Origin of the sequence: Kocuria sp. (genome assembly GCF_030538595.1) — a bacterium.
In the GTDB taxonomy this organism is placed as follows: Bacteria; Actinomycetota; Actinomycetes; order Actinomycetales; family Micrococcaceae; genus Kocuria.
Genome location: NZ_JAUNTS010000011.1, coordinates 1 through 57671, shown reverse-complemented (window position 1 = coordinate 57671; position 57671 = coordinate 1). Strand labels below are relative to the sequence as shown.

Sequence of the window (57671 nt, the reverse complement as noted above, 5' to 3'; positions counted from 1 at the left end):
GGGTGCCGGACACGTCCAGGGGAGCAACGTCCGTGTCTGCGGCTGATTCCCAGGCCGCAGCCAAGAACTCCTCATTGGTGGCCACCAGATCTGCGGCTCTTGTGCGCACCTTCTCAGGCTCCATGACCACGATCATGGAATCACGCGGCAGCAAAGAGGCGAACGGCACCATCTGCTCAGCCAGCAGCGGCGCCAGAGATTCCATGCCCTCCGTGTAGATTCCACCCGCGATCCGCTCCAGCAGGGCCTCAGCTCCCGGTAATTGAGACTTGAGTTTTGCCGCCCGCGATTGGACCTCCGGGGTGATCAACAGTTCTCGGCACGGAGGGGCAATGATCCGCTCCGGGTGTTCTCCGGTGCGCAGCGTGCGCTGATCAGCCACGGCAAACCACCGCAGTTCATCAATTTCATCCCCAAAGAACTCCACCCGCACGGGGTGATCCGCCGTGGGTGGGAAAACATCCACAATCCCACCGCGGACCGCAAACTCACCACGTTTGCTCACCATGTCCGTGCGGGCGTAAGCGGCATTGACCAGGGCCGCCACGACGTCGTCGAAAGACTGTTCCGCTCCCCGCTCCAGAACCACGGGCTGTAGGTCCGCCAGCCCATCCACCACGGGTTGCAGCAGCGAACGCACGGGCGCCACCACAACGTCAATGGCGTCTTGACCCGGATGTTTGAGCCGCCGCATGACTTCCAAGCGGCGGCCCACCGTGTCGGAACGCGGGGAGAGGCGTTCATGCGGCAGCGTCTCCCAGGCCGGGAAATCCGCCACCCGCGCCTGCGGCGCCCAGGCCGGAAGTTGCTCCATGACGTCTTCGGCCTCCCGTCCGGTGGCTGTGACCACCAACAACACCGGTGCAGGCTGACCCTCACCACGTACCGGGGCGGCGTGCAGGCCGTGGAGCAACTGCGCAAAGACAGCCGGGCGCAGCCCATCCGGAAGGCTGATCACGGTCTGAGCCGAACGCTCCCCCGGGGCCAGGGCGGCCTGGGCCCGGACATTGGCAATCGAACGTTCCTGGGTCAGTACGGATGCCAGGCCGGTCAAGGACATGGTGAAGGAACTCCTGGGCAGACGGGGTGGGATGAAACCAAGGTTACTCGCTGCCTCGGACACGGCATTGATGGGTTGGGGACCCGTGACTTCTCAGCTCTGCCCGTGACCTGCCCGGCCGCCCCGTGACCTGCCCGGCTGCCCCGTCACTTGCTCAGCATCCTGTCACCTGCTCAGCGACCCATGGAGGGGTCGTAATCCACGTAACCGTCAATTGTCCCCTGCCGCTTCTGCAACCATTTCATCCCACCCGGCAGTTTGGAGATCTTGTGCTTGATGACCACCCTCTTTTGGGCCGGCATCACGCTGGCTGCGGCATCCAGCTGCTGTTTGGCCTCATCCAGATTGCCTGCGCGCAGATTGGCTGCCATGGCTTTGAGCAGCCCTTGCGGTGACCCCACGGTGAGGCGGCGTTCCACGAACTCAATCTCTGCGGGCGTCATCTCATCCCGGAACCGTTCCAGATTGCGGCGTAGAGCTTCGTCCTCGCCGGCGTCCATGGCGGCACGGTTGGACATCATGGAGCCGGGCGTCCACCACACCATGCAGAGCACTTCTGAGGTGCGGTGAAAACGCCACCCCGAATACACCGCCCGAATCCAGAACTCCCAGTCCTCCACAAAGGGCATGGATTCGTCGAACACACCCACCTGGTCAAAGAAACGGCGTGGGAACAGGGACGTGAAGGCCCCAAAGTTGTACTGCAGGATGACCTCGCGCTGCTTGTCGGGTGCGGGCATGGGCTCACGCTGCATGGGTCGGGTGGTGTCCAGCCCACCTCCGGTGACTTCCACCGATTGGGGAACCACAATCCAGTTCCCGTCACCGAGTTTGTCCCGCTCGTTCATCAGGTGGGAGATGGCACCGGGCAGGTAGGCATCATCCGAGTCCAAGAACAGCACCCAGTCCCCGGTGTAGAGCTCCAACCCCAGGTTGCGGGCGGAGGCCACCCCGCCGTTGGGCTTGGAGGCCAGCACAAACTTCCGTCCGGGCAGGTCCATGGCCGCATACACGGCCACCAGGTCCATGGCGTTGTCCGGGGAGTCATCGTCAACCACAATGATTTCCAGATTGGGCCACGTTTGACGCAGTAGGGAAGAAATGGTCTCCCCCACACTGATGCGGCTGTTGTAGACGGGCACCACCACGGAGACCAGCGGGTGTTCCTCGGTCCCCTCTGACACCTGCACAGCCATGTTCTCAGCCGGTTCGGTCACTGGCACAGTCCGTTCAACCTTCTGTGCCGTACCGTCCCCCTCATGGTCCACGCCGTCCACATCAGCGGAAGTCTCAACCTCCGCTTGCGGGCTCACGCCACTGTATTGATCCGGGCTCATGTCTGGTTCCCCTATCCGTTGCCCCATTGGCAGGTCTCGATGCTGCCCACCAGCTACAGGTGCTGGCTTGATCCGCCCCAGCCGCAAGGTTCCCCCGTTCCTGCGGTGACCAGCGTGATTCTACCGAGCCCTCGGCTTTCCTCTGAGCCAGGGTGTCCCCATATCTGCGCGTGTAATGGGTCTCATCCGTTGCTCAGACCAGCCGATTCGAGTAAATCCCATGTATCGTCACCAAACGCAGGAGTTGTTGCCGTGGTTGGGGAAAGCAGCGGCGCACCAGGCTCTCTGCTGGCAGGCGGCCCCACCGCGTGGACCGTCGGCCGCATCCGCGACCATGGGGGCCGCGAATGCACAACGGGTTGAATTTCTTTAGGGGGAAACACCGTGACGCTTGCGCGTTATCTCAAGGCTTTGCGCCGCATGTGGCCCATTGTTCTGATCACCACTGTCCTGGGAATTGCACTGGGCTTGGGCTCGGCGCTGATCATTCCGAAGTCCTATGAGGCTCAGTCCACCATTTTCGTCAACGTTTCCGACTCCACCACGGTGCAGGATTTGCAGATGGGTGAGCAGTTTGCCCAGGCACGTGCAGCCTCCTACGCGGCCATCGGCACCTCTTCCCGTGTCTTGGAGCCCGTTGCCGAGGAACTTGGGGACGGCTCCACGGCGTCGTCGTTGGCCTCTCAGGTCACGGTCACCAACTCACCGAACACTGCGGTCATCACCGTCACGGGTACTGACGGCGATGCTCAGCGGGCGGCCAACATTGCGGCGGACACCGCCCAATCCCTGGTGGACACCTCAGCTGCATTGGAGGGTACGCCGAATGCGCAGGATTCCCCCGTGCAGCTGAGCATTGTGCAGGAGGCTGTGGTGCCGAACACCGCCGTGGCGCCGTCACTGCCCATGAACACCCTGGTGGGTGCCGTGGTGGGTGTTGTGGTGGGCCTGTTGATCGTGCTGGCCCGCGCTGGTACCAGCCGCCGCAACGGCTGAGGCCGGAAACCCTCACGAGCTATGGGCAAGGAGTCTGTGGTGAGCACTCAACCGCATACCCGAGTGATCGTGGTGTGTCCCACCGAATACGGCGGCCAGATTGAGCACGCTGCTGACACCGCCATGGCGTTGGCGGCTGATTCCACCGTGGAGCAGGTGATCCTGCTGTCCCGTCCGGGTGCCGCGGCGTATCTGGGGCAGCCCAGAGTGGACGGTTTACGCATTGTGGAGACCATCCCCCCGCGGCGGACCGGTGAATGGGGACCGCTGCGCCGCATGGTGCAAGTGCTGGATCTGATCCGCGAGCACGCCCAAATTCGTGCCCTGAGCGCATCCGCCGGCCCCAACCTGGTATTGGCTCTGGACTCCTCCAAATACCCCTGGCCGCGGCTGCTCACCGCTGAGAAGTCACAACGCCTGGCTCTGTTTCTGCACAACGTCAAACCCCATCACGATGAAACTGCCGCCTCCCTGCGCGAACGTGTACTGCGCCACCTGGAACTGGGGGCAGCTCGCGGCGCTGACCGGGTGATCGTCCACGGCGCGGATCAAAAACGCACCGCCCGTCAGACCGTCCCCGGAGACCTTGTGGCGGTCACCCTACCCACCTCAACACGCATTGATGAGGTGGCCACCGCAGCCTCCGTTCCCGTTGAGGTCAACGACGACGCCGTGGCCACCACCGCGGGCAGCAGCAGCCAGCCGCAAGCGGACCTCAACAGCCTGACGGCTCAGCCCTATGCCTTGGTGTTGGGTGAGCTGCGTGCCAACAAGGGCGTGGAGCTGGCGATTGATGCAGCGGGCAGTGCCGGTGTGCCACTTCTGGTGGCGGGCCGCCCGGAAAGTGCGGAGCTTGGCCGCGAACTCCATCACCGTGCTGATCGCGCGGGAACCGTGACAATTTTGGATCGTTTCCTGGAGCGCACCGAGTTCGCGCAGCTCTTGGATTCAGCCTCCGTGGTGGTTCTGCCCTACACCCGTTTTGATGCCCAGTCCGGAATCCTGGCCAAAGCCGTGGCGGGGGGTCTGCCGATCGTGGCTTCCGATCTTGCCTCCCTCAAGGAACAAGCCGGAGCGCACCAGCCCGCAATTTTTGCCGATGTGCACAACACCCGCGAATTCGGCCAGGCCATGCGCCGTGGCTTTGACGCTGCCGTGACGGACCAGCGCCATCGGCCGTTGGGTGACCGCGGAGTCTCCACGGGCGATCCGGAGGCCGCTCCATCATCGAACGGTGCTGATCATTCTGATTGGGACTCCACCGTGGCCGCGGTTCTGGGCACTCGCCGAGCCGGACGGAGACGCTGAGATGGCTCCGAGTTCGTCGTCGTCGCAGGTGCCCTGGGACACGTCCCAGGTTCCGGTCCAGCGCGGACCCCAGTGGCTGAACGCTCCGCGGCACTCACAGCTGCCGGAGGGCCATCACTACCCGGAGACCGGGACCTTCCTGGACCGCGCCCTGGCCGCACTGCTCATTCTGCTCTCTGCCTTTCCCTACGCCGGGATTGCTCTGGGCGGTAACACCAACGTCCCGGTGTCCTCAATTGTGGCGGCTGTTTTGGTGCTGCGCTGCATGAAGTACATCCCGCTGATGGCGGTGGCCGTGGTTTTTGCAGCCATCCCGTTCTTTTCAGCTTTCATTCGGATGTTTTATGACCCCACTCCGTTGCAAATTGTTCCGGTCATCACGTGGATCGCTGCCACCATGGCACTTCCCGGGGCTGCTGCGGCGGTCATCTTCTTGCGCCGACGGACCATCCCGTGGCTCTCTTGGACACTGATCGGCGCTGCCGGATACGCAGTGATTCAAAAGCATGTGTTCATTGACACCTTGAACATTGTGCCGTTTCCCGCACTGTATGAACTGCCGGGTTATGCAAATTTGCTGCCGTTCCAAGAAACCTTTTTGACCTACATCCGCAGGCCATTTGGTTTCTTCCCGGAAACCTCCTTCATGGTGGGCACGGTCACGTTGATGGCCATGGTGCTCATAGTGCTCATTCGGCACTACGGCATGAGCCCCAGGGCACGCGACTGGGTGGCCGTTGGCCTGGCCGTGTGGGCCACCGCCGTGAGTGGTTCCGGCTCGGCCGTGTTCGTCCTGGGCGCCGTGGTCATGGCCATGGTCCTGCCGGTGGCCATCCGGCGTGCCTGGATCGCCGTACTCGGAGTTCCCGCTGCAGCAGCTGGCGCCTACCTTGTGGCCAGCAGCGTGTTGGAGGAACGTTCCAGTTCTTTCAACTGGTCCTGGGCCGACCGCGGTTCCTCCATCCAGGCCGTGATCAAACGCCTCCTGGAGGACCCGGGCGCCTTCTGGGGCGGTTTGGGCCGCGGCCGCGTGAATGAAGAATTTGTGGCCGGCAACATGCCCACGGAGACCTTCACGTATTACAACCCCATTGAAGATATTTTCTCCGTCACCGGCCGCATGGTTGCGGAGAACGGAATGCTGGTGGGCGGATTGGCTTTTGCCCTCATGGCCTTTCTCCTTCTGCGATCAGGCGGCCGCGTTCCGTTCTTCTACGGGCTACTGCACGTATTCGTGTGGGCCGTGATCGCCGGTGGCACCATCACCTACGACAATGCCTTCTGGCTGTGGGGAGGCGCCGGCGTGTGTTTGGGCTTGGAGTTGACCCGCCACTGGCCGGACAAACCCATTGCGCAGCACCGCAAGATTCCCACGCTGGCTGACATTGAGGACCGGCACGACCGCGACCTCGCACATCTGGAGAAGTGACATGCGTATTCTGCACGTGGTCAACGACGCCGACACCGGCGGGGCACAAACCTTGATTGAGGCTTTGGCACAGCGGCGCGGCCCCCATGACGAGGTCCGCATCCTGGTGCTACTGGGCCGCGGTGGGCTGAGTGATCGTCTGGAGGCAGCCGCCACATCCGTTGATTACGTGGGTATGGGCCGCAGGGAAGTTCTCCCCGCCCGTGCTGTGGCTCATCTGCTGCGGTTGGTGCGCCGACACAAGATTGACGTGGTGCACTCCCATTTGCACCAATCAGATCTGGTCAACGCCTTGACCCCGCACGGGCGGCCGCGAATCTCCACGCAGCACGCGAGTGAGGATGCCTCCTCCTCCAAGGTGGCCCACGCCGCCTGGAAAGCTGCCGGGAAAATGTCCTTCCGGATGGATCAGATGGTGGCCTGTTCGCCGTCGGCCCGCAACATCACCGCTGAGTTCGGGTACACGTTCCCACCGGAGAAGATGCCGGTGATTTTCAACGGCACAACTGTCACGCAGGCCCCCTCCCCCAATCCGGGCGGGCAGCAGCTCTTGCACCTGGCCCGCTTTGCACCGCCCAAGGACCACCGAAATCTCCTGGAAACCATGGCGCGGGTGCATGCCAAACACCCCAAGGCACGCCTACTCTGCGCCGGAAACGGCGTGGATGAGTCCAACACGCAGTTGACCGGCTGGCGGCAAGAACTGGGCTTGGAGGGTGTGGTCGAGTTTGCCGGCACCATCACAGATGTTCGGCAACGTCTGCGCACCGCTGCCGCGCTGATCTTTGCCAGCTACAACGAGGCTCTGCCCATGGCGGGGCTTGAAGCCATCAGTGAGGGCCTGCCCGTCATCACCACACGGGCCGGAGATGCCGCATTCATGACAGTGGACGAGCACCTTGCCGTGGCCCCGCGCAACCCAGATGCCTTGGCCGCAGCGGTGGATTGGTTCCTGACTCGCAGCCCCGAACAGGTTGAGGCGCTCCGTCTGGCGTCATGGGAGCTGTCCCACCGGGACTTTGACATCAACCGTGCCACCGAGCGGTACATGGCCATTTACCGAGATCTGGCCTACTCCTGAGCCCCGTGAGGGGAAAACGACGCCGCCGGTAGGAGAGCCTGCCAAGAGAACAGGCGGGCCCCGATACCGGGAGCGCGCAGCACCCAGGGGTGAGTGAGCAGCCCGGTACCGGAGTAATTGCCCGGTATCGGAAGTGATTAGGCCCGTCCGGGTTCTTCGGGGTCTTGAGCAGTGGCGTCCGCCTGCCGTTCGGCCACCAGCGCCTCGGAGTTTTCTTCGCTCATTTGAGCAACCACCGCGCCGTCGGCCCGGACCAGCTTGATCATGCGGAAGGCCATGACGGCCAGCCCAGCGCCCACCAGCAAGATGGTGGGCCAGGTCGGCAGGAAGTGCGCAATCAGAAGTGCGAATCCTGCGTAGAGCACAGCACCGCCTGCCATTCCGGCCCACACGGCAAGATCGCGGCGCTGGATACCGTAGGAGACATCCTTGTTGGCCAGATACATCTGGACACCGGACATCAGGAAGCTGGGCAGCACGGTGGCCAGTGCCACCACGGTGATGCTGTCCGTGAAGGTGGCAAACCACACCGCAGGCAGTGTCAGCACCAGCACCGTCAGGCTCAGGATGGAGGCGCGCATGGCGGAGCCGCGCAGATTCATCACAAGGTTTGCGGGCTGGGTGATGGCTTCCGCCATGATGCCAAAGGCCAGCATGGACAGGCCCACGGCGGCGAAAGCAAAGTCATTGCCCATCCAGGCGGTCATCAACTCCGTGGGAATGGCAGCCAGGGCAGCTCCCATCAGCAGACCCATGCCAAAAGTCAGGGTCAGGCAATTTTTCAAGATTCCCGCTGCCTTGTCCGGGGTGGCTATGCGCAGCGGGTAGCCATAGGGCAGGGCAATCCAAGACACCACCAAGCGGCAGGACTGGTACACGCGCATCAGGGCGCCGAAGGCTGTGGTCGCGTGCAAGCCCAACGTGGGACCCACCAGGAACAGCGGCAACTGGTAGATGCCCAGTTGGGACAGCGCGCCAATGGACATGACAGAGGATATTTTGATCAGGGGTTTGCCGTGATCGCGCCACAGCCCGGGGCCGAACACAGGGGCTCGGAACCGCTGAGCCACAGCCACCATGCACACCAGGGGCGGCAGCATGAGGGAAACGCATTCCACCACCACAATGCCCAGGAGGCCGGTGTCTGTGAGCACCACCAGGCCGTAGCCGGCAGCGCGGGCAAGAATGGCAATCACAGCAGCTTTGCGTTCAATGTCCGGGCGGTTCAGTCCCCACAGCACGGAGTTCATTCCCCGGCCCACCAGTGAAATGAACAGGGTCACCGCGGCCAGAATGGTCATGGGCCACAAGATCGCCTGATCTTCTTCAGGAATGCTCACGGCCCCCAGGTAGAGCGGGAAGACCGCCGTGTAAATCACGGTGAGCACCGTGGCCAGGATCAGGAACACCAGCAGCGCAGCGGTCACGAACATGCGGCGTTCACGCTGGTAGTCGGCGTTGTCAGGGATACCCGTCAGAGTTCTGACAATGCCTGCGCCCAAACCGAAGTCGGTCATGGTCAGCATCTGGATGGCACCGATGGCAAGCACCCACAGCCCGTAGGAACCCGCACCCACAATGGACACGGCCAGCGGATAGAGCAGCAGGAGACCAAAAATTGAGGTGAAGCCGGACAGGTAGTTCCACAGGATGTTCTGCCCCAACCTGGAGGCGCTGGTGTCCGCCCCCGTGGCATTGTCCTTCTCCTGACGGTGCCTACCGCGCTCTTGCCCCGGTGTCCGCGCATCCGATCCAGCCATGTTGGAAAAGACCCTCCTGCCATCTCACGGGCTTCGGCCCGCCAAAACTCGGTGGGGCCCGGTGGAGCCCTCAAAGGGGTCAAGCGATTTTTGCCTCTGATGGGTCCCCAATGGACTGAGACGTATGACGGTCAGCCGTGGTGTGCGGACCGGGGCGGTGGCGGAGGACCTCCCCAATGGTCACATCCGCTCCTACAAGTAGTTCGAGGAGGATCTTACGCACCTGCACCCGCCCCGCGGCACTCAAGAGCCCGTGGTCAAGTTCGGGGACAGAGTGCAGTCTTATGCCTCTCACCTGGGGCGCAGCTGATGTTGAGTTGTCCCGGGTGAGCAGAATCTCATGCTCCGCGGCGCGCCAAAACCCCCGCTGGCCTGCTTTTTCACCTCCACGACGACGCCGCACCCTCCCCATTGCCCACGTCCCGTTGAGCCGCTGGAACCGATCCATGTCCTCCTTGCCCTGCACCAGCTCCACGGTGGGAGGCAGGTTGGCATCCCCCAGAACCAAAGAGGGCGCATCCACCAGACCGGTCCTGCCCAGGGCATGCCACACCGGTGCAGGCGCTCGCATCTCCAGGAAGTCTTTGCTCCGGGACAGGGTGGCTTTGAGGCGTCGTCGTGCTGCAGTGCCCACGGTGCTCAGGCGTGAGGCTCCGGAGGGAGCATGGCCTGGGGCAGCGGACTCGGCGTGGTGGTCCTGCTCTGCGTTGGACAGTGCCGGCGGTGCTCCGTCCCATCCGGCGATCTGCGTGTAAACCCGCTGGTAGTAGGCAGTGGATCTCCGCCACGCGATGTTGTTGAAAGCCACCACACGGGACAAGTGGGCCGACCGACCAGCGCGCAGCAGCAGCCAGGAGCCCACACACAGCCCCACTCCCGTCACGGGCTTTCCGGTGAGGCGGGCCAACCACTCGGCATGCTGGGCCACTGCGGTGATGGCTTCCGGCTGGTACGGCACGGGTGGTTCGTCCTGCAGGGGCTCGGTCAAAATCCCGCATCCGGGACGCTCTGTGCGCAGCACCGTGAGCCCGGCAGCGGCCAAGTCCCGCGCCGCGGTGGTCCACAAACCCGTGGGCCCGTCCATGGGTTCGGCTGCCGCGGAAACCATCAGGACAGCAGGCGACGCCGTACCCGCCTCTGCCCTCTCAGGCTCGGTGTCACACTCAGGGGTCACCAGAATGCCCGGGCTTCCGTCATCCGTGGAGATCAACCGTTCCCTCACTGTGACCCCACCGTGCTCCAGCGTCATGGTGGTCACCGGGGTGATGTTCGCGGGGACTGTTTTAGTGCTCCCACCGGCTTCAGGGCTCCCGTAGGCGTGCAGTATTGCCGTGCCCCCGTCAGCATGCGGCGTAACCGCCGCAGGGGTGGTGGGAGGAGTTTCCGGCGGCACTGCATCAACCCGCGATTGCGGCTCGGTCAGCTCGCGCGCCATGGCCCGAACACTGGCGCGGGGGACTCTGGCAAACTCGCTGGAGACCTCGTACAGCAGCTCCGCCACGGCCCGGTCTTGCTCCACTCGGATGACCCAACCATCCGACAGCCCACCCGCCGTGGGGGCTTTGAGAAGTTTCATCTGGGCCGCCTGCTGCGGGGTGTAGAGCTCTCCGGCGGTCTCAACGCCTACAGACGCCGCCACCACGGGACGCGCCAGGCTCATGCTGCGCAATGCCGCCGCTTTTCGTAAGTAGGCCCTACCACCCACCGGCTCCCAGAAAATGCACCGGGCCACGGTCACCGCAGGTTCCCGGTCATCCACAGGCTCCCGGTCATCCACAGGCTCCATGCCGTGCAGTGCCTCCGCCAGAACTGCCGCACCAATGCGTAAGCCCACCGCGTGCAAGGGCACCGCAGGGGCACGGTGAGCCAGCTCCGCCAGTCCGGCCCGGACATCGGCGGCCCATGCCGTGGAGAGCTGTTCCGGTGCAGGGTGGGAGTCTGCCACGCCCCGCAGTGTGATCCGCAGCACCAAGGCACCGCGGATGGCCAACTCATGGCTGAGGGCCGCCATGGCGCGTGCACTCACCACTTGTTCACGCCCCACCGGGGCCACCAGAAGAACCGCGCAACGCACCCGCGCCCCGGAGGGAGCTTCCAGCACCCCGTGCACCGCGGCCGCGGAGGAGATGGTGGAGAAATTATCGGCGTCTGCGGCAACATCACTGCCCGCATCACCGGCGCTCTGCGGAGCTGATGCGGGGGTGGAATTGTTGTGCACGCGCACCCAGGTGGGAATGGGCCCGGTGCTGGTGGCAGTGTTCATCTCAGGAACCCGCCATCAGGAATCCGATGAACCCGACGCGGGCCGGTTCCCCGATCCCAGCAGTTCGGTGCGCAGCGTGTCCAACACGGTGCGGCATCCGGTGGCTGTGATCACCGAATGGTCCAGGCGGTCGGACTCGATGGAACGAATGGGCAGACCGGCCTCAGCCAGCCTCTCCACCGCGCGGTCCGCCCGGGTGGCCTTCCAACGTGGAAGATCATCCGGCCCGTTGAGCACCACCACGCGAGCTCGGCTGCTCATGGGTTCCAAGACCCGCTCGGGGGTTTCCATGAGGGCCCGGCGGCCGGCCAGTTTCCACAGCGGGTACGGCATCCAGGTCCGCACCGCCAACACGGTCTGATCGCGCAGCATGGACTTCAACAAGCCGAACCCACCGGCCTGCACCACGTCCCGGGCCCACCGCACGCGATCCAGTATTCCCACAGGCCCCTTGCGGATGCTGCGCTGTGGCACAGCGGGCGCCGGTGCACTGCGAGCGGCACGGTTGGTGGAAGCCGGCGCATCCCGCGCGGCATCCGCGTTGTAGGTCTCCCGCACGTCCGCCCACAGGTCTTCGGACATTTTCCATTCGGAATGCCCGATCAGCACCACGCAGGAGGCACCCGTGGGAGTTGCCTGGATTTCGCCCAAGCTGGCAGCCCACGCAGAGGAACACAACAGGGCTGCACTGACGGGTTGGCAACCACTGGCTTTCAACCAGTCCACGGATTCCACAAAACTCACGGCACTGCGGCGGGTGTAACTGTTGGTGGCCCGTACGGCATCCACCGGCGTGGAATCACCCACCAACGGGCGATCCACACGCAGGGTCACCACGCCATCCAGCGCCAAATCCCTGGCGATCAGTGGCCATTCCCCTCCCCCGTAACGGCCGTCCGGCCCACCTCCGGAGACGAACAGCCCTTGGACTCCGGCAAAAGCCCCGGGCTGGCCGTCGCCTTCGCGCCAAGTCACCACTCCCACGCGGTGGTCGCGCCCCACCTCAACCAACCGTTCGTGCAGCACCACACCGCCGTTCTCCGTCCAAGAGTTCTGCAGCACGGTGGGCAATTCACCGACGACGGCGCGTGGCATGTCCGCAGGTAAAGCGTCCCGAACTCGGTCAAAGACATCGTGATGCAGGCGGACGTCAAAGGGCTCCACGCCGAACATGGCCTTGGCCCGCCGTTTGTCGGTCTCTTTGATCTCCACCACGGTTGTGGCGGGTACCTCCCCCTCAGCCTGCGGCGCTGTGGACGGTGAGACCGTGGCAGCCGTGGTGGGTTCGGGTGTGCCCAACTGGCTGAACTGCTCAGCCTGTTCAGGGGTCAGTGCCATGCCCAGCAGGTCCACCAGCCCGGCAGTGTCCGGAACATGCGCAGCCACCGTGTGCCGCAGCCGCGACCACTGACGCACAAAGGTCTTGCCCGCAACAGGTTCCCAGGAGACAACTGTCTGGAACTCCTCCAGCATGGTGCCCACAACGGCGGCACCGGTGCGGTAACCCACGGCGTGCACCGGCAGATCGTGGGCTCCCAGCATCTCCTGCGTGGTGGCCACAACGGTCCGCAGATCCTCCTGCCAGGCCGCCACTGCGTTGTCCTGACTTCTCAAAGGTTGGGAATCCAGGCTGCCGCGCCAACCGAATCGCACTGCCGTGAAGCCGGCCTGGGCCAGCACAATGCACAGTCCGCGCACCGTCAAGGTGGACAGCAGCAGTTCCCGGCCCGCCGGGGCGGCCACCACCACAATGCCGCGGCTGGTGGCCTCCGGTGGAGTGTGAACCCAGCCCAGCACGGCAGAGGATCCAGTGCCGAACCACGTTGGTTCTCCTTTAATCATTACTTCTCTCTCCCCGATTCCTCCCGTGCGTACTCTCCGAGCACTGCGGCCAATCGCTGATGGGGACCGCGGTGAGGATCCGCTGGTCTCCCGGACAAAAAGTCATCACATCGTCCTGCGGGACCCATCCAGCTCCCACGTCCACACTGACCCCGCGCGCTGCGGGGGTTCCAGGCAGTCCCACCGTGTGCACCCGCGCTCCCCCGGCTGCTTCGGTGCCGCAGACCCCGTCAAGCTCCCCAGCTGAAACTGCTTCCGGTACCCCCGGGACCAACGCACCGCTGATTCGCATTCCCCACTCCAGGTCAACCAAGGCGTCTCGGTGCCCACCACCGAGTAACTTCACATCCCGCAGAGACCGAACCCACCGCTGGGCTGCCTGCCCGTCACCTGTGGAACCGCGCAAGGATTCAGCGACCCCGTCCAAGGCTTCAACAGCATCCCCAAGAGGTTCAGCCAAACCACCCGAAGGTTCATCCGGCACCAACTCCACGCTCACGGCTTCCCACTGCCGCTGACCGAATCCCCATGCGTGGTCCAGATCCAAGAATCCCCCCAGAATCTGCTCCACATTCCAAACGGCTTCTGCGCCTCCGTCCACCTCAACGCGAACCTGCCCCGATGGGCCGGCGGCATTGTGCCGGGTGAAGGTCTTGACATACATCATGCCTGTCAGCGGCCACAACGGGTCATGGAAGACGTGAATATGAAGCCCTGAAAGACCCTCATCCACCAGGCGAACCGCAGTGTCAGCACAGGCCCGGCGCATGGCATACCAGGTGGCTTTGGGACGCCCGGTGTGATCCAACAGGCCCCAGCCGGCTCCCGCGCAAAAATCACGACTGGCCAGTACCACCACGCCGTCGCAACCGGAGGCACCGCGGCGTAAGTCAGTCATGGTGTGTTCAACGGCGTGTCCAGCAGCTGTGCGTTCAGCCGCCAGCTGTTCAGATCGTGAAAGGTGCGCCCAGACACCGGGCCGGAAGTCGCCACCGCTGGAAGCAGGACCGCCGTGGGTGGCGGCCTCAGCACCGGCTGCACCCGTGTCCGCCTCGCATCCCGGTTCCAACCAGCGCCTGGCGTAATGGGCGGTGGTCTGCTCAAAGTCCCACGTGGCCCCCGGGTCACGTGCGGTGGACCCGGACCAGGCCGCGCGGGCGTCGTCGTTGTGATCGGCCGTGGGCGATCCAAAGGCGGCGGTGATCTCAGACGGTGCGGGGGGCACACCAAAAGCAAGCGCTTCAGCGGCAAACCGCACGCCGCTCACGCGAGTGTCTGTCAGGGGCCGCCGGTACGCGCCCACGCCGAACCAGTGGGAAATACCCGTATCCGGCCTGGTGGGTGGGTTGCCACCGCTGGGGCTGGACGCCACGTGGACGCAGTGCGGGATCAGCTCATCGCACAGCTCGGGCAGCACTTTCTCAATGACCGGAATGGGGGCATCGCTGAGGTTGCGGCCGTAGAGCACGGGCTGCTGCAAAACCTCGTTGCCACCGGAAATCACGGCAACGCTGGGGTGAGCCCCCAGGCGCGGAAGCCATGTTTTCAACTCCCGGGTGATCAGCTCCACCCAGCCGTCCTCAGAGGGCGGGTCCAGGGTGGCCAACATGGCGTCCTGCCAGACCAGCACCCCATACCGGTCACAGGCCTGGTAAAACGCGTCCGTCTCCCACGCGTGCGTGCCGGAAATCCGCAGCACGTTGGCGCCGGCCATCCTCATGGCCAGCACGCCGCGCTCAACACGCTCAGCCTCAGTCCACAGGTTGACCGAATCAGGCGGAGTCCAGACCGCTCCGCGAGCAAAAATCCTGCACCCGTTCACCACCAGGGCAAATCCACCATCGGCCGTATCCGCTCGGAGGTGTCTGAACCCCACCTCAGCCTGATACACGGTGCGGAAGGCAGCGGCCCCAGCCGCCGGGAACGCCGCGGAAACCGTCAGCGTGTGCAACACCGGATCGCCGTGGGTGGCAGGCCACCACAGTGCGGGCTGACTGACCTCCAAGACCAAATGATGGTCACCTGGCATCAGGCTGTGCTGCACCGCAGCATCGGCGCAGTTCAGCCGCACGGTCACCGGTTCCTGGGCCCGCACCCACACATGAACCGTTCCGTGCACGTCACCATCACCTGGGTGCGCGGACGTCTGGCGGTGACCCCACTCCACCGCTGTGTGGGTGCGCACCACCTCCAGACCATGCTTGGGCACCGGCTCCAGCGCTGCTTCACCCCACGGCCCCACCACGGGGTAGGTCCCGGCCCACGGAATCCGACCGATCAGCGGCGTCCGCCGCCACCTTAAGGAGGAGTCGCCCACCAGGGTGGAGCGCCACCGCGGACGCGGCTTTTTGGGTACGGGCACCAGTCCAGGAGCCCGGCACACCAGGGCCAATTCGTGGGTGGTTGCAGTCACCGGTAGGTCCACCACCACGTCGTCCAGCCCGCTGACCGAATGCCCCACCCGTTGGCCGTCCCAAAAGACCTCACTGACCGTGGCGATTCCCCGCAGCCGCAATCTCAACTGCCGACCGCCGTCGTCTTCAGCGACGCCCGCGAACTCGGCACAATCCACGGTGGTGATCCACCACCAGTCAAAATCGTCAAGGTGCCGCAGAAGCTCCCCGGTGGATTCCGCGTCCTGCGGCACAGCGGAATCCTCCACTGCGGCCAGTACAGCACCAGCTGCTGTACCGGGCACCTGCGCGGGGATGGACGGGCTCACTGCGGCGTCCTGAACGACGTCGACCAGCGCACCCCAGCGAGGCAACGGCACCGGGCCGGGGCCACCAGTTGTCCCCGGTTGGCCATGCGGTGCAGCTACCGCGGAAAGGTGGTCCGTCTGCACGCCCTGCGCCACCGTGCCGTCCCACACCAGATCATTGGCCCAGGCCACCTGACCGGGAGGGGTACGGCTCAACCGCCACTGCAATGTCTCCATCATGAAAAGGCCCACGCCCGCACAGTGGTGGCGGCCTGCTCCCACTGGTCGCTGATGCTGGACATGGCGGTTTCCAGGGAAGCGGACCTGCGGCCACGGGCCACGCGGGCCAATTGGAACTGCAGCGCTTTGGCCTCCCTGCTGACTGCGGCATAGCTGTCCGCGGCGGGCTGGAGTTGTTCGACTCGGCTGAACCGCACCGCCTCAGAGGCCAGCAGCGCCACCACTCCCAATTGTCTTGTGGTTTCAAAGCACAGTGCGTGATAGCCCTCCATCCCGGTCTCTGCAAGCCAATCGAACCGCGAGCGCAGCACTTCCATCAGGTGCGCTGCGGGGTTCTCGGTTCCGGTGCGTCGGGCGTGATGGCCCAGCAGACGGACGGTATGGGCGCGGGCCTCGTCGTCGGACACGGCACTCAGGCGGTCCAGGCGTACCAGTTCAACATAGGGTGCGGGCACAATGCCCCGGTCACGCTGTTCCCCCAGAACAAAGTCGAAATCGGGTCCGTGCAGTTCGTGCAGGCCTTCGTTGTGGAGGTAGACCAGGTGTTGCTCGGCCGGATTCAGGTGGAGGGGCACAATGGAGGTTTTGGTGTGTTCTGTCCCGTAGGAGATCCCACGGGTGTCCGGCAGCCAATAGGCGTCCGCCTCCACGATCATCAGATTGCCGGCCTCCATCTGAGTGCGCACCTGCTCGGCCAAGGGCTGCCAAACGTCGTACTCACCCACCCGGATGCCGTGGACTTCCTCCAGGTCACGATGGTCGATTTTGAGGAACTCAAACTGCTCCACCTGGGTTTCAGCCGCCACCGCTGCAGCGAACAACGGTTCCGGGCTGCGGCCCAGACCGTGCAGCAACTCGATCCAGACGTCCAAGTAACAGTTGGTGTTGGACCACAGGGAGTCCTCCGCGTGGAGGGGATGCCGGGTGAATCCCGCAACGGTCAACCCCGGATGAACCACCGGCGTCATACAGCCCCCAGTCCCAGTGTTTGACGCACGGAGGCGGGCCAGGTGTTCAGCTCTGTTCCGTGGGTGCGCGCCAGGGACAGCGCTATGCGTTCCAGACCGAATCCAAAACATGCCGAATGGGCCACCGCTCCATCAGCGGTGCGCAGGTTGAACTCAGCCCCAAAGTGATCCTCGTGGTAATTGCCGGAGGAAATCGCGGTGTCGCGCCCCGGGTAGATCTGAGTGGTGATTTCAAATTTCAGTTCCGCAGCTCGCTGCCCCTGGGCCAACATGACTCCGGCCCGGCCAAAGAACGGGTCATTGGCCCCTTCGGTGTGCACCTCCAACCCCAGTTCGGTCAGCAGACGAGCGCCCAGGTCCAACATGGCCGTCCGGTGCGCCAAGGCCTGCTCCGGGGTACCAACCAGCACAAACTCCAACATCCGAAAACTCACCAGGCGCATGGGATCTGGAGAGGGCTCGTTGCGGAAGCAGTCTCCCGTGATGGCCCACACCGTGCCATCGCAGACGGCATCCTCACGCTGCCCCAACCAGGCATAGAGCGGGTGGCAGGCCGCCGGGACCAGCGCGTAATCGCTGGTGTGCATATGCCCGTCCCACGGAAGTCCTGCTTCCCGGTCCGCCAGCAGCCTGCGGTGGTCCTTGGTGTCCCCGTCAAAAACATCCACCGTGCCCAGCAGCTGCGGGAAGCTGGCCACGTAATCCGTACGTTCCAGCATGGAGCGGCCGTTGACCGGTGGAAACCGCACCGCATGCAGCTCGGTCGGCCGTGGCAATTCCCTGTCCACACGTTCCCGGGCCGCTGCCTCCAGACCACGGATCACGGCTTCCATGGCCACACCGGTTCCGGTCACCCCGGTCCCCAAGGTGGGAAGCAGCCATTGGGCCTCCAACAGCTGAGCCTCAAAGGTGTGTTCGGCGGCTTTGTGGTTGAGCTCAGTATTCATCGTCGCCCCCGGGACACCATTTGCAACGTGGCCGTGTTTTTCAAGATGCGGTCATTGTTGACCTGCAGGGACGGGCCCATGGCATCCCGCAGCGGTCTGGCCAGGGACAACGGACCGTTGTTGGAGTAGGAAGCAATGCCCACAATCACCATGGCATCCCCCACAATCTGGCGCACCAATTCGGAGGTGGAAACTTTGAGGGTGTTCATGGCAATGGCAAAAGACATGGAGGACAGCGCCTCCGGGTCATGCTCATGATCTTCAAAACGTTGCACATTGGCCCGCACCACATCTGTCATGCGTTGAAGGTCAATCTCCAATTCGGCCAGCCGCAGCCCTCCCGGTGGTAGCTGGCCCGGGGTGGCCCGCGCCTTTTTCTGCACAAACTTGCGCGCCACGTCCCCTGCGTTGGCGGCCATCCCCAACCAGGAGGAAGCCCACAGCGTGTGGGAGGCAGGCAGCATGGTCTGCGCGGAGATGGTGGCAAAGTCCACCGGCAACACGTACTGCTCAGGGACCGTGGCCTGCAGCTCGAAGCCCTCCGACATGGTGCCGCGCAACCCCATGGCGTCCCACTCCGTGGTCCGGTCCAATTCCAGATTCGCCTTGGGGGCCACCACCAAGGACTGCTCGGACGACGGCGCCTGCGGGTTCTGCCGCGCTGTGACCAAAATGGCATCCGCATACCGCGCGTAGGAGATCACCGGTGCTGACTTGCGGACGGTGACCGTGGCGTCGTCGTTGTCATGAACTGCGCAGGAGGAGGTCCTGGTGTCCCCACCGATGTTCTTCTCCGTGGTGGAGGAGGCCAGGAGCCACTGCTGGGTGGCCACCCGTTCGGTGAGCTCGCTCAGCGGTGACCGGGTGGCCAAATCCACGTGGCGGACCAGGCACAGTTCCTGGCTGAAGTGCATGGCCACAATGGCCGCTGCGGAACCGCAGACGCGCCCCAGTTCCTCCACCAGATGACAGAGCTGTGCAATGGAAACCCCCGCACCGCCGTGAGCCTGCGGTATGAAAGCACCAAAAATGCGCTGTGCACGGCAAGCGGTAATGGCCTCGTGTGGAAAACGGCCGTGAAGGTCAACGTGAGCAGCGTGCTCGCGGGCCACTGACACCACAGCCGCTGTGCGCTCTTCCCAGGACCGCCCGGTGTCTTCCGGCAGCTCACGGACAACCGTGGTTCCCGTGGGAATTTCGTGTTGGTCAATCACTTTGTCCGTGCCCGCCAGCTCACTGCGCAGACTCATCACTGGTCATCCTGCAAGGTGGCCACAGCCTGCACAATGGAATCCAAGGACTCAAAGGTGTCCTTGGTCAACAGCTCTTCCGGGAACTCGATGTCAAAGGCATCCTCCACACCCAGCATCACGTTCACGGAGGCGTGGGACGTCATCCCCGCCGAGTACAAGCTGTCCGCAGCGCTGAGTTCCGCTGCATCCGCACTCAAATGAGCGTGTTGGGCCACCACATCCCGGACAGTTTCCACAATCTCCGCGCGGTTCTGACTCACGATTCCCCAATTCCCCGGCCCCACACCGGATTCCCCATGAGCTGCACGGTGCAGCCCACCATCTGGAGTCGGCCCCCACAGCCGCCTCCCATCAGGCATCTTTTACAGATTCACCTGAGTACCCGCCTCCCAAGGGCGGTACCAGGGCTGCGGAAAAGACGCCGCAATTCGGGCACGCAGACGACGGCGCCCGAGGTCTTTATTCTATGATTTTGCACCGGTTAGAGCGATAACTGTTGCGCAACCATAAAGATTTGTGTCCCGGTGCATGTTCCAGGAAAAGGCCAGCCAGGCACGCACCACTGCACCGTGAGCCACCCGGGCCGCGGGTCCGGTCAGCTTCACCGACCATCGCCTGGTGTTTGGCACCACCGCGGGTTCTCCCCCACCGCTGTGATACTGCGACGGCACCCACCCCGCCTTGGGTGCATCAAGGTCCCGGATCACGATGGCACTCCAGGGAAACGACTCCTGGGAGCTGACCCGCAACGCCTTGGCCACTGCCTCTTTGACGGCAAACCGCTGCGCGATCTCCGGGAAAGCAGGGAGAGTCGGACAGTCGGCGGGGGCCGGATGCTCGGCTCTGCTTGATCGGGCCTCACCTGCCCTGGAGCGGAGCACTGCATCTGGGCGGAACACTGCACCGGGGTGGAACACTGAGTCTGGGCGGAGTGCTGCGTCGTCGTCCCATCCTGTGCTCGTCAGCTCACCGTGGCCCATGATCTTGCGCAGATACCGTTGTCCGTGGGCTTGCCATGCCTGCTCCACCGCTCGAACCGCTTGGATGTCACATCCGACCCCAAAAACCTCCGGTGGTTGAGGCAATTCCATCCGCTGGAAGCTGCTCACGGTGTGCGTTCAGGCTCGCGGGGAGATCAGGTCAATACCGATGGACCCGGTGGGCAGCAGCTCCAAACCGTAGGCTTCGGCCAAGCGTTCGCGCTGCATGGAACGCGTGTTCTCCCACAGCGCGGCGTTTTGCTCCGCCACGATTGTTTCCCGGGCCTGGGCATCCTTGAGACGTTCCCAGTGCTGCACCAAGTCCCCCGGTGAGTGCAAAACCAATGGCATGCCGATGTCGTCAAAAGCCCGAATCCCGCGCACCGCCATGGGACGTCCCAGACGAGCAGCTTCCAGAACGGTGATGGGAAATCCTTCCCAGCGAGCGGTGTGCACATAGAGATCGGCTTGCCCCAACCGAGCCAGCACCGTGGCGGGGTCCACCCAACCCGTGACCTCAATGTCCTGTGCCTCCAGCTGCTGCTGCAAGTGATCATCCCCGCCGCCCACCCACAGTGCGCGAACGCTGTGGTCAGCGCCGCGTAATCCAGCAACCACCTGGGCAAACCATTCCGGGTCCTTCTGCATGGTCAATCGCCCTGATCCAACAATCAACGGACCGGTGCTTTCGGACCAGTCAGTGATGGGCGCTTGAGTCACGGATTGCTGAGTTTCAGCGGCAACATTGGGCACATAGACGGCTTTGAGCTTGGCACCCCACTTGCGCACCTCTTGGTTCTCCGCCCGGGAGCAACCTGCCAGAACATCCGTGCGACGGCTCAGACTACGTTCCACCGCGCGGTAGGCTCGCCGTTGCGCAGCAGATTTGTCCTCACGGTCGAAAGCCCAGGCATGCGGGGTGTAGACACAGCGGATGGTGCCGTTTCCCATCAGCGCCGTTCTGGCCCACACTCCGGCGTAGCTGCTGTGCGCGTGAACCACATCCGGTTGAAGGGTCTGAATGGTGGACCGCACAAATTTGGTGGCTCCCATGTGACCGCCGTCGATCCGGTGAATGGAGGCGAACTCCTCCACCCATTCGGGCTCCAGGGTGTCCGCTTCAGGCCGCAGCCGACACACCAAGTGGTGCTCACACTCGGGCAGCGCGCGAACGTAATCTCGAACGGCCGCAGCAACACCACCGCCAAAGGCTTCCACCACGTGCAGCACACGTTTGCGGTAGCCCCGGCCCTGCTGTTGCCCCCGGTCGGTGGCATAAGCCGTGGATGCCATGTGATTCCCCCGTCGTGTTCCCCGCATGTTCTTTGCCCCAGATCAATGAACGTCCCCACGCTCACTGTCGGCCCAGGCTAGATGGCATCAGCCACAGTCCTGGTTGCCGGGCACTCCCCATTCGTGCCCGCTGTGCCAAAGTCTATGTATTCGCTACGGAACGACGTCCGCCGCACTGACCCCACTTGACCCCACAGCCCGCCGATTCGCGGATCCACGCCCGTGAGTCTCACCACATGCGCTGCAATCCCCGTCCAGTTCCCGCCAGTTCCCACCTGATTGTCGAGATCCCCGAAATACGCCCACCTCCCACCATGTAGGAGGTGATCTGGCAGCCAAATGGGGAGTCGGCGGGGGTGGCGGGCTAGGCGAGGGCTGCGCGGGCGGCCGTGCCGGAGTGGGCCGGGGTGGCGTGCGGGGCTGGCGCTAGGATGGCCAGAGTCGGCCCCCTGGCCGTTCAACTGTTTTGACCAACGACGACGCTCACCCACCCGAGTTCACCTTCTGCACCATCTGCTGCATCACCTCACACCTGACGCAGTGGAAACAGGCAGCGAATGAGACATCGGAGGACCGGTGGGCCCTCTCAGAAAAACCCCACGTCAAGGAGGACCACAAATGGCCGTATCCGCCGAGCAAACCGTCAACGCCCCCGTAGAGAAGGTTGTCCAGACCTTCCTGGATGAATCCTTCAACCGTCACGTGGCAGAGCGTGGGGGCGCCAAGCTCACCTCCTTTGAAGTCAGCGGTGACACCTCCGGGCCCTTCACCGTGACATCTGTGCGCACCATGGGTGCCGACAAACTGCCTGACATGGCCAAGAAGTTCATCAAGGATGGATTGAGCATCACCCAGGTGGACTCCTGGGACGCCCCGGAGGCGGATGGTTCCCGCAATATTCGTACCAAGGTCACGGTGGGCGGCATGCCCGCCAACGGTGAAGGTACGCAGCGGTTGCAGGCCAAAGGTGAGCAGACCTCGGTCTCCGTGGATCTGAGCCTCAACGTGAAGATTCCGCTGGTGGGCGGCAAGCTGGCGGCCACCGCGGAGCCCTACGTGGGCAAGGCGCTGTCCTTGCAGGCTCGTGAGGCTGACACCTGGATCGCCTCGCACTGACCTGGACTGGCTGCGGTTTTCCCGTCATATTCTCGGGCGGTGAGCAGTAACCGGAGTAACACCGGCCCTGTTCACCGCCCGTTGTCACATCCGGATGACGTGACAGGCGTACACTGACGCGGTCGTCATGCTCGCTCAGGAGGTCAGCCGCCGTGTCTCAGCAGACCGAAGCCGAATCCCACGTCAGTCGTGGATTCGGCGCCTTCATCCGCAAAGATCTGGTGGGCGGTTGCCTGCTGTTGATCGCCATGCTGGCCGCTTTGATCTTGGCCAACGGTCCGGCAGCTGATGTCTACTTCAGCGTCCGTGATTTTGAGGTCGGCACGGAGGCTGTGCCGGGGCTCATGCACACCGTGGGCGAATGGGCTGCGGATGGCCTGCTGGCAGTTTTCTTCTTCCTGGTGGGTTTGGAGCTCAAGGCAGAGTTCGTGGACGGAGAACTGCGTAACCCACGCAAAGCGGCGTTGCCCATTGTGGCTGCGTTTGCCGGTGTGGTGACTCCCGCCTTGATTTTTGTGGTGGTCAATCTGATCGACAACTCCGATCCCACCACCCTGCGCGGCTGGGCCATTCCCACCGCCACGGACATTGCCTTTGCGGTCTCCGTGCTTGCGGTGGTCGGCTCGGCCTTGCCCTTGGCCATGCGGACCTTCCTCCTGACGCTGGCCGTGGTGGATGACCTCATTGCCATCATCATCATCGCCGTGTTCTACAGCCACGGCATCAACGTGCTTTCGCTGGGTGCAGCACTGCTGGCGCTGGGACTCTACTGGGTGCTGACCCACCGGTTCAGCCACTTCTTCATTGAGAAATCCTGGGCAGCGTGGGTGATCTTGCTGCCTCTGGGCTTCATCACGTGGCTGCTGGTTTACAACGGTGGGGTGCATGCCACCATCGCCGGTGTGCTGCTGGGATTCGCCACCCCGGTCATGGCCATCAAGCCACGTCTGTTGACCCGTGAGGTTCCGGCCTACGGTCTGGCCCCTACGTTGGAGCACCGTCTCCGTCCGCTCTCCAATGTCCTGGCGGTCCCGATTTTCGCGTTTTTCTCCGCCGGCGTGGCCGTGGGCGGATGGAGTGGCTTCGCGGAATCTCTCACGGATCCGGTGGCCATCGGCATCATTCTGGGACTGATTTTTGGCAAGTCAATCGGCATCTTCTCCTCGGCCTGGTTGATGAACCGCTTCACCCCCGCCCGTAAGGACGCCGACTACGAATGGATTGACCTGTTCGGCCTTTCCATCGTTGCCGGTATCGGCTTCACGGTCTCCCTGCTGGTGGCTGATCTGTCCTTCGGCCTGGGCTCCCCGCATGACAATCACGCCAAGGTGGGGATTCTGTGCGGTTCCGGTGTGGCCGCTGTGATCGGTGGCGCGTTGCTGCTGGGCCGTAATGCCTACTACTCCAAGCTGCGTTCCCAGGGTGAGAGCGTGGACTCCTACGACAACCCGAGCTGAAAACGCCGTCAGCTTTGCAGGGCCTCCTGAACTTCACCGCGTTGGGAAATGCCCAGTTTGTCGAACAGCCGGTAGACGTGGCCTTCCACGGTGCGCCGTCCCAGCCCGAGTTCCTGAGCCACCTGTGCATTGGTCAAACCTTGGGCCACCAGTTCGGCCACTTCCTGTTCGCGCTCGGTCAGGGTGGAGCGCCGTCGTCCGCCGGTGGCCGTACGCCGCCGCATGGAGCGGCCCGTGGATTTGAAGGCCGCATCCGCAACTTGGGTCACCGTGCTGATCATGGACGACGACGCATACGGGCTCAGCAACACCAGCGCACGTTCCAGGGCGTCCCCGGCCAGGCCGTCAAACTCTGCGGCGTGGCATTGCAGGCCCACTGACACGAGTTCATCCACGTCCACCGTCATCACGGCTCGACAGATCCGGGCCACCATCTGCTGATAGAGGCCACTGGTGCCTTCGGACACTGCCATGAGCTTGCGGACAAAAGCGTCCTCCCCCGTCTGCATGACCTGCGCCAGGGCAAACTGGGCGGTCACCACTTCCCCTTCGGCCAGGGAGGAATCCACCACGGCAATCAGAGAACTGATGTCTGCCGCATTGCCCTGGGCCGTTTGGGTGACTGACTCGAAAAGAACGTGGGACCAGCGCAGCGGCAGCAGATCACCGTCAGACCACCCCCCGGATTCGGGCTCCTCCACCAGGCTGCGCTGGCTGCTCTCTCCGGTGGTGAGCAAGGTGATGAGATCCAGCGCGCTGCGGCACATGGCCAGAAGGAAAGGTGAAGTGTCATCGCGGGAGCAGGCCACGGCAGCCTGGAAGTAGGGCAGGGCTGGGGACACCGTGCCTTTCAACAGCAGGCTCATGCCGGAGGCCGCGTAATAGTGTCCGGCCAGCGCCAGGTACGGGCTGGAGTCCTCCGGCCCCCAGGTGTTGGGCAGTGCGCTCAACGGAGCCACGGCGTCTCCACTCAAGGCGGTGGCCCACAGACGGCCGATGCGGGCAACATCCGTGAACACGGAGAGCAGCCCCGGGTTGGCTTCCACCAGCAGCAGGGCACGCGACCACGCCTCAGATGCCGTGTCCAAATCAGCGGCTCGGGTCAGTGCCCGCCCCAAAGAAGCCAGGGACAGCATGGCGATTTCCGGGACGGGTGAATCCTGCAGCCCACGCCACCTGTCCAGGTGGAGCACCTGGGGTGGTCCGGACCAGTCCGACCACAGCTGAAACAGGGTCTCCAGCTCAGCAAAGAACGCGCGGTCGGCGGTGTCCAGCTCAGGCTGCTCCAAGCATCGCTGCGCCAGGGGCCGCCACCGCTGTTCCCATTGCTGGTCCGTGTAGACCAGCTCCCCGGTGCCGCGCAGCAGACCTTCGCAGGTCATCAGCACCCGCAACTGCCGCGGGGAGAGCTGGTCCACCGCAATGGCGGTGGCAATGGCTCCGGCTTCCAGGTGATGGCGCAGCTTGACCCGGGCCCGTAAACGTTCCATGTCGGCTGCCGCCTGCCACTGCGGCTCCAAAGGCCCTTCCACGGTGCGCAGCGCATAGTCCGCCCACAACCGGTCATTGGCTGAAGCCGCCAGGGCCACCAGATCAGCACCGTGCACCAGGGTTCCCGTGTTCACGCCCCACGCGGCGCGGGAGACCGGCGTCAAGCCCTTTTCCAGCACGGTGGAGTGCAGGGGACCAAGGCTTACGGCCAGTCCGGGTGGAAGGTGCTGGCGGACGGCTTCGGCAAAGTGTTCACAGCTGGGAATCAAAATCCACCGGTGGGCTTCGTAGCGGCTCTGCACCAGGCCGGACTCGATCAGAGCCTCCAACGCTTCTCCCAGTACACCGTTGATGGCCGGATTCATTTCAATCCGTTCGGCCAGGACCACCACGAACAACACTTGGCGTTGCGCCTCCGTGAGATCGGCCAGGTGGATGGCCACCACTTCACGCAGCTCATCCGAAACCCCTTCCACGGGGCCCACAAAATGCCACAGGCCGTCGTCGAAAAGCAGGAGACCGTCCTCCCGGGCGCGGTCCAGGTAGGAGACCACCAACCGTGGAATCCCTGCCGTGAGCATGGTGGCCCACTGGGCCGTCAGCAGCGGCACCGTGGCACCGAGTTCCTGCTCCATCAGTTCCGTGACCCCCGCGCCGTCCAGCACGGAGAGCGTGTGCGCCCGCAGCAACCCGCGCCTGAGCACCGGGAGCAGGTCACCGACCGCATGCGATGCCGAGGCCGTGGAGGCCACCAGAACCACTTTGATCAAGCCCGCGCTGAGCAAGCTGGCCACCAACCGCTGAGCGGCAGACGGCATCTTGTGCAGGTCTTGGACCACCAGCAACGGCACCGGTCCAGCGGTGCGGCGCAGCCGTCGGCACACCCGCGCCAACAGATCAAAAGCCCCCGCCGAATCATTCAGCGGTGGTTGCTCCACCCCCAAATCCTGCGCCAGAGCAGCGACGACGAACGCCATCCCACCCAGCTGTGATTCTTCCGCCGCCGCGGTGTTGTGTTCGGCGCGCAGGATGGCCACATTTTCCACAAAGTGCGCCAGGACGGCCCTGGAGACGGTTGAGGTTCCAGACCCGAACACTCCGTGGATCACCACCCCGCGACACTCCGTGTCCTGCAGATCTGAGACCGCCGCCTCCACGGTGGCGGCACGGTCACTGACCAGATGTTCGGGCTCCAACCATGCACGGTCAACGCGGCCGCGGGCCATGTAGTTCTGGTTCATCCCTGCGTCCCCTTCCACAGGTCCACCAGCTCGGTCCGGCGGGAGATGTTCAACTTGCGCAACACCTGCCGCATGTGCCCCTCCACCGTCCGGCGGGACAGCCCCACTTCCTCCGCTATGGACTGGTTGCTCAACCCGGCTGCGGCCAGGTCCGCTATTTCTCGCTCTCTGCCCGTCAACACGGCAGCCATGCTCACGGCCCGGGAATCCATCTCCCCGGTACCCGCCTCAACCACTTCGTCATCGGGGAACGGCAGCACAGGCCCGGCGGAGGCCGTTTGACCGCGCTGGGCGATGATGCGTTCCAGGTAGCCTGCAAGGCTGAGGTCACCCATGCCTGCGGCACAGCGCAGGGCTGCCCGCAGATCTGTGATCTTTTGATGTTCCAAGGCTTGGGCCAATTGTTGCAAGCTCTGCGCCCACGCACCCTGACAGCGGGCCGCTGTGATCCCCAATTCCCGGACGGCAAACTCGGAGCCCGCGCGCGCCAAGGCTTGGAGGAACAGCAAGGAGAGGCCGTCGCAACCGCGCTGTGCTGTGTCATCCGCCCAAGAGCGCCACCGCTGCACGCCACCGGCCACATCCCCCAGCAGGAACTCCGTGAGACCGCGGAAATACTCGCCGGCTGCCCTGTAGAGATAGGGCTCCTGGGCAAGCTGCACCGGCCGGGACTCCAGAAGCTGACGGGCCTCCTCTGTGCGGCCAACCCAGGCGTAGGCGGCAGCGCTCAGGCTGATCACCAGCTGCGGCACGGGGAAAGCATGGCCTCCATCGGTGGCCTGCAGGGCCAGCTGCAGATAGTCCACCGCTTGATGGGGGCGCCCGGTGAGCAACAGCAGAGATCCCCGCAACACGTTGTGCTGCACCCACCCCGGGGTGTCCGGCAGTCCGCTCTCCTGGCGCTGCACCTGATCCAGCAGCTCACCCCATTGCCCGGCAAAAATACCGGCGATCATGGCGGCGTCCTGGGTGTGTTGCTGGGCCAGCCGCGCATTGCGGGCCGCCAGATCAACTCGAACAGCGCGGGCCAGGATGGCTTGGCCATCCACCGGTCGTCCGCAGATGGCACCGGCCTTGGCGCTGAGACCCACCATCAGGGCACGGGTGGTCCGCTCCACTGTGCGCGCGGCCGATGCCCGGGCAATCGAGTCCAGCAAAGTCTTGTAATCACCGCGGAAGTTTTCCAAGATCCAATGCGCGGACAGCGCAGCTTCCTCCACGGCGGTGTTCTGGGTCAGATTCTTGGAGTCCTGCATCCGCAAAACCCGGTGGTGACCCTTGGCAATGCTGAGCAGGGATTCAAACTCCCCGGCCTTGCGCCGCTGCTGGGTACTCATGGCGGCCAGCACGTACAGCGCCTCCACCTCACGAGCCTCCAGGGGGTGCTCCGGGCGCGGAGGCGTCTTCAAGAGGGGTTCCGCCAGCTCAGCGGCGGCATCTATCTGCCCCAGGCTGGCCAAAGCCAAGGTGTGTAAACCGTGCAGGTGGGCGGCCTGACGCTCATCCTGAACGTACGCTCCCTCATCGAGCGCGCAGATCAATCGTTGAACTGTCACGTAGTCGGCATTCTGTGCTGCCAGTTCAGCCAGGTGAGTCCCCCGTTGTGAGTCCACCGGCAGACCCAACGAGTGCCGCCACAACAACAGATCAGCGCTGGCCCCTGGCCCCACCCTGGGGTCAAAACGATACGGAGCCAGGAGGTCGTAGAGCTCACGGTCCCGTTGGGGTGAGGTCAACTCCGTGATCAGCGTGGCAATCCAGGAATTGGTCATCACCACGCCACGGGAAACACCCCGCCCGCGCAAACTCAGAACACCGTTTTCCATCAGGGCATCCAAATTCTCGGCCCCGAACAAACCCACCACAATGGAAGCTGGAAACTCCCGCAAGCGCGCCAGCACTTGCAGAATGCTCAGTTGCTCCGTGGCAAGGTCCGTGGTCTGTAGCACTGCCTCCAGCAGAGCTCTGCGCTGCTCGGTCTTGTCCTGCGCGTCAGCCCCCGCCCGGGATTCCTGGGCCACATCCTCCAGTGCCACGGCGGCATGGCCCACCACTGCTTCCGAGACTCGTAAAACATTGGCGGTTTCAGCCAGCTCCGGCTCACGTCCCAGCACGGCCCGCGCCAGTTCCGTGACATCTCCCATGCTCAGATCTGGAATCCGATGATCTGGCAGAAGTCCATCGCGCCACAGCTGACTGATGGCACGGCCTGTGAGACGTACGGAGGTGGTCGCGGCCAGAATCGAAATCTCCTGATTGCGGGTCAGCTCGGCCAAGACCTGCCGGGAGAACTCCGGCACCAGGTGGACGTCATCCAGGACCACCAACAGGGGACGGTCGGTTTCCAAGGCCAGCAACCAAGCGCGGGCACGGTGATAAGCACCCAACACGCTGCCGTCACCTGACATCGCTGCGGCCAAGGCACCCGGCTGTACGTGCTCCCGGTCCCCCACGGGATGGTCCCACCACCTGATGATTTCCACCGTGGAGTCCAGGGCTGCACTGATTTCAGCCAACAGAACGGTCTTGCCCATGCCTTGGCTGCCGGTCAGCAGCATGTTGGGCCCGTAGGTGTCCCACTCCCACGGGGCCACGAGCCGCTGCACAAAGGCGGCACGGCTTGGCAGCTTGGCTGGCAACCTGGCCACGTCAGGAGTCATCCGCGCTCCGCTTGGAGCAGTGCGGCCTCCGTGGCCACCCAAGCCAGCGCCGCGCACTTGACCCGTGCCACAAATTTGGAGACCCCTACAAAAGCCACGCCGTCACCCAGCAGTTCCTCATCTGGTTCCACAGCTCCACGCGAACGCAGCATGTCCCGGAAAGCGGCGATCTGGGTGCGCAGTTCGGTGGTGTCCGTACCAGGTGCCATCTCTGCCAAGACTGATGCCGCCGCCATGGAGATGGAGCATCCATCGCCTTCCCAGGTCAGGGAGGTCACTGTGTCCCCGTCCAGTCCAACCCGCACCAGAATCTCGTCCCCGCAGGTCGGGTTGAATTCATGGTGGGTTCCCGCCGCGGTTTCACCGTCTGCCGGGGTGGCGTCCGGGGCAGCCAGGCCCTCCCCCACGCGCCGTTTGGAGTGATCCAGGATCACGTCCTGATACATCTGATCCAGTGCGCTCATTGCCGCAAGGACTCCTTTTGTTTCGGTGGGCCGTCAGTCATCCACGCGGAAGTACGCACGCACCCCGGCCAGTTCATGTAAGAAGCGGTCCACGTCGTCGGTGGTGTTGTAGAGGTAGGTGCTCGCCCGGGTGGTTGCCGTGGCACCCAGACGCCGGTGCAAAGGTTGCGCGCAGTGGTGACCCACACGCACGGCCACCCCCGCCACGTCCAGGAGCTGGCCGACGTCGTGAGCGTGCACTCCCTCAACCACCACGGAGGCCAGGCCAACCCGCTCCGCACCCGGTGCGGGACCGATCAGGCGGATGCCTGGCAATTCGGCAACACCTTGAGCCAATCGCTGTCCCAGCTGTGACTCCCACGCAGCCACATTGGCCATCCCCACGCTGTCCAGATAGTTACAGGCTGCGGCCAGGGCCACCGCTTGCGAAATCCGCTGTGTACCAGCTTCAAAGTGGGTGGGTGCCGGCAGATATTCGCTGCGTTCCATGGTCACGGAGGTGATCATGGAACCACCCGTCAGGAAGGTTGGCAGGACATCCAGCAGCTCGGCCCGACCGTACAGAGCACCGATGCCCGTGGGGCCCAGCATCTTGTGCCCGGAGAAGGCGGCAAAATCTACGCCCAGTTCGTGGAAATCCACCGGCAGGTGCGGCACGGACTGGCAAGCGTCCAAAACAGTGAAGGCCCCCACCGAGCGCGCGGCGGCCACCAGCCGTTCGACGTCGTTGACAGCCCCCGTCACGTTGGACACGTGCGTGAAGGCCAGGACTCGGGTGCGGTCCGTGATGACCTCATCCACCGCAGCAAGATCCAACAGGCCGCGATCATCCACCGGAATCCACCGCAGGGTGGCTCCCGTTCTGGCGCACAGTTCCTGCCAGGGCACCAAATTGGCGTGGTGCTCGGACTCGGTCACCACAATTTCATCCCCGGCGGCCAGCTTGAACTGTTCAGAGCCGGGCCCCGCACCATTGCTTCCGGCAGTGGCGTTGGAGAAAGCGTAGGTCACCAGATTGATGGCCTCCGTGGCATTGGAGGTCCACACGATTTCGCGGGGATCGGCACCCACAAAAGCTGCCACCGTGGCCCGGGCCTGTTCAAAGGCATCCGTGGACTCCACGGCCAGGGTGTGCGCGCCGCGGTGCACTGCTGAGTAGGACGTGCTCAGAAACTCGCGCTCAGCTTCCAGCACCGATTCGGGGCGCTGGGAGGTGGCTCCGGAATCCAAATAGACCAGCGGCTGGTCCATGACCGTGCGCTGCAAAATGGGAAAATCCTTGGCCAGCTCACGGGCTCGGGCATTGTCAATCGGCTGATTGGAGTCCAATGGACTGGCTGATGAGCCGGTGGACACGGCAACCTCCTGGGTGACATGGGGCACCGCGCTGGGTGCGCGTGCCACGGGGAGAGGGGTTCAGGTTTCTGCCTTCACCGTATCCATCCCCGGCGCCTCCACGTTAGACCACCTCAACACTTCGGTAACGTTTTCCCCCACATAATTGACGACGCCGCCCCTACCGTGTCCGTTTGGCTCACCGGCCGTGGACCGCATTTTGGGCCGCCGTCAGGCCGTCGTCGATGATTCGCTCCACGGCGTCCGCCGCGCGGTCCAGCAGCAGGGGAAGTTCTGCCCGCTCGGCTGCAGCGAAAGGTCTGAGCACAAAATCCGCCGTGTCCATTCGACCCGGCGGGCGGCCAACGCCCACGCGCACCCGGGTGTAGTCCTTGCTGCCGCAGGCTTTGGTGATGTCTCGCAGCCCGTTGTGGCCGCCTTCTCCGCCACCCCGTTTGAGCTTGATGGCGTCAAAATCAATGTCCACTTCATCGTGGACCACAATCAGGTCGTCCAGGTCAGCGCCAAAGAACTTCATCACGTTGGCCACCGGCCCACCGGAGAGGTTCATGTAGCTCATGGGTTTGACCAAGACCAGTGCGGGGCCTCCCGGGCGGAGCCGCGTTTGAACCAGCTGCGCGCGGGTCGGCTTGTGCACGGTGAACTTTTCCCCCACCCGGTGGGCCAGTTCCTCCAGCACCATCTGGCCCACGTTGTGCCGCGTGCGCTCGTACTGCGGCCCCGGATTACCCAGTCCCACCACAATCCAACGATCAGTCATGCCACCATTTTCTCGGTTCTGCCCGTTTCTCAGGGCTGTGGACATCGGGTCATGGGGCTTGCACCCCGTGACTGCTCACTACCGGTCTGTCAGTTCCTTGGAAAGTCCCTGTCAGTTCCGTGGAAACCTGTGCAGGGAACCTGCCAAGACAGAGGTTTCATGAAAACGGCGGCACCCAAGGATCACCCTGGATGCCGCCGTCACACGGGGAGGATCACTCGTCCTCGGAGGACTCCTCGGAAGCCTCAGCGGCTTCGCCCTCTTCACCCTCAGTCTCTTCGCCTTCGGTCTCGGGCTCCTCGCCCAAGTCCTGCTCCACGGGCTCGGCCACGTTGACCACCAGAGTTTCGGCGTCAGTGATCAGCTCCACACCGGCGGGCAGTGCAATGTCGGAGGCGTACACGTGGTCGTTGGGCTCGCGGCCCTCCACGGAAACCTCCAACTGCTCGGGGACCTTCAGCGCATCAACCAAAATCGTGACGGAGGCTTCCTCCTGGTTGTACATGGCAGTCGGGGCAACTTCACCCTGCACCAGCAGCGGCACGTCCACCTCAACCTTTTCGCCGCGCTTGACGGTCAAAAGGTCAATGTGGAGGATTTCCGGACGGATCGGGTGACGCTGGATGTCTTTGAGCATGCACAGGTGCTCACCGTCTGCCAGGACCTCAATCACGGCGTTGGAGTTACGCGCCACCAGCATCATGTCGTGACCCGGAAGGGACACGTGGATGGGATCGTGACCGTGGCCGTAGATCACGGCCGGAATCTGGTTATTGGCGCGGATGCGGCGGGCGTAGCCCTTGCCAAAGTCGGTGCGAACTTCACCGGGAATACGGATGACGTCAACCATGCTGGTTCGACTCCTTGTTCTACTCAGTGCTGATGTGCTGGGCGCTCACCGTGGTGAGCGTTTCTTCAACGAATGTTGCGCCGGCCCAAGGCGACCGGCCCACCACCACTCGATGTGCAGCGCCCGTCGGACTCCCATCACCTTGGCCTCCCGCGCTACGGCGCAGGGTTACAGCCAGGTTTTTGGGACCGGGTTTGGGCAATCAACCTCAAGTTGGTCAGAACCAGCCTCGTCGATCACGGGAGGTTGTGCATGAGCAACAACGTCCCCTCGCCTCGGCAACCGCAATACCCTACCATGCCCACCGCTCATGACCGCTGACCTGCTGTGATTGTCGCCACTCGGCCCACATTTCCATGATTTGGACACATCTGGGGACGCCCATCGTCCTTCTGAACTCCTAGGATGGAGGAGTCAAAGGGCATCGAAATGCACAGGCGTGCATGCACATCAGGGCTGCACCGCTGAGGATGGGGATCTTCTGACTGCGCTTTCGCAAGTTCTTTGACACGGGGATGAAGTACACAACGCCGTTGGGAATTCCCACGCGTCAACCGTGAGGCACTGCACCGTCTGGTGAACACCGGTCCCGTCCGGGTCCGCCGGGGGCACCCGTCCGGCATTCCACGGGGCTGAATGAGGAATGTCTGGTGCGGTGCGGATGACGCGCAGGGGCGGTCGTCGTCGTACATCCATTCACACCGTGCCTGTCGGCACGGGTGTCTGGCATTACCGGACGCCCTTTTGTGGGGGCAAGTTTTTGTATTTGGGCTTCTTGAGGGGGAGGAAGACAACGATGGCCAGTATCACCGACGCTTCGGTGGACGGCATGAATCCGGAACGCCGCCACCGCACCAACGGCAACGCTCAGGGCGGCACCCGCGGGCCGGCACCGGCCCAGCTGCCGCCCACGGGGGACGGCTCGCCAGCACAACCCAGCACGGGTCCGGTCACGGTCGTAGCACCTCCCAGCACACGGGGGTTGACCGGCTCCGCTGGTTCCACCGCAGCCTCCGGCGCCTTCAGCACGGAAGCCATTGCAGGTGGCACCCCAACCCCGCCGCCGGTCAATCCCACTCCGCGCGATGACTGGCGTACTCGCTATGTCTGGTCCATGCGAATCGCCGATGCCGTGGCCATCGTCCTGACCTTGCTGCTGGCCCAGCTGGGTCGGTTCGGTGCCGACGGTGTCCGCGGTGGCAGTGATCTGGCCTGGGGCGGAGTCAACATCAGTTACTGGTTTGTGGGAATAGTCCTTGGCATCTTGTGGTGGAGCTGGCTGGAGCTGCGTGGCACCCGGGCCATTCGCCTGATCGGCTACGGGATGGAGGAATCACGGGAAGTTTCCTCAGCTGTTCTGATCTTCTTCAGCGCGGTTGCCATCTTCTCCTTCGCCCTCTCCCTGCCCTTTGCCCGCGGCTATGTGCTGATCGCGCTGCCCACTGGGTTGGTATTGCTGATCCTCGGCCGGTGGTGCCTGCGCACCTACTTGCTGCGCGGTCGGCGTCGTAATCGCTCCGGAATGTCGCGGACCATGGTGGTGGGCCGCCAACGCGGTGCGCTGGAGACCGTCCAGTCACTTCAGGAACACGTGGAGGCCGGGCTGGCACCCGTGGTGGCTTACTACCCCGCAGGTAAACAGCCCGTCCCCGCCACCTTGCACAGCGTGGACGTACGCAACGCCCTGCCCCAAGGTGACCGCCCCACCGTGGCGGGCATTTTGGAAGCAGCGCACCGCAACCGCGTCCAAGCGCTGGTCTTGACCAACAACTCCCCGTTGAGTTCAGCGGAAATTCGGCATTTGAGTTGGTACCTGGCTGATGCACGTATCCGTCTGATCCTCAATACCGGTCTCACGGACATTGCCGGGCCTCGCATTCACACCCAGCAGTTGGCCGGGCTGCCGTTGATCCATGTTTCCACCCCGCGGATGTCCTGGTCCCGGCGCCTGCTCAAACGCGGCATGGACGTGGTTGGATCCCTGTTTGCACTGGCCATTCTGTCCCCGGTCATGCTGGTGGTCGGCGCCATGGTCAAGGCGCATGACTCGGGACCGGTGTTCTTTGGCCAGGAGCGCGTTGGCTTGGACGGCAGCAGATTCAAAATGCTGAAGTTCCGTTCCATGTACACGGACGCCGAGGAACGTAAAGCGGCTCTTCTGGCCGCCAACGAATCCCAAGGGGACGTGCTCTTCAAAATGAAGGATGACCCCCGCGTGACCAAACCCGGCAAAGTGCTGCGCCGCTACAGCCTGGATGAACTGCCGCAGTTCGTGAATGTGCTCAAGGGCGAAATGTCCCTGGTGGGGCCCAGGCCACCGCTGGAATCAGAGGTGGACAAGTACGAGGACTACGTGCACCGTCGCCTACGCGTCAAGCCCGGTATCACCGGGCTGTGGCAGGTTTCCGGCCGTTCCGATCTTGATTGGGACCAGTCCGTCCGTTTGGATCTCTACTACGTGGAGAACTGGTCCGTACTGGAGGACACGTTGATTCTGCTGCGCACCGTCAAAGCTGTGTTCGCCCATGACGGCGCCTACTGACCTGCACATTCGGTCTTCATAACAAAACGATCACGGTATACTCACTTCGGTTCGGCCTACGCTTCCCCTCCCCCCAGGGCCGGATGACACCCCCCCGAAGATAGGTATGAGCGTGATCCTGTCCCCCCAAAGCTCGCGCCGCTCACGCACCGCGGGCGCAGCAACTCTGTCCCTCACCACGGCGGTTTCCTTGGTCTTGACCGGCCTGATCTCCGCCACCCCCAGTTGGTCCACAGAAAACACCACTCCATCGGTCCTGGGCGAAACCACCACCGCCGAAGGCACCCCCCAGGGTGAACTCAGCTTGACCGACGGCGACGTGATTTCCTACGACGCCGACGCCGTGGCCTCCTACGATGCCCCCGAGTTACCGGATCAAGCACCCACCACCGGCGATGACACTCCGGGAGCCACCATGGGTATGTATCAAAAGAGCCTGGAGGCGGCAGGGCACCTCTCCCCCGAATCCGCCCGCTCCATGGTTGAAATCGCCGAAGCCTCCGGACAAGAGGTCACCGCTGCCGGTGTGGACGTCACTGACTCCGCAACACCTGCAGAACCGGGCGTTCCAGCCGAAGGTGCCGATCCGACGTCGTCGGAACCTGCCCCCAGTGCCATGGGGCCGGCAGGTGCCATGTCCCTGGTCCAAGTGAACGGCGCGTGGCAGCCTGCGGGCATCCAAGGCATGGATGTCTCCGGGTGGCAGCCCTCCGTGAACTGGAGCCGCGAATACTCCATGGGCGCCCGGTTTGCCTACGTCAAGGCCACCGAAGGCACCACCTACCGGTCCCCCACCTTCAACAGCCAGTACATCGGCTCCCATCAAGTGGGCATGATCCGCGGGGCGTACCACTTTGCCATCCCCACCCGCGGCTCTTCCGGGGCGGCACAAGCCGACTACTTTGTGAACAACGGCGGCGGCTGGTCTGCCGACGGGCGGACGCTACCCGGCCTGTTGGACATTGAGTACAACCCGTATCCCGCCTACGGAAACATTTGCTACAACCTCAGCCAAGCCGAAATGCGCAGCTGGATCAAGAGCTTCTCCGACCGCTACAAACAGCGCACCGGCCGCGTCCCTGCCATTTACACCACCACTGACTGGTGGATCCAGTGCACCGGTAACACCAACATGTTCAACGATCACCCGTTGCACATTGCCCGCTGGACCACCTCCCCCGGCCAGATGCCCAACGGCTGGTCCACCTACGACATCTGGCAGTACTCAGAGACCGGCCCGTTCTCCGGTGACTCCAACGTGTACGGCGGTTCCTGGGCTCAGCTGCAAGATTTGGCTCGAAACGCCAACCACAAACCCCTGGGCGGCAAGTCCCCGGCCGTAGCAGCCGGCCCGTTCCGGGATGTGGCAGCCACCAACCAGTTCGCCCGGGAGATCACCTGGGTCCGGGACAGGCGCTACCTCAATGGTTGGCCGGATGGCACCTTCCGCCCCAACCAGCAGATTGACCGTGACGCCATGGCCGCTGTGGCCTACCGGATGTCCGGCTCCCCAGCTTTCACCCCTCCTGCGCGATCCCCCTACTCGGACATCACACCGAGCCACCCTTTCTACAAGGAGATCACCTGGGCTCGCGCTCGCGGGATCATGACCGGCTGGGCAGATGGCACGTTCAAGCCAAACAACAAGGTGGCTCGTGATGCCACGGCAGCCATCTTCTATCGTATGGCGGGGTATCCCGCTTACACGCCTCCGGCGTCGTCGCGGTTCACGGACATTCGGCCCGGCCAGCAGTTCTACAAGGAGGTCCACTGGATGCAAGCCAATGGGATCACCACAGGTTGGCCAGACCACACCTTCCGACCGTTGAACTCCACCAACCGGGATGCCATGGCAGCGTTCATCCACCGCTACGCCAACTAACCCTGCTCCCCCTCCCCCAACTCCGCCGAAAACATGCTTTGGTCGAAAAATAGCCCCAAAAATTAGGTCAAGCATGTTTTCGGCGGAGTTGGGCTCTGCCCTGGACGCATTTGCGGCCTTCCCCTCCCGGGCTGATCAATACATCAGTTCTCGAAAGGACCCATGCTCCATGCGTAAAACCCAACGTTTCTTGGCGGGGGCGGCACTGGTCGCTGCCGTCAGCACTACCCTTCCCCTGGCTATCAGCGCACCTGCCCATGCCGCGCAGCAGGACATAGTCAACGCATCTCAAGCGACTCTGGACGGACACCGCCAAACCATCCTCCAGGAGATCAACAAGTACCGTGCTTCCCGTGGTTTGGCCCCGGTCAAGTACTCCCCCACGTTGACCGGCATTTCCCAGGATGAATCCAACCGGGTGGTCAGGGACGAAAACTTCAACCACTCCAATAACTTCCTACGTGACTCTCGCTTCAACGGAGCCACCACCAAACGGGAAATTACCGCGCTGGAGTACAGCGTGAACCCGGTAGCACTGGTCAACTGGTGGAAAAATTCGCCTTCGCACAATGCTGTTCTCCTGGACCCACGAGTGACCGTGGTGGGCATTGGGGTGACCCTGGCGGATGGCAGTTTGACCCGCACTGGGCAACCCTGGCGAATTGTGTCTGTGGTGAACGGAGGTGGCTACGCCAATGGCGGTCAGCCTGCCGACACCCGCAACTCCGTCACCGGTTCCAGCACCACAACAACCACGCAGCAGAGCACCAACACCACTACCGTTCGGCCCCAGGCGGTTCCCGGTCCATTCGCAGACGTGGCGGGTAATCAGCAACATGCCGCAGCGATCTCATGGGTCAAAACCCGCGGAGTGCTGACTGGCTGGCCGGATGGCACCTTCCGTCCGCATCAAGCCATCGACCGAGATGCCATGGCTGCAGTGGCCTACCGGATGGCCGGGTCACCGAGGTACACGCCCCCGGCCCAATCCCCGTACACAGATGTTTCCCCGCAGCATCCGTTCTACAAGGAGATCACCTGGGCCAACTCCCGGGGGTTGCTCACCGGCTGGCCGGATGGCAGCTTCCGGCCCAACTCTGACATCACCCGAGACGCCACCGCCGCCTTGTTCCACCGGATGGCGGGGTCCCCGGCGTCGGGTGCGTCGTCGTCGTTTGTGGATGTGCGCGCAGGTCAGCCGCATTCTGAAGCCATCGCGTGGATGGCGTCCACCGGTGTGGCGCAGGGGTGGTCAGACGGGACCTACCGCCCAACAGCCAGCACCAACCGGGATGCCATGGCAGCGTTCATCTACCGCTACGCCAACTAACCCTCCCCTCCCCCCAACTCCGCCGAAAACATGCTTTGTCTGAAAAATAGCCCCAAAAATTGGGTCAAACCATGTTTTCGGCGGAGGGGAAAGGTGGTCAGGAGTGGCCGTTGAAGAGGCTGGTGACCGAGCCGTCCTCGAACACTTCCTGGATGGCGCGGGCCAGCAGCGGCGCAATCGAGAGCACGTGCAGATCCTCGAACCGGCGTTCCTCCGGCACGGGCAGCGTATCCGTGACCACCACGGCGCGTGCGCCGCAATTGGCCAACCGTTCGACGGCAGGATCAGAGAACACTGCGTGGGTGGCTGCGATGATCACGTCCTTGGCACCGTGTTCACGCAGTACCTTGACCGCACCGGCGATGGTGCCGGCGGTGTCGATCATGTCGTCAATCAGCACACATGTGCGGCCCGCAACCTGGCCCACCACTTCCTTGGACTCGGCTTGGTTGGGACGGGTGATGTCCCGCGTCTTGTGTACAAAAGCCAGGGGTGTGTGGCCCAGTAGCTCGGCCCACATCTCAGCCACCCGGACACGGCCTGTGTCCGGGGAGACCACGGTGATGTCGTCCTCCCCCACCAGGCCTTTCACATGCTCAGCCAAGATCGGAATGGCCATCAGGTGGTCCACGGGGCCATCAAAAAAGCCCTGGATCTGGGCGGTGTGCAGGTCCACTGACATCAGACGATCCGCACCGGCCGTCTTGTAGAGGTCAGACATCAGGCGCGCGGAGATGGGTTCGCGTCCACGGTGCTTCTTGTCCTGCCGGGCGTACGGATAAAACGGGGAGACGACCGTGATCGAACGCGCGGAGGCCCGTTTGAGCGCATCCAGCATGAGCAACTGCTCCATCATCCACTGATTGATGGGCGCCGGATGGGACTGGATCAGGAAGGCATCGGCGCCGCGCACGGATTCGCCGAACCGAACGTAGGTCTCACCATTGGCAAAGTCGTACGCATCCGTGGGCACCAATTCGGTCCCCAGCTCGCGGGCAACATCTTCGGCCAACTGCAGATGCGCCCGCCCGGAGAGCAGCACCAAACGGTTGGCACCTGAGTTGAGGATCCCTGTCATCACGACTCGCTTTCTGAGGCATTCCTAGTGCTGCTGACTACGATTTTATGAAGTTGTTCACTGCAGATGGATTGAGCGTACCGGCTGAGCGGAACTCAATCTCCCGACGCCGCACCGGCAGTATCCGCGGTACCAGTAACCCTTGCCCGGCTACGCCGGGGTGTCCCCGGACTGCGTCCGAGCTGCCTCCGCTGCCTGTGCAGCGGAGGTCCCGGCACGGTTGTTGATGACCCAATCGGCCACGATCACCTGACGCCCTTCCGTGAGGGCCAGCGCCCCAGCGGGAACATCTTTGCGCACCGTGGTGGAGGCCCCGGAATAGGCGCCGTCGCCAACTGTGACGGGAGCAACGTACATGTTGTCCGAGCCCATACGGACGTGGTTGCCGATTGTGGTCCGGTGCTTGTTCACACCGTCATAATTGACGAACACACTGGCCGCGCCGATATTTGACTGCTCTCCAATGGTGGCATCGCCCACGTAGGACAGGTGCGGGATCTTGGAGCCCCGACCGATCTGCGCGTTCTTGGTCTCCACAAAGGTGCCAATTTTGCCATCGGCCCCCAGCTCCGTCCCCGGGCGCAGGTATGCGAACGGGCCCACGCTGGCGCCGTCGCCAATGCGCGCCTGAGAACCGTGGGTACGCACTACGGTGGCACCGCGGCCTACGCGAACATCAGTCAGAGTGGTGTCCGGGCCAACGACGGCGTCCTCACCGATCGAGGTCACACCATGCAGTTGGGTGTTCGGGTGGATCACGGCATCAGATGCAATGGCAACATCCGCACCGATCCAGGTGGTGGCGGGGTCCACGATGGTCACGCCATTGCGCATGTGCGCCTCATTGGTGCGTTTGCGCAAGTAGGCCCCCAAGTTGGAGAGCTGGACGCGGTCATTGGCGCCCTCCACTTCCATGAAATCATCCATGATCAGTGCATCCACGGTGCCGCCCTGTGCGCGGGCAAGGGCAGGGACGTCCGTCAGGTACATCTCGCCCTGGGAATTGTTGGTGTCCACCTGGGCCAGCGCATCGCGCAGCACACCGGCGTCGAAGGCAAAGATGCCTGAGTTGATCTCGGCCACGGCACGCTCGGCTTCCGTGGCGTCCTTGAACTCGCGGATGTCCGTGAAGTTCCCGGCGTCGTCACGCAGGATGCGTCCGTAGTTTGCCGGTGTGTCATGAACCGCAGTCAGGACAGTCACGGCGTTGCCGTGGGAATCGTGGTGGGCCACCAACTTGCGCAGGGTCTGGGCGGTGAGCAGCGGGACATCGCCGTAGGTGACCACCAGGGTGCCCTCAACCGGGGCGTTCTCATCCAGCTTCTGCAAACCTGCCAACACGGCTGAACCGGTGCCGGGAACATCAGACTGATCTGCGATCAAAGCGTGGGGGTCAAAGTCCAGAACGTGCTGGACCACGCGGTCGCGGTCATGACGAACCACCACCACCAACCGCTGTGGCTCCAATGTCCGGGCAGCGGACAGTGCGTGCCCCACCATGGAGCGTCCGCCAACCTCGTGCAAAATCTTGGGCAGTTTTGATTTCATACGGGTGCCTTTGCCCGCGGCCAGAACGATCACTGCGGCAGGCGGGTTACCAACCAGGTTGGAATCGGATGTGCTCACGGTGCCAAAGCTCCTGCCGTTGGGAGGGCCCTCATGGTGGCTGTGGCGTCGGTCCCGGCGTCATGTGTCCACCTGCGGTGGTGCGTGGAGGGCATCGACTGATGTCGATTTGTTCCGCCTCTAGGATTCGAACCTAGACTCCACGGCTCCAAAGGCCGGGGTGCTGCCGTTACACCAAGGCGGAGCGCCACAATCAGTTCCACTTCCCTGTAAGTCCTTACAAGACCAAGCAAGAGAACCTGTGACGGTGCAGCGAGTGCACGGTGTGCCACCCTATCACTCGGTTCCCACCGGTTTGGCCCACTTTCGGGCTCGTGAAGACCCGGGTGCGCAGGCGTCGTCGTACTGTCTGCATACCGCTCCCCTACTGGGACTGGACGGGCTCCACGGGACGCTCCTTGATGATCAGGTGCAAGCTCATGGCCACCAGACCCAGAACAATGCCCAACCACCACGCAACGGTGTAAGAGCCAGTGGCGTCATAGAGCGCACCTCCCAGCCAACCGCCCAAAAATGAGCCGACCTGGTGGGTTACGAACACCAGACCGCTGAGCATGGCCAGGTTCTTGACACCGAACATCACGGCCACAATGCCGTTGGTCAGTGGCACGGTTGAAAGCCACAGCAAGCCCATGACAGATGCAAAGACCAGTACGGAGACAGTGGAGACCGGCAGCCACAAGAACAGGGCAAACGCCACAACACGCGCACCATATATGCACGCCAAAACCGCATTTTTGGGTAAACGGGAGCCCAACCAGCCAGCTGCCAGGGAGCCCAGCACGTTGAACAAACCGATCAATGCCAGCGCCACTGAGCCCAGGGAGGGGTCCAGGCCGTTGTCGCTGATGTAAGCGGGCAGGTGGGTGGAGATGAAAACAACGTGGAAACCACAGACAAAAAACGCAGCGGAGAGCAGGAGGAAGTCGCGGGTGCGCAAGGCCAGACGGAAGGCTTGGCCCGCGGTGGGGCCGGTAACCGCCCCGGTGATCTCCCCTACGGCCGCGCTTGGTGATGTTCGTTCCCCAAGTGTGGGCTTGGGGTTCATCCCGAAGGCCAGGGGCACCATGAGTGCTGCGGCTGCGGACATGATCACCAGGGTCTGCGACCATCCCACCCCGCCAATCAGCCCCAGAACACCGGGCATCATGGCGAACTGCCCCAGGGAGCCCACGGACATGGCCACCCCGAAAGCCATGGAGCGCTTGTGGGCGGGCATGGTCCGGCTGATTGCTCCGAACACCACGGGCATTGTGGTGCCGGCCAGCCCCACTCCGATCAGCAGCCCCGCCGCCATGGTGAATGCCAGCGGGTCCTTGGACACTGCCATCCCCACCAGTCCCAGGATGTAGAGGACAGCACCCACCAGGATGGTTTTCTTGGCACCGAACCGATCGCTGAGCATCCCGGCTATTGGCTGAGCCACGCCCCAGATGAGATTTTGCAGGGCAATGGCGAACGCAAAAACCCCGCGAGACCAGTCATTGGCCTCCGTCACCGGGCCCAGAAACAATCCGAAGCCGTGGCGCAACCCCAAGGACAGGCACAGCACCAAGGACCCCATGATTAGCGTGGAGCGTGCAGCAGTGGACAACTTCAAGTGGGCTGTCTCCATTCCTAGAGCGGTGGTGAAACTCCTAGAGCCTTCCGCATGGTGATAGTTCTGCCAAGTGTTTCCGCGCCGCGTCTCCCGTGCATTCCGTAGGCTTGTGCGGTGGCACATTTGTTGAACGGCGAAAACCTGTCCCTGTCTTTCCCCACCCGCACGGTCCTTGAAGGTGTGACCGTGGGCGTAGATGGTGGTGACCGCATAGGGATTGTGGGCCGCAACGGCGATGGCAAGTCCACCTTGATGAAAATTTTGGCCGGACGCCTGGAACCGGATTCGGGTCGCGTCACGTCCCGCTCCGGGACTCGCATTGGCATGTTGGACCAAGCTGACGTCCTGGACCCGAATGTGACCGTGGGTCACGCAGTGGTGGGCAACCGGGAGGAACACGAATGGGCCGGGGATGCCAAAGTCCGTGACGTGATCGGTGGCCTGGTGGCTGACCTGGACTGGCACACACCGGTACGCCAACTGTCCGGTGGACAACGACGACGTACCGCACTGGCCGGCCTTCTGGCCCAGGAGTGGGATGTCCTGTTTTTGGATGAACCCACCAACCACTTGGATGTGGAAGGCATTGCCTGGTTGGCCCAGCACTTGAAGAACCGGTGGTCACGCAATCAAGGCGGATTGCTGGTGGTCACTCACGATCGCTGGTTCCTGGATGAAATTTCCACCTCAACGTGGGAGGTCCATGACCGCACGGTGGAACCGTTCGAAGGCGGCTACGCGGCCTACGTGTTGCAGCGAGTGGAACGCGACCGGCAGGCCGCAGTGGCAGAAGCCAAACGGCAGAACCTCATGAAAAAGGAACTCGCCTGGTTGCGCCGTGGAGCTCCGGCCAGGACGTCCAAGCCAAAGTTCCGGATTGATGCCGCCAATGAACTGATTGCAGATGTGCCTCCGCCACGTGACACGGTGGAACTGTCCCGGATGGCTGTGTCCCGCCTGGGCAAGCGCGTGGTGGACCTGGAAGCAGTGGGCGTGACCTATGACGGAGTCGCGGACGGCATCTCGTTGGACGATGAATCCGTGGCCTCCACGCAGCGGCGGGAAGTTCTGCGCAAAATCACCTGGCGGATAGCTCCCGGTGAACGAACCGGCATCCTGGGCCGCAATGGCGCCGGAAAATCCACCTTGTTGCACGTTGTCACCGGGGAGTTGGAACCGACCGAAGGCCGAGTGGTGCGCGGCAAAACCGTGAAGGTGGCGGTGCTGACCCAGCAGTTGCGTGAGCTGGATGAGGTTGCCGATGACCGCGTATCGGATGTGATCGGGCGCAAGAAGACCTCTTACGTGGCCGATGGCAAGGAGATGACCCCTGGCCAGCTGTTGGAACGTCTGGGCTTCACCAGCGCGCAGCTCTCCACCCCGGTTCGTGACCTTTCGGGTGGTCAAAAACGCCGCCTGCAGCTGCTGCTGATCCTTCTGGATGAGCCCAATGTGCTGGTGTTGGACGAGCCCACCAATGATCTGGACACGGACATGTTGGCGGCCATGGAGGATTTGTTGGACACCTGGCCCGGAACTCTCCTGGTGGTCTCCCACGACCGCTACCTGCTGGAACGCGTCACGGACCAGCAATACGCCGTGATCAATGGGGCCTTCAAGCATCTACCCGGCGGAGTGGACGAGTACCTGAAGTTGGCTGCCGCAGCTGACACCAGGGCTGCCGCCACCAACCCACTGGCAGCGGACACCGCCCCGCCAGCATCCGCCGATGGCCAAACCCAAGATTCTCAGCTGACTGGTGCACAAGCGCGGGCCGCGCAGAAGGAAGTGGCCGCCATTGAGCGCCGCCTGGAGAAATTGAGCACTTTGATTGAGGCCAAGCATCAGGAAATGGCTCAACACGATCAAACCGATTTTGAGGGTCTGGGCACCTTGACCGGGCAGTTACAGGACTTGGAGACAGAAAACCAGGAACTTGAACAGCGCTGGTTGGAGCTCTCCGAACAGTTGTGAGGCTCAGTCCTGCACGTAACCTTATGGATTTCGGGTTGATGGCCCGCAAATGCTGCGGTTCACCCGAAATCCATAAGGTTACGTTTGCGGTCCCCGCCGCCATCACACATTCAGCCCGGGTTGACGGCTCAGAATCGGGAGATTTCCTCCACGTCTTCCTTCTCCGGTGAACGCACAAGGTTGGCCACCCAGGCGATGACCCACAGCAGGATGCCGATGGCCAGCAGGGCACCAGCGATCTCGTACTGCAACCACTCCGCCCTGGACCGTGCCCACGGGCCCACCAGGAACAGGGAGAACAGAGCACCCAGGATCGGCAGAATCGTGGGGGTGCGGAAGCCATCCTCCGGTGTGGGGTCACGCCGCAGGATCAAGACCGCCACGTTGACCACTGCGAAAACGCACAGCAACAGCAACGCGGTGGTACTGCCCAACGCCGCCACGATCCCACTGTCAGAGTTCTGGTTGACGTAGGCAATCAAAGCCAGTGCCAGCAAGGTGCTGAACACGATGGCCACCCACGGGGAGCGCCGCTTGGGCAGGACGTGACCCAGTGCTTTGGGCAGCACACCCTGTTTGGCCATCCCGTACAGCAGGCGACTTGCCATCAGCATATTGATCAGTGCGGTGTTGACAACCGCAAATACGGTCAGGAATGGGAAGATCGCATCCACCGGAATACCGGGGGCACCAATACGCACCACGTCCAGCAGGATGCCGGCATCCGGGTTCTTGGGATTGGCGATGTCTCCAGCAGGTACCACCATGATCACGGTTGCCGCCACCAGCATGTAGATGATGGCGCACAGTCCCAAGCCGGTCAGCATGATCTTGGGGAAGATCTTTTGCGGGTTCTTGGTCTCCTCCACCAGATTCACGGAGTCTTCAAAACCGACCATGGCGAAAAAAGCGATGGCGGTTGCCATGGTGACGGCTGTGAAGATGCTGCGGTCCTGCGGAGTTTCAAATACCACCAGGCGTCCGGCATCCCCTTGACCATTGGCGATGGCAATGGCGCCAATGGCGATGATCACCGCCATGACAGCCAGCGTGACGACTGTTAGAACCACGTTGAATTTGACGCTCTCCCCCACCCCACGCAGATTGATCAGCGCAAGGATCACCACGATCACCATGGCTGCGAACATGGAGGCATTGGGTCCTGAGGGAACGCCCTCCCAGTACTGGCCTATGCCGATCAGAAGGTTCTTACCCACCAGGGTTGATGAGGTGGCTGCACTGGTGATACCTGAACAGGCCACGGTGAACGCCACAATGAACGTGACAAAGTGAATTCCGAATGCTTTGTGTGCGTACAGGGCTGCACCTGCGGCAAACGGGTACTTGGTCACCAATTCCAGGTAGGAGAACGCCGTGAGGGTGGCGATCACGAATGCCAGGAGGAACGGCAACCACGCCACCCCGCCCACCTGTCCCGCCACGCGTCCGGTGATGGCAAAGATGCCTGCGCCAATGATGTCGCCCATGATCAGCAGCAACAACAGTTTGGGACCGATCACGCGTTTGAGGTCGCCACCTTCGTGTCCACCTTCGATGGTGGCTACGGCCGTGGTGTCGAGCTTGGCCATGAGCCAACCCCTTTCTGAACGAGCCCGGGATGAGCCGGTGCGCCGGAGAGTTCCCGCAGACTACTCCCGGGCTGTTTCAGACAAGGCATTGAGTGGCAGGCCCTTAAAATATTTCAGTGAAAAGACACTGCCCGCCCGGTTGCAGCTCACGGCTGGAGTCTCTGAACGCTCCATCCCTGGTTTGAGTCCATGCGTTGGGGCCTCTGGGCACGCCACAACACACGATCATGAAGACGGGCCGGCATTCCCACCCAGAATTCGATCTCAACGGGTCGCAAGCGGTAACCGCCCCAGGTTGCAGGCAGCGGCACGTCCACATCACGGTAGGCACGTTCCACTTCCTCAAAATGCCGGGTGATCTGCTCGCGCGAATCCACCACATGGGACTGTGCGGATGAGTAAGACCCGATCTGAGATTCACGGGGTCGTGTTCGCCAGTAGGCCAGGTCTTCTTCTGCCGTGGTTTGTTCCACCGGGCCGCGGAATCTGATCTGGCGAAACATGGGGTGCCAGAGCATGGTGATGGATGCGGCTGGTGTCGCCGTCATCTGGCGGCCTTTGGCCGAGGCTCGGTTGGTGAAAAAACGCAGTCCTTCCGCGTCGAAGTCCTTGATGAGCAGCACACGGCTGTCCGGCAGGCCACGTTCGACGTCAAAGGTGGCCAGTGTGGCCGCAGCCGGTTCCGTCACGCGAGGATCCGCCACAGCAGCTGACCACCACTGATCCAGGAGCGTCAGGGGTGTGGAGCCATCCGCCCCGGTGCCTGCCGTCTCCAGCCCGGTGCCGGTGTAGACAATGCGCTGGTAGTCATCGCTGTGCATGGTCACTCCATGTCTTGGTTGCGGTGGCACCGGAGTGGGCGCCCCAAGATCATTGTGCGTCCGGGAAGCGGGGTGGGGTGCCATGATGTGAGCATGTCGCCCCAGTCCGAGCAGGCGGAAGCCCAAGCGGTGCAGTTGCTCTCCGGCGCAGGTGCTGAACATGCGCTGGCAACGGTTGCCCGCGCTGCGCAGTTGCATTTGCCAGGCGCCACCGGTTCTTCCCTGCGGCCCGGCTCTTGGCGTCTGGTTCAACTCAATCACCGCCCCGGGGCTGGTGTGACGGGGAGTTTTGCGGTGACCGTTGACCGTCGCCCGTCCGAGTTGGCCCCGCACCGTGGTTTGCACCCTGGTGAGGTCATGGTGTGCCTGTCCACCGCCGCCATGCCTCCCGACGCTCAGGTGAGTTCCATCCAGTGGGAAGGGGTACCGTTCGCAGCCTGGTTGTGGCCCCAGGACCCGTGGCTGCCCGGTCTGCGCGCCGCGGCCGCGCCCGTTCCACAGCTGGTGGGCAACACCCCGCTGCGCAGCGTGCCCGTGGGATATCGGCCCACACGTCGGGCGGTTTTTCGGGTGCTCACGGATCTCAGCGCCCCGCCTCTGCCCAGCACCCACCAAACTCACCAACCCCACCACGACGACGATCGACCCATCGCCTACATCAAAGTGGTACGCCCACAGCGGGAAACCGATCTGGTGAGCAGGCACAACATCTTGGCCGCAGCACATGTCCCGGTGCCGCACGTTCTGTCCGCAACAGGTGACGGTGCGGTAGCTCTGGCTCATGTGAAAGGTCCCACCGCAGCCCAGGTCTTCACCACGGGAGTCGGCCGTTTCCCGGACCCTGAGCATCTGGTTGCTCTGCTTGACCGATTCCCGGCCCAAGTGATGACTTTGCCCGTACGCCTTTCGTGGAGTGACCGGGTCTTGGACCATGCGCGCTCCGCCTGTAACGCGCTACCGAATGAACGAGGCCGGGTGCAGTCTCTGGCACAAAAAGTGCACGCGGTATGTGGTTCAAGTGGGGACATTGAGTTGGTTCCCACGCACGGTGATTTCCACCCGGGCAATGTGATTTTGGGGCCGCATCCGGTGGATCCGGCACTGGGGCCAATCACTGGGCTTCTGGACCTGGACAATGTGGGACCGGGTCAACTCAGTGACGATCTTGCCTGCTACCTGGCACACCTGTGGGCACTGACCGCAGGCCGATGGTCACCGACTGATCTGAACACGGCCCGAATCCACACCGAAGTTTTCGAGGAACTGGTGGAACCGACCGAGTTGCGAGCTCGCACCGCCGGTGTGTTGCTCTCCTTGATCGCCGTGACAGCACGCCGAGGTGGTCAACGCGCAGCACGTCAATGTCTGGAACTGGCCGAGACGATCTTGCAGGGCCGGGGGCCGTCCTTGTGAATCGGTTTGTGTGAATTGAACAGGGTCACGCCAGCAGCTTGGCCTAGGTCAAATCGGGAGCGGCAGAGTCCTAACCACGGTGACTAGGCCGAACGGTGGCGGCAGAGTCATAACCGCCGTGACCGGGTCAAATCGGAGGCGGCAGGGTCAAATCCACGGTGACCAGGTCAAAACGGGGGTGGCAGGGATGATTCTGTGACCCGAACCGTGCCCAATGGGCTCTGGAATTTCAGACGACCCGTAGGTGGGTTCTGATGATCGGCCTCAACAATCCAACGGCCATAGGTTCCCACCCGATGTTTGATCCGGTGGTGTGTCCGGCACAGGTGCGCCAAGTTGTTGGCATCGGTGGCCCCGCCGGCATCAAAAGGCACGGTGTGGTCAATGTCTGACTGGCTTGCCGGGCGGAGGCATCCGGAGAATCGGCAGGTTTCGTCACGGATTTCCAACATGGCGCGCAGTCCAGCCGGTACGGCGTAGGTTTCTCGACCGTACTGGGCGGGCACCGCGGTGCCGGGGTTGGTGAGCAGGCGACGCCACGACGAACTGTTGGCAGCTACCTGCACCGCGGCGTGTGCGGTGATGGGTCCGTATCCGATCAGCCGCGGCGCACAGCCCGTGACGGGTACCGCGCCAGAGCCCCGGAGAGTCTGGCTGTGCTCGACTCTTGGCGCCACCACCCCGGAATCAGCGGAGGTCGGTTCAGTGACACCACGGTCGCTTTGTTCACTGCCTACAGGGTTCCCCTCATACGTGGCAGCCTTGCGCCCAAGATCGACAGGAGCGGAGTCGCTGAGTTCACTGCCCACAGGGATCACCTCAGGTACTCCCGGGACACTGGAATGGCTGTCTGCCGCCAGCAGGTGTTCTACTCCCACCACCACCGAGACTCGCCCGCGTACCCCGCGCGGCAATCGGGAATCGCTGGGGATCTCAGCATCCAACAACAGATCCGCCAAGACATCCGCCCTACGCTCACCGATCGAACGGGCATCCTTGGCTTGATGGCGAGCCATGGCATCCACGCGGTCGGCGATGGCCAGGGCCCGCTGCGCCTCAAGCACTGCACACAGCTGTGCCATACCGTCCTCAAGCGGCTCCACCCACACCCGGCGGTCGCGCTGAGCCAGCCGGTGAGCGCGTTCTGCCACCACCACTCCCAACTCCTGGCGACGGCGGCGTGCGTAGGCATCCAGCTGACGAGCACTGTGTTGATCCGCGTTCTCCAGGAGGTCTTGCACCAATGCCTTGCCGAGCACGCTGGGGTCATCCAGATCATCAGGGTTCGACTCCACGGCAATGGCCGGGATTGTTGCCTTGGGGTCACAGCTGACCATGGACCAGTGCTTGATCATGACCGCAGCTTTGGCCCAGGGCAAACGCCCGCCGGTCAGTGCAAACAACACCTCTGGAAGATGTTCGCCAAGCACCACGGCGTCCTCAACCAGGCCGCGCGCCACACCCCGGGATATCAGAAGTGCGACCTCCACTTCACTGACGATGTCCTCAAAGACTTGGTTCTGCACTTCCGCATCACGCAGCGGCCCCGAGACTCCACGCTCCGCCAGGTCCTGATTCCGCTGCCTGGCCACGGTCAAAGTGTGTGCAAAGAGCTCCCAGACGGCAGCCAACTTCCGGCCGCGAGCGGCGGCCTCAGCATGATCCGCCTGCACCGCGTCTGCAAGCAACGCGGCGGCACGGTGCCGTCCGGAGTTGTCATCCACGGTGGTGTTGCTCTGCCGTCCCATGAACCCATACTCCCCCAGGGGTCAGACAACACAAGCACCAAACGGTATGAGATCACCGCATCATGCAGCAAAGAGACTCAAAAGTTATCCAAATACCGTTGGATCAGTGAGCTATTCCGCAATGGACCCAGCCGCGTGACCGTACAAAAATGCCCGCACGGACTGCTTGGCAATGCCCGCCAACTCTGTATCGCTCAGCGGCGAGGCAGAGTAGTAACCCCTAATTTCCGGTACGCCTTCAATCAGTTGCAGCAAATGTAGGGCTGCCACGTGGGGGTCACCCTGACGCAGTTGACCCGCGTGCATAAAGCTCTCCATTCGGAGTTGAACGGCCCTCTGCACCCGAGCCGGTCCCGCCTCCAGTCCACGATCAAGAATGGCCTGCGGAATCTCTGCTCGCTCCAGCTCGATCCTGCGAGCCAACTGCAGATAGATCGACAACTGGCTGGATTGCTCCAGCCACCGAACCGCAAAGCGCACCATGACGTCCTCCACCGGACCAGCAGCACCCAACTCGTCCTCGATGGTGCGCAATCGTTGCGACACGAATTCGTCAGCCACATGCTCCACCACAGCCCCAAAGAGCCCTGGCTTGTCTGTGAACTGGTTGTAGATGGTCCTGGTGGAGACGTTGGCCTCCAAAGCGATGTCTGTGATCCGTGCACGCGCGTACCCATCACGAGCGAAAGCCGCCAGCGCCCCTCGAATCAGATCGTCGCGCTTGCCCATGGTGACATCCTCAATTTACACTCTCGATTGTACTAAAGTGCAATACTTATTGCACTTTGCTGCGGTAGCGGTCAGGCCCTTCAACTGCCCGGTATCCGCCATCAACTCTAGGAGTCCCTGTGGCAGACAGAAAGCGCGGCGCGTCCGCTGAGTATCAGGCCGACACCAATGTGGGTAAGATCGCCAACTTCGTGGACACCCGCGTGGGCTTGTCCCCCATGATCAAAGAGTTCGGCCGCAAGATCTTCCCCGACCACTGGTCATTCATGTTCGGTGAAGTCGCTCTCTACTGCTTCATCATCCTGCTGCTCTCCGGCACCTTCCTGGCCTTCTGGTTCGACCCCACCATGGCCACCACCGAATACACCGGCAACTACGTCCCCATGCAAGGCGTGGAAATGTCAGCCGCCTACGCCTCCACCCTGCACATCTCCTTCGACATCCGCGGCGGATTGTTCCTACGCCAACTCCACCACTGGGCAGCCCTGCTGTTCTCCGTGGCGATCATGGTCCACATGGCCCGGATCTTCTTCACCGGCGCTTTCCGCCGCCCCCGTGAACTCAACTGGGTGGTCGGCTGCCTGCTGTTCGTCATGGCCCTGGTCGCAGGGTTCTCCGGCTACTCCCTACCCGACGACGTCCTCTCCGGCAACGGCCTACGCATTGCCGACGGCATGGCCAAGTCCATCCCGCTGGTTGGTGCCTACATCTCCATGTTGCTATTTGGGGGCGAATTCCCCGGTCAGGACATTATTGGAAGGCTCTACATCGTGCATGTGTTCATTGTGCCGGTGATCATCCTGGCGTTGATCGTGGTGCACCTGTTCATGGTGGTGGTGCACAAACACACCCAGTTCCCAGGCCCCGGTCGAACCGAGAACAACGTGGTCGGATTCCCCGTGGGCCCGGTGTATGCGGCCAAGGCCGGTGGGTTCTTCTTCATCGTCTTCGGTGTCCTGGCCGCCATCGCCTCGATCGTGCAGATCAACGCGATCTGGAACTACGGCCCCTACGATCCCTCCCCCGTCCAAGCCGGCTCCCAACCCGACTGGTACATCGGTTTCGCCGATGGTGCGTTACGACTCATGCCCGGAAACACCCCGTTCCGATGGGAAGTGGGCCTTTGGAACATGAGCCTTCCTCTGAGTCTGCTCATTCCCATGGTGGGACTCACCCTGATGATTCTTGGACTCTTCCTGTGGCCGTGGGTTGAGCGGTGGGTGACCAAGGACAACCGGGTGCACAACATCCTGGACCGTCCCCGCAACGCCCCCACCCGCACCGGTTTGGGTGTGGCCGCCATGGTGTACTACGGCGTGTTGATGATCGCAGCCACCGGTGACTTGATTGCCACGCATTTCCACGTGGCGGTCAACGATGTCATCTACCTGCTGCGGTTCCTGTTCTTCTTCGGCCCGATCATCGCGTTCATCATCACCCGGCGTATCTGCTTGGCCCTGCAACGCAAAGACCGCGAGATCGTGCTCCACGGCCGTGAAACCGGTCGCGTGCAGCAACTACCCCACGGTGAGTTCATCGAGGTGCACGAGCCCCTGGACGAGTACCGGCGCTACAGCCTGGTGGCTTTCGAGGACCGGCGCGTTCACCCCGCCCAGGAAAACGCCAAGGGCAAGGTCAGCGGCCCGGAGAAACTACGTGGACGCCTCTCCCGGTTCTTCTTTGAAGACCGCGTGGCGCCCGTGACCCCCGCTGAACTGGAAGCAGCACACCACCAACACACCCACGATCTACCGCACCTTGCACGTCACCCCCGTGACTCACAATGATTGCCGCCCAGACAAGCGGACGTGGTGTAGCCACCGCGCATCACACATGGCGCCCGCGGCTCCCCGGTGCTGGCGAGCTTGGTGCGGGCAGCCCCCACAGGTAGGGAACCCGTGCCGTGGCGCGTTGGATGGCCAAGCACAGCAGCACAGCCACCACGGTGAAAACAGGCGGCCCCGCCCAATAAACCGCTTGCGCCACCGGACTCACGGACGGGTCAAGAATCACCCAGGTCAGGGCCGCCACCACCAGTTGCATCAGAATGGGGTGGATGACATAAACCGCCAAGCTGCGGGGACCAACTGATCGGGCCCATCGCATACCGGGCTTGCCGTCCAGGCGAGACAGCAGGAACAGACCTGCTGGGATGGCCAGCAGCGGCGGCAAAGCACCACCAAAGTTCTCCAGAACGGGGATGTCCCGGGTGGGCATCCACAGCAAGATGGCCACCACAAAGCCCACACACCACAGCACACCCTGCCGGGTGGACACACCGGCCACCCACTCCCTGATGCTCTGTGACCACCATGCACCCACCAGGAAGAACACCCAGTTGGTGAACAGTTCATTGGTGCCCCAGCTGTAATCCTCCACAATGCCCGGCACAAAAATCAGGAACAGCAGCCCCGCCAGCGCCACGGCCCACATTTTGGGAGTCACCCCCAGTAGACCCTGAGCGGCGTAGTACAGGGCCAGCGCCAACAGGAACCACAAATAAGAGTGGAAGGTCACCGTGTGCCACACGATTTCCTCAAAACTGCTGGCTGCACTGCGATTGCGATCCACCGCACCGATCAGCGGGTAGGCCAGCCAGTACACACCGGTCCAGAACACGAACAACCACAGCATGTTCACGGGCCGCAGCCGCCAGAACCGGATGCCGTACTTTGTCATGGAACGGGTCACAAAAAATCCCGCCACCAGCATGAACACGGGCATACGCCATTCACCAATGACAATGTTGAGCTGCTGCCACACATTGGCAACTTCCCAGCCCTGAGAACCCAGGATCTTGATGCTGTGTCCAAAAACCACCAGGGTGATGGCCACACCTTTCACGGTGTCCATCCACTGCTCACGCGTGGGTTTGGACGCGCCCACGGCGCCACCACGTTCCTGAGTCACAGTCAGTTCCCCCTCGGTCCCCCATAGTTCGCCCGCGCGCCTGGTTCGCCTTCGGCCTCTGGTGAGTGAGTGCTCGGCGCGTCCTCCAAGAGGCGTCCGATCCCAACGGCCGCACCCCACACCGAGCCGATGGCGGCACAGGGCAGCGCACAACGGGCTGGTTTTTCATCACGACGCCGCCCCCAACAGCGGACATCTGGCTCCTGCGTTGAACTCCGGTCGCGGCAGCAACTGCGCAAACACCCCCGGTGACCGGCGGAGCCGTTAACAACGTAGCCCCTGTTCCAGGCAGAGGCGAGGTTGAACCGCTATGACTTTTCCCACGCCATTCCGGCGTGTACCGCCCGCTGACCGGCAACGACGTCGCCCATCCGGCGGACAGCGTACCCTCCCTGACCGGCACTACAGACAGCGCACCGCCAGGGAACCGGCACAGCAGAAGCGGCCTTTCAGCCCAATGATGTGGCCACGGCGTGAGCCCCCACACCGCGCAATTGCTCCGCCAATTGGCGGGCCGCTGCCTGATCCACCGTCAGGGCAATCATGGTGGGACCGGAACCGGAGACCATGGGAACTGCCCCGGCCATGCGAAGCTCCTGGAGCCGTGGCCCCAAGTGTGGTGCCAGATCCACCGCGGCTGCTTGGAGGTCATTGCGCAGACACCCGAACACCTGATCCAAAGTGACAGGCTGTCCCGCCAGGGCATCCAGGAGTTGATCCGGAACAGCCAGGCCGGTTTCATCGGGGGCCGGTAGGGCCCCTTGGCTGCGGAGGTCGTCCAAACGGGAGAACACCGCGGGAGTTGACAGGGCGCCGTCGTCAGCAATGAGAACCGCAGACCACGGCTCCCCCACAGCCACGGGAATCAGGTCCGCTCCGGTGCCGGTGCCAATGGCAGCACCGCCGGTCATGGCAAAAGGCACATCTGCACCCAAAGTTTTGGCAATCTCCAAGGCGTCATACACCAGCGTTTCCCGCCCAGTGACTGCTGACACAAGCTCCACCGTGGCTTGAAGAGCCGCGGCAGCATCAGCCGAGCCACCACCCATACCACCGGCCACCGGCACAGCTTTTTGAATGTGTAGCCGCATGCCACCGGGCAGGCCACCGGCCCCTTCCACAATGGCTCGGGCGGCGCGCACAGCCAGGTTGGAGGCATCCAGGGGAATCTGCTGGAGGTTGAAGCTGCCACGCTGTTGCTGCTGATCCACCAGGGATTCGGGAACCACCTCAACGCTGCACTCAATGCGTCCCTCCGGAAGATCGGGGGCAAAGGTGGCCGTCACTGATTCATAGACGTCCGTGGCCACGTACAGGCTGGCCACGTCATGGTAACCATCGGAGCGCACCGGCCCCACCGCAAAATACAGATTGACCTTGCCCGGAGCTTCGATCCGGACGGTGGTAATGCTCACGCTCGGTACTGCCCTTCCAGGGGGTAAATGTGGTGTTTGACCCCGGCCGCCGCAATGGCCGCAAACTGGTGGACGTCCAGCTTCTCACCGCGTTCGGCAGGATCAACACCTGCTTCCGTCAGAATTTCTTGAGCCACGGCACCGGAGCCGGCCCAATCGCTGAGAGCTGCCCGTAGTGTCTTGCGGCGCTGGGCAAAGGCCGCATCCACCACGGTGAACACAGCGTCCCGGTCTGCCGTGGCGGCTGCCTGATCGGTCAGCCCTTGGGCTGCCCCGGCCCCGATGAAAGCCACGGGCTGGTCACGGCGCCGCAGCCGGACCAGTCCGGAGCTGATCCGCGGTGGCGGCCAAAAAACCTGCGTGCCGATCACCCCGGCCTTGGTCACCTCCGCAAACCAGGAGGCTTTCACGGAAGGCACCCCGTACACCTTGGAACCGGGCTTGGCGGCCAGACGGTCGGCCACCTCGTCCTGCACCATCACCAGTCCGTGGCGAAGGGTGGGAAAGGTACCCATCAAGTGCAGCAGCACGGGAACGGCCACGTTGTAGGGCAGATTGGCCACCAGGGCTTCCGGTTCCCGCGGCAGATGCGTAACCGTCATGGCATCCGCTTCAACGACGTCGATCGCCCCCACCCGCTCAGGTCGGAACCTGGCCACGGTGTGCGGTAATTGCTGCGCCAACGGCGGGTCAATTTCCACCGCCACCACGTCGTGGGCCACATCCAGCAATCCCAGCGTCAAGGAGCCGAGCCCCGGACCAACTTCCAACACTGTTTCCGCACCTGTTTTCAGCTCTGCTGCGGCCACGATGCGGCGGATGGTGTTGGGATCAATCACAAAGTTCTGACCCAAGGTCTTGGTGGGACGGATTCCCAGGGTGTGCGCCAACTCCCGGATTTCAGCGGGCCCCAGCAAGGGTGCGGTGGTAGTACGGGGGGAATCAGTCACGTCTCCATGATACGGGCGAGCCCGCCTCAGTGCTCGCCGTAAACTTCCCGCACCGTGGTGTCCACCCGCGAACAGAACTCCGCCAGGTCCATACCTTTGTGCTGGGCCATCCAACGCGCCGTTTGCACCACCATGTAGGGCGCGTTGGGCCGTCCGCGGTACGGGTGAGGGGTCAAGAACGGTGCGTCTGTTTCCACCAGGATCAGTTCTGGGCGGGCCACCGTCAGCGCTTCCTGCAAATCCGTGGAGTTCTTGAACGTCACCGTCCCGGAAAAGGACATGTACCAGCCGTTCTCATTGCAGATCCGGGCAAGCTCCGCGTCCCCGGAAAAACAGTGGAAGACCGTGCGCTCGGGCGCCCCCTCCTCCCGCAAGATCTGCACAATGTCCTGGTGCGCATCCCGATCGTGGATCTGCATGGCCAGCCCCAACGACTTTGCCAGGTGGATGTGCTCCCGGAATGCCCGGTGCTGGTGATGACGGCGGGACTTGCGGGTCCGGAAATAGTCCAATCCGGTCTCCCCGATTGCACGGACGCGCTCGTGGGTGGCCAGTTCGGCAATCTCAGCCATGGCCTCGTCCAGACGGCCGGCCTCTGCCAGCGCGGGGGTTTCATTCGGGTGCAGAGCAACCGCCGCCAAGACCCGGCTGTCCTGTTGGGCTGCTTGGACGGCCCAACGGGATGATTCGACGTCGCACCCCACCTGGAGCACGCCCCGCACCCCAAGATCCTGGGCGGTGTCCAAAATGTCCGTGATGCCGATGTGAATTCGGCCGTCCTGGGTGTCCATGTGCGTGTGGTTGTCCACAATCGGCACGGGAAGCGGCTCGGGTGCCTCCGGGAACCGCAGGTCCCGGGTGTGGCCGGATTCCGCTTTTTCGTCCCGGCGGTCCGTACCGACGCCGCTGGCGGGGTTTTGGGGAAGGCTGTGATGCTCCGGCCGGTAGGCAGCAGGCACGGTCCCAGGTTCCGTGACGGGCCGACTGGTGCTTGTTGGCCACAGCGAGGCGGATTGCGGCTGGGCAGGGCTGGTTTGCGGCTGCACAGGACTGGATTCCGGCTGGGCGGTGCTGGTCTTTGGCAATACAGCGCTGGTTTGCAGCAGCTCAGCGCTGGTTTTCGGCGGTTCAGAATCGGGGTTGGGGGCGGTCATGAGTATCTCCTATGTCAAGCGGCTTGGGGAATGCAAGCCGTGGAGGTGGGGTTCAAG

41 protein-coding genes and 1 tRNA gene (1 of these 42 running past the window's edge) are annotated in these 57671 nt (G+C 63.1%); 12 read left to right on the top strand and 30 right to left on the bottom strand.

What is annotated here, in order from left to right; genetic code table 11:
- Both mfd and Q4G32_RS10045 read right to left on the bottom strand, forming a co-directional pair.
- Window positions 1-1060, bottom strand: partial view of a transcription-repair coupling factor gene (mfd, locus tag Q4G32_RS10050; protein WP_303351121.1) — the start only. It extends 2636 nt beyond the left edge of the window; only the first 1060 of its 3696 coding nucleotides appear in the window; it begins with the start codon at window positions 1058-1060; its stop codon lies beyond the left edge, outside the window.
- A 173-nt stretch (window positions 1061-1233) separates the two neighbouring features.
- A complete protein-coding gene (locus Q4G32_RS10045; RefSeq protein WP_303351119.1) occupies window positions 1234-2397 on the bottom strand; it encodes a glycosyltransferase family 2 protein in 1164 nt (387 codons plus the stop codon).
- A gap of 384 nt (window positions 2398-2781) precedes the next feature.
- On the opposite strand from Q4G32_RS10045, the gene Q4G32_RS10040 reads away from it, so the two are divergent.
- Genes Q4G32_RS10040 through Q4G32_RS10025 form a run of 4 tightly spaced genes read left to right on the top strand, consistent with a single transcriptional unit; the run spans window position 2782 to window position 7211 of the window.
- Window positions 2782-3393: a YveK family protein gene (locus tag Q4G32_RS10040; RefSeq protein ID WP_303351117.1), complete on the top strand. Its 612-nt coding sequence runs from the start codon at window positions 2782-2784 to the stop codon at window positions 3391-3393.
- A gap of 39 nt (window positions 3394-3432) precedes the next feature.
- Window positions 3433-4701: a glycosyltransferase gene (locus Q4G32_RS10035; protein ID WP_303351115.1), complete on the top strand. Its 1269-nt coding sequence runs from the start codon at window positions 3433-3435 to the stop codon at window positions 4699-4701.
- 1 nt (window position 4702) lies between these two features.
- Window positions 4703-6130, top strand: coding sequence for a hypothetical protein (locus tag Q4G32_RS10030; protein ID WP_303351113.1), 1428 nt, complete (start codon window positions 4703-4705; stop codon window positions 6128-6130).
- A 1-nt stretch (window position 6131) separates the two neighbouring features.
- The gene (locus Q4G32_RS10025) at window positions 6132-7211 is read left to right on the top strand and encodes a glycosyltransferase (RefSeq protein ID WP_303351112.1); all 1080 of its coding nucleotides are present in this window, start codon (window positions 6132-6134) and stop codon (window positions 7209-7211) included.
- A 137-nt stretch (window positions 7212-7348) separates the two neighbouring features.
- Here the strand turns inward: Q4G32_RS10025 and Q4G32_RS10020 are convergent, their stop codons facing one another.
- The 10 genes from Q4G32_RS10020 to Q4G32_RS09975 form a co-directional block, all read right to left on the bottom strand.
- Window positions 7349-8971: a lipopolysaccharide biosynthesis protein gene (locus Q4G32_RS10020; protein ID WP_303351111.1), complete on the bottom strand. Its 1623-nt coding sequence runs from the start codon at window positions 8969-8971 to the stop codon at window positions 7349-7351.
- A 79-nt stretch (window positions 8972-9050) separates the two neighbouring features.
- Complete coding sequence (locus Q4G32_RS10015; RefSeq protein WP_303351109.1) at window positions 9051-11234, bottom strand: hypothetical protein; 2184 nt, start codon at window positions 11232-11234, stop codon at window positions 9051-9053.
- Window positions 11235-11249: 15 nt separating this feature from the next.
- The gene (locus tag Q4G32_RS10010) at window positions 11250-13076 is read right to left on the bottom strand and encodes a hypothetical protein (protein ID WP_303351107.1); all 1827 of its coding nucleotides are present in this window, start codon (window positions 13074-13076) and stop codon (window positions 11250-11252) included.
- A complete protein-coding gene (locus Q4G32_RS10005) occupies window positions 13069-16029 on the bottom strand; it encodes a hypothetical protein (protein ID WP_303351105.1) in 2961 nt (986 codons plus the stop codon). Before Q4G32_RS10005 ends, Q4G32_RS10010 begins: the two co-directional genes overlap by 8 nt.
- Window positions 16014-16985, bottom strand: coding sequence for a DUF1839 family protein (locus Q4G32_RS10000; protein ID WP_303351104.1), 972 nt, complete (start codon window positions 16983-16985; stop codon window positions 16014-16016). The genes Q4G32_RS10005 and Q4G32_RS10000 overlap by 16 nt, the downstream gene beginning before the upstream one ends.
- A complete protein-coding gene (locus tag Q4G32_RS09995; protein WP_303351103.1) occupies window positions 16982-17932 on the bottom strand; it encodes a hypothetical protein in 951 nt (316 codons plus the stop codon). The genes Q4G32_RS10000 and Q4G32_RS09995 overlap by 4 nt, the downstream gene beginning before the upstream one ends.
- A complete protein-coding gene (locus Q4G32_RS09990) occupies window positions 17929-19182 on the bottom strand; it encodes an acyl-CoA dehydrogenase family protein (protein WP_303351101.1) in 1254 nt (417 codons plus the stop codon). The genes Q4G32_RS09995 and Q4G32_RS09990 overlap by 4 nt, the downstream gene beginning before the upstream one ends.
- Window positions 19182-19445 carry an acyl carrier protein gene (locus Q4G32_RS09985; protein WP_303351100.1) on the bottom strand — a complete coding sequence of 88 codons (264 nt, stop codon included), beginning with the start codon at window positions 19443-19445 and terminating at the stop codon, window positions 19182-19184. Before Q4G32_RS09985 ends, Q4G32_RS09990 begins: the two co-directional genes overlap by 1 nt.
- 204 nt (window positions 19446-19649) lie before the next feature.
- Window positions 19650-20294: a 4'-phosphopantetheinyl transferase superfamily protein gene (locus Q4G32_RS09980; RefSeq protein ID WP_303351098.1), complete on the bottom strand. Its 645-nt coding sequence runs from the start codon at window positions 20292-20294 to the stop codon at window positions 19650-19652.
- A 9-nt stretch (window positions 20295-20303) separates the two neighbouring features.
- Complete coding sequence (locus tag Q4G32_RS09975) at window positions 20304-21458, bottom strand: glycosyltransferase (RefSeq protein WP_303351097.1); 1155 nt, start codon at window positions 21456-21458, stop codon at window positions 20304-20306.
- A 618-nt stretch (window positions 21459-22076) separates the two neighbouring features.
- Here Q4G32_RS09975 and Q4G32_RS09970 point away from each other — a divergent pair.
- A complete protein-coding gene (locus Q4G32_RS09970) occupies window positions 22077-22574 on the top strand; it encodes a DUF2505 domain-containing protein (protein WP_303351095.1) in 498 nt (165 codons plus the stop codon).
- A gap of 152 nt (window positions 22575-22726) precedes the next feature.
- Window positions 22727-24031, top strand: a complete 1305-nt coding sequence (gene nhaA, locus Q4G32_RS09965; protein WP_303351093.1) for a Na+/H+ antiporter NhaA — start codon at window positions 22727-22729, stop codon at window positions 24029-24031.
- Between the two features lie 8 nt (window positions 24032-24039).
- Here nhaA and Q4G32_RS09960 read toward each other — a convergent pair whose 3' ends face one another.
- From Q4G32_RS09960 to Q4G32_RS09935, 6 genes are all read right to left on the bottom strand, one after another.
- On the bottom strand, window positions 24040-26763 hold the full coding sequence (locus Q4G32_RS09960) for a LuxR C-terminal-related transcriptional regulator (protein ID WP_303351091.1): 2724 nt from the start codon (window positions 26761-26763) through the stop codon (window positions 24040-24042).
- Window positions 26760-29423 (bottom strand): helix-turn-helix transcriptional regulator, encoded by a 2664-nt coding sequence (locus tag Q4G32_RS09955; protein ID WP_303351088.1) that lies wholly within the window; start codon window positions 29421-29423, stop codon window positions 26760-26762. Before Q4G32_RS09955 ends, Q4G32_RS09960 begins: the two co-directional genes overlap by 4 nt.
- The gene (sufU, locus tag Q4G32_RS09950; RefSeq protein WP_303351087.1) at window positions 29420-29887 is read right to left on the bottom strand and encodes a Fe-S cluster assembly sulfur transfer protein SufU; all 468 of its coding nucleotides are present in this window, start codon (window positions 29885-29887) and stop codon (window positions 29420-29422) included. The genes Q4G32_RS09955 and sufU overlap by 4 nt, the downstream gene beginning before the upstream one ends.
- A gap of 33 nt (window positions 29888-29920) precedes the next feature.
- Window positions 29921-31243, bottom strand: coding sequence for a SufS family cysteine desulfurase (locus tag Q4G32_RS09945; RefSeq protein ID WP_303351086.1), 1323 nt, complete (start codon window positions 31241-31243; stop codon window positions 29921-29923).
- Window positions 31244-31421: 178 nt separating this feature from the next.
- Entirely contained in the window at window positions 31422-32003 is a 582-nt protein-coding gene (gene pth, locus Q4G32_RS09940; RefSeq protein ID WP_303351085.1) for an aminoacyl-tRNA hydrolase, read from the bottom strand.
- A gap of 214 nt (window positions 32004-32217) precedes the next feature.
- Window positions 32218-32853, bottom strand: a complete 636-nt coding sequence (locus Q4G32_RS09935; protein WP_303351084.1) for a 50S ribosomal protein L25/general stress protein Ctc — start codon at window positions 32851-32853, stop codon at window positions 32218-32220.
- Window positions 32854-33649: 796 nt separating this feature from the next.
- Here Q4G32_RS09935 and Q4G32_RS09930 point away from each other — a divergent pair.
- From Q4G32_RS09930 to Q4G32_RS09920, 3 genes are all read left to right on the top strand, one after another.
- Window positions 33650-35395: a sugar transferase gene (locus tag Q4G32_RS09930; protein WP_303351083.1), complete on the top strand. Its 1746-nt coding sequence runs from the start codon at window positions 33650-33652 to the stop codon at window positions 35393-35395.
- A gap of 106 nt (window positions 35396-35501) precedes the next feature.
- Window positions 35502-37277, top strand: a complete 1776-nt coding sequence (locus tag Q4G32_RS09925) for a GH25 family lysozyme (RefSeq protein WP_303351082.1) — start codon at window positions 35502-35504, stop codon at window positions 37275-37277.
- 169 nt (window positions 37278-37446) lie between these two features.
- Window positions 37447-38607, top strand: coding sequence for an S-layer homology domain-containing protein (locus tag Q4G32_RS09920; RefSeq protein ID WP_303351081.1), 1161 nt, complete (start codon window positions 37447-37449; stop codon window positions 38605-38607).
- A 97-nt stretch (window positions 38608-38704) separates the two neighbouring features.
- Here Q4G32_RS09920 and Q4G32_RS09915 read toward each other — a convergent pair whose 3' ends face one another.
- The 4 genes from Q4G32_RS09915 to Q4G32_RS09900 form a co-directional block, all read right to left on the bottom strand.
- The gene (locus Q4G32_RS09915; protein WP_303351176.1) at window positions 38705-39685 is read right to left on the bottom strand and encodes a ribose-phosphate diphosphokinase; all 981 of its coding nucleotides are present in this window, start codon (window positions 39683-39685) and stop codon (window positions 38705-38707) included.
- 150 nt (window positions 39686-39835) lie between these two features.
- Complete coding sequence (glmU, locus tag Q4G32_RS09910) at window positions 39836-41233, bottom strand: bifunctional UDP-N-acetylglucosamine diphosphorylase/glucosamine-1-phosphate N-acetyltransferase GlmU (protein WP_303351175.1); 1398 nt, start codon at window positions 41231-41233, stop codon at window positions 39836-39838.
- Window positions 41234-41423: 190 nt separating this feature from the next.
- Window positions 41424-41495, bottom strand: a tRNA-Gln gene (locus Q4G32_RS09905).
- Between the two features lie 180 nt (window positions 41496-41675).
- Entirely contained in the window at window positions 41676-42911 is a 1236-nt protein-coding gene (locus Q4G32_RS09900; protein WP_303351080.1) for an MFS transporter, read from the bottom strand.
- A gap of 114 nt (window positions 42912-43025) precedes the next feature.
- Between Q4G32_RS09900 and Q4G32_RS09895 the strand changes: the two genes are divergently transcribed.
- Window positions 43026-44885 carry an ABC-F family ATP-binding cassette domain-containing protein gene (locus Q4G32_RS09895; RefSeq protein WP_303351079.1) on the top strand — a complete coding sequence of 620 codons (1860 nt, stop codon included), beginning with the start codon at window positions 43026-43028 and terminating at the stop codon, window positions 44883-44885.
- A 128-nt stretch (window positions 44886-45013) separates the two neighbouring features.
- Here Q4G32_RS09895 and Q4G32_RS09890 read toward each other — a convergent pair whose 3' ends face one another.
- Entirely contained in the window at window positions 45014-46474 is a 1461-nt protein-coding gene (locus Q4G32_RS09890; protein ID WP_303351078.1) for an APC family permease, read from the bottom strand.
- Window positions 46475-46620: 146 nt separating this feature from the next.
- Entirely contained in the window at window positions 46621-47295 is a 675-nt protein-coding gene (gene pdxH, locus Q4G32_RS09885; protein WP_303351076.1) for a pyridoxamine 5'-phosphate oxidase, read from the bottom strand.
- 93 nt (window positions 47296-47388) lie between these two features.
- Here pdxH and Q4G32_RS09880 point away from each other — a divergent pair, with 93 nt between their 5' ends.
- On the top strand, window positions 47389-48708 hold the full coding sequence (locus Q4G32_RS09880; protein ID WP_303351075.1) for a phosphotransferase: 1320 nt from the start codon (window positions 47389-47391) through the stop codon (window positions 48706-48708).
- 167 nt (window positions 48709-48875) lie between these two features.
- On the opposite strand, the gene Q4G32_RS09875 is transcribed toward Q4G32_RS09880, so the two are convergent.
- Both Q4G32_RS09875 and Q4G32_RS09870 read right to left on the bottom strand, forming a co-directional pair.
- Window positions 48876-50456 carry an HNH endonuclease signature motif containing protein gene (locus tag Q4G32_RS09875; protein WP_303351073.1) on the bottom strand — a complete coding sequence of 527 codons (1581 nt, stop codon included), beginning with the start codon at window positions 50454-50456 and terminating at the stop codon, window positions 48876-48878.
- A 111-nt stretch (window positions 50457-50567) separates the two neighbouring features.
- Window positions 50568-51185: a TetR/AcrR family transcriptional regulator gene (locus Q4G32_RS09870; RefSeq protein ID WP_303351071.1), complete on the bottom strand. Its 618-nt coding sequence runs from the start codon at window positions 51183-51185 to the stop codon at window positions 50568-50570.
- A gap of 119 nt (window positions 51186-51304) precedes the next feature.
- Between Q4G32_RS09870 and qcrB the strand changes: the two genes are divergently transcribed.
- Window positions 51305-52972, top strand: coding sequence for a cytochrome bc1 complex cytochrome b subunit (qcrB, locus tag Q4G32_RS09865; protein ID WP_441327489.1), 1668 nt, complete (start codon window positions 51305-51307; stop codon window positions 52970-52972).
- 40 nt (window positions 52973-53012) lie between these two features.
- On the opposite strand, the gene Q4G32_RS09860 is transcribed toward qcrB, so the two are convergent.
- The 4 genes from Q4G32_RS09860 to Q4G32_RS09845 all read right to left on the bottom strand — a co-directional run bounded on the left by Q4G32_RS09860 (window position 53013) and on the right by Q4G32_RS09845 (window position 57614).
- On the bottom strand, window positions 53013-54095 hold the full coding sequence (locus Q4G32_RS09860; protein ID WP_303351069.1) for an acyltransferase family protein: 1083 nt from the start codon (window positions 54093-54095) through the stop codon (window positions 53013-53015).
- A gap of 449 nt (window positions 54096-54544) precedes the next feature.
- Window positions 54545-55510: a GHMP family kinase ATP-binding protein gene (locus Q4G32_RS09855; RefSeq protein WP_303351067.1), complete on the bottom strand. Its 966-nt coding sequence runs from the start codon at window positions 55508-55510 to the stop codon at window positions 54545-54547.
- Window positions 55507-56460, bottom strand: a complete 954-nt coding sequence (gene rsmA, locus Q4G32_RS09850) for a 16S rRNA (adenine(1518)-N(6)/adenine(1519)-N(6))-dimethyltransferase RsmA (protein ID WP_303351065.1) — start codon at window positions 56458-56460, stop codon at window positions 55507-55509. The genes Q4G32_RS09855 and rsmA overlap by 4 nt, the downstream gene beginning before the upstream one ends.
- A gap of 26 nt (window positions 56461-56486) precedes the next feature.
- A complete protein-coding gene (locus tag Q4G32_RS09845; RefSeq protein WP_303351063.1) occupies window positions 56487-57614 on the bottom strand; it encodes a TatD family hydrolase in 1128 nt (375 codons plus the stop codon).
- Between the last annotated feature and the right edge of the window lie 57 nt (window positions 57615-57671).

Coding starts and splice junctions, on each gene's coding strand:
- Q4G32_RS10045 (WP_303351119.1), bottom strand. CDS start 2,397: ATGAGCCCGGATCAATACAGTGGCGTGAGCCCGCAAGCGGAGGTTGAG.
- Q4G32_RS10030 (WP_303351113.1), top strand. CDS start 4,703: ATGGCTCCGAGTTCGTCGTCGTCGCAGGTGCCCTGGGACACGTCCCAG.
- Q4G32_RS10025 (WP_303351112.1), top strand. CDS start 6,132: ATGCGTATTCTGCACGTGGTCAACGACGCCGACACCGGCGGGGCACAA.
- Q4G32_RS10020 (WP_303351111.1), bottom strand. CDS start 8,971: ATGGCTGGATCGGATGCGCGGACACCGGGGCAAGAGCGCGGTAGGCAC.
- Q4G32_RS10015 (WP_303351109.1), bottom strand. CDS start 11,234: ATGAACACTGCCACCAGCACCGGGCCCATTCCCACCTGGGTGCGCGTG.
- Q4G32_RS10010 (WP_303351107.1), bottom strand. CDS start 13,076: ATGATTAAAGGAGAACCAACGTGGTTCGGCACTGGATCCTCTGCCGTG.
- Q4G32_RS10000 (WP_303351104.1), bottom strand. CDS start 16,985: ATGACGCCGGTGGTTCATCCGGGGTTGACCGTTGCGGGATTCACCCGG.
- Q4G32_RS09995 (WP_303351103.1), bottom strand. CDS start 17,932: ATGAATACTGAGCTCAACCACAAAGCCGCCGAACACACCTTTGAGGCT.
- Q4G32_RS09990 (WP_303351101.1), bottom strand. CDS start 19,182: ATGAGTCTGCGCAGTGAGCTGGCGGGCACGGACAAAGTGATTGACCAA.
- Q4G32_RS09975 (WP_303351097.1), bottom strand. CDS start 21,458: ATGGCATCCACGGCTTATGCCACCGACCGGGGGCAACAGCAGGGCCGG.
- Q4G32_RS09970 (WP_303351095.1), top strand. CDS start 22,077: ATGGCCGTATCCGCCGAGCAAACCGTCAACGCCCCCGTAGAGAAGGTT.
- Q4G32_RS09960 (WP_303351091.1), bottom strand. CDS start 26,763: ATGAACCAGAACTACATGGCCCGCGGCCGCGTTGACCGTGCATGGTTG.
- Q4G32_RS09955 (WP_303351088.1), bottom strand. CDS start 29,423: ATGACTCCTGACGTGGCCAGGTTGCCAGCCAAGCTGCCAAGCCGTGCC.
- sufU (WP_303351087.1), bottom strand. CDS start 29,887: ATGAGCGCACTGGATCAGATGTATCAGGACGTGATCCTGGATCACTCC.
- pth (WP_303351085.1), bottom strand. CDS start 32,003: ATGACTGATCGTTGGATTGTGGTGGGACTGGGTAATCCGGGGCCGCAG.
- Q4G32_RS09935 (WP_303351084.1), bottom strand. CDS start 32,853: ATGGTTGACGTCATCCGTATTCCCGGTGAAGTTCGCACCGACTTTGGC.
- Q4G32_RS09930 (WP_303351083.1), top strand. CDS start 33,650: ATGGCCAGTATCACCGACGCTTCGGTGGACGGCATGAATCCGGAACGC.
- Q4G32_RS09925 (WP_303351082.1), top strand. CDS start 35,502: ATGAGCGTGATCCTGTCCCCCCAAAGCTCGCGCCGCTCACGCACCGCG.
- Q4G32_RS09920 (WP_303351081.1), top strand. CDS start 37,447: ATGCGTAAAACCCAACGTTTCTTGGCGGGGGCGGCACTGGTCGCTGCC.
- Q4G32_RS09915 (WP_303351176.1), bottom strand. CDS start 39,685: ATGACAGGGATCCTCAACTCAGGTGCCAACCGTTTGGTGCTGCTCTCC.
- glmU (WP_303351175.1), bottom strand. CDS start 41,233: ATGAAATCAAAACTGCCCAAGATTTTGCACGAGGTTGGCGGACGCTCC.
- Q4G32_RS09890 (WP_303351078.1), bottom strand. CDS start 46,474: ATGGCCAAGCTCGACACCACGGCCGTAGCCACCATCGAAGGTGGACAC.
- pdxH (WP_303351076.1), bottom strand. CDS start 47,295: ATGCACAGCGATGACTACCAGCGCATTGTCTACACCGGCACCGGGCTG.
- Q4G32_RS09880 (WP_303351075.1), top strand. CDS start 47,389: ATGTCGCCCCAGTCCGAGCAGGCGGAAGCCCAAGCGGTGCAGTTGCTC.
- Q4G32_RS09875 (WP_303351073.1), bottom strand. CDS start 50,456: ATGGGACGGCAGAGCAACACCACCGTGGATGACAACTCCGGACGGCAC.
- Q4G32_RS09870 (WP_303351071.1), bottom strand. CDS start 51,185: ATGGGCAAGCGCGACGATCTGATTCGAGGGGCGCTGGCGGCTTTCGCT.
- Q4G32_RS09845 (WP_303351063.1), bottom strand. CDS start 57,614: ATGACCGCCCCCAACCCCGATTCTGAACCGCCGAAAACCAGCGCTGAG.